General features: G+C 72.7%; 58 protein-coding genes (1 of these 58 cut by a window edge). 20 read left to right on the forward strand and 38 right to left on the reverse strand.

The features are described from left to right. Positions 1–266: 266 nt before the first annotated feature. Positions 267–1,628, reverse strand: a complete 1,362-nt coding sequence (locus AC3ANM_RS13720) for an MFS transporter (RefSeq protein WP_488284971.1) — start codon at positions 1,626–1,628, stop codon at positions 267–269. Between the two features lie 82 nt (positions 1,629–1,710). Then, positions 1,711–2,604 (reverse strand): DUF3761 domain-containing protein, encoded by an 894-nt coding sequence (locus AC3ANM_RS13725; protein ID WP_488284972.1) that lies wholly within the window; start codon positions 2,602–2,604, stop codon positions 1,711–1,713. Between the two features lie 308 nt (positions 2,605–2,912). Here AC3ANM_RS13725 and AC3ANM_RS13730 point away from each other — a divergent pair, with 308 nt between their 5' ends. After that, positions 2,913–3,287, forward strand: coding sequence for an ankyrin repeat domain-containing protein (locus AC3ANM_RS13730; RefSeq protein ID WP_488284973.1), 375 nt, complete (start codon positions 2,913–2,915; stop codon positions 3,285–3,287). A 57-nt stretch (positions 3,288–3,344) separates the two neighbouring features. On the opposite strand, the gene AC3ANM_RS13735 is transcribed toward AC3ANM_RS13730, so the two are convergent. Both AC3ANM_RS13735 and pip read right to left on the reverse strand, forming a co-directional pair. Then, positions 3,345–3,833 carry a GNAT family N-acetyltransferase gene (locus AC3ANM_RS13735; RefSeq protein WP_488284974.1) on the reverse strand — a complete coding sequence of 163 codons (489 nt, stop codon included), beginning with the start codon at positions 3,831–3,833 and terminating at the stop codon, positions 3,345–3,347. A gap of 41 nt (positions 3,834–3,874) precedes the next feature. Then, positions 3,875–4,843: a prolyl aminopeptidase gene (gene pip / locus AC3ANM_RS13740; protein WP_488284975.1), complete on the reverse strand. Its 969-nt coding sequence runs from the start codon at positions 4,841–4,843 to the stop codon at positions 3,875–3,877. Between the two features lie 144 nt (positions 4,844–4,987). Between pip and AC3ANM_RS13745 the strand changes: the two genes are divergently transcribed. Further along, complete coding sequence (locus AC3ANM_RS13745; protein ID WP_488284976.1) at positions 4,988–6,091, forward strand: DNA glycosylase AlkZ-like family protein; 1,104 nt, start codon at positions 4,988–4,990, stop codon at positions 6,089–6,091. Between the two features lie 41 nt (positions 6,092–6,132). Here AC3ANM_RS13745 and AC3ANM_RS13750 read toward each other — a convergent pair whose 3' ends face one another. The 4 genes from AC3ANM_RS13750 to AC3ANM_RS13765 form a co-directional block, all read right to left on the reverse strand. Further along, positions 6,133–6,294, reverse strand: a complete 162-nt coding sequence (locus AC3ANM_RS13750) for a hypothetical protein (protein WP_488284977.1) — start codon at positions 6,292–6,294, stop codon at positions 6,133–6,135. A gap of 94 nt (positions 6,295–6,388) precedes the next feature. Then, positions 6,389–6,706, reverse strand: a complete 318-nt coding sequence (locus AC3ANM_RS13755; RefSeq protein ID WP_488284978.1) for a hypothetical protein — start codon at positions 6,704–6,706, stop codon at positions 6,389–6,391. Between the two features lie 135 nt (positions 6,707–6,841). Then, the gene (locus tag AC3ANM_RS13760) at positions 6,842–7,066 is read right to left on the reverse strand and encodes a hypothetical protein (protein ID WP_488284979.1); all 225 of its coding nucleotides are present in this window, start codon (positions 7,064–7,066) and stop codon (positions 6,842–6,844) included. A 71-nt stretch (positions 7,067–7,137) separates the two neighbouring features. Continuing rightward, entirely contained in the window at positions 7,138–8,286 is a 1,149-nt protein-coding gene (locus AC3ANM_RS13765) for an ROK family protein (protein WP_488284980.1), read from the reverse strand. Positions 8,287–8,443: 157 nt separating this feature from the next. Between AC3ANM_RS13765 and AC3ANM_RS13770 the strand changes: the two genes are divergently transcribed. Genes AC3ANM_RS13770 through AC3ANM_RS13790 form a run of 5 tightly spaced genes read left to right on the forward strand, consistent with a single transcriptional unit; the run spans position 8,444 to position 14,277 of the window. After that, entirely contained in the window at positions 8,444–9,706 is a 1,263-nt protein-coding gene (locus tag AC3ANM_RS13770; protein ID WP_488284981.1) for an extracellular solute-binding protein, read from the forward strand. Beyond that, the gene (locus AC3ANM_RS13775) at positions 9,706–10,668 is read left to right on the forward strand and encodes a carbohydrate ABC transporter permease (protein WP_488284982.1); all 963 of its coding nucleotides are present in this window, start codon (positions 9,706–9,708) and stop codon (positions 10,666–10,668) included. Before AC3ANM_RS13770 ends, AC3ANM_RS13775 begins: the two co-directional genes overlap by 1 nt. A gap of 5 nt (positions 10,669–10,673) precedes the next feature. After that, a complete protein-coding gene (locus AC3ANM_RS13780; protein WP_488284983.1) occupies positions 10,674–11,525 on the forward strand; it encodes a carbohydrate ABC transporter permease in 852 nt (283 codons plus the stop codon). Beyond that, a complete protein-coding gene (locus AC3ANM_RS13785) occupies positions 11,522–12,661 on the forward strand; it encodes a glycoside hydrolase family 15 protein (protein ID WP_488284984.1) in 1,140 nt (379 codons plus the stop codon). The genes AC3ANM_RS13780 and AC3ANM_RS13785 overlap by 4 nt, the downstream gene beginning before the upstream one ends. Further along, a complete protein-coding gene (locus tag AC3ANM_RS13790; RefSeq protein ID WP_488284985.1) occupies positions 12,658–14,277 on the forward strand; it encodes a glycoside hydrolase family 66 protein in 1,620 nt (539 codons plus the stop codon). The genes AC3ANM_RS13785 and AC3ANM_RS13790 overlap by 4 nt, the downstream gene beginning before the upstream one ends. Before the next feature lie 71 nt (positions 14,278–14,348). Here AC3ANM_RS13790 and AC3ANM_RS13795 read toward each other — a convergent pair whose 3' ends face one another. The 4 genes from AC3ANM_RS13795 to AC3ANM_RS13810 form a co-directional block, all read right to left on the reverse strand. After that, positions 14,349–14,816: a GNAT family N-acetyltransferase gene (locus AC3ANM_RS13795; RefSeq protein WP_488284986.1), complete on the reverse strand. Its 468-nt coding sequence runs from the start codon at positions 14,814–14,816 to the stop codon at positions 14,349–14,351. A 79-nt stretch (positions 14,817–14,895) separates the two neighbouring features. Next, positions 14,896–15,750 (reverse strand): class I SAM-dependent methyltransferase, encoded by an 855-nt coding sequence (locus AC3ANM_RS13800; protein WP_488284987.1) that lies wholly within the window; start codon positions 15,748–15,750, stop codon positions 14,896–14,898. 133 nt (positions 15,751–15,883) lie between these two features. Further along, the gene (locus tag AC3ANM_RS13805; protein WP_488284988.1) at positions 15,884–16,261 is read right to left on the reverse strand and encodes a hypothetical protein; all 378 of its coding nucleotides are present in this window, start codon (positions 16,259–16,261) and stop codon (positions 15,884–15,886) included. A gap of 120 nt (positions 16,262–16,381) precedes the next feature. After that, positions 16,382–16,882 carry a GNAT family N-acetyltransferase gene (locus AC3ANM_RS13810; RefSeq protein ID WP_488284989.1) on the reverse strand — a complete coding sequence of 167 codons (501 nt, stop codon included), beginning with the start codon at positions 16,880–16,882 and terminating at the stop codon, positions 16,382–16,384. 84 nt (positions 16,883–16,966) lie between these two features. Between AC3ANM_RS13810 and AC3ANM_RS13815 the strand changes: the two genes are divergently transcribed. Continuing rightward, positions 16,967–17,455, forward strand: a complete 489-nt coding sequence (locus AC3ANM_RS13815; protein WP_488284990.1) for an FBP domain-containing protein — start codon at positions 16,967–16,969, stop codon at positions 17,453–17,455. On the opposite strand, the gene AC3ANM_RS13820 is transcribed toward AC3ANM_RS13815, so the two are convergent. The 9 genes from AC3ANM_RS13820 to AC3ANM_RS13860 all read right to left on the reverse strand — a co-directional run bounded on the left by AC3ANM_RS13820 (position 17,452) and on the right by AC3ANM_RS13860 (position 24,418). Next, positions 17,452–17,628: a hypothetical protein gene (locus tag AC3ANM_RS13820; RefSeq protein WP_488284991.1), complete on the reverse strand. Its 177-nt coding sequence runs from the start codon at positions 17,626–17,628 to the stop codon at positions 17,452–17,454. The genes AC3ANM_RS13815 and AC3ANM_RS13820 overlap by 4 nt on opposite strands. A gap of 250 nt (positions 17,629–17,878) precedes the next feature. Continuing rightward, positions 17,879–18,520 carry a class I SAM-dependent methyltransferase gene (locus AC3ANM_RS13825; RefSeq protein WP_488284992.1) on the reverse strand — a complete coding sequence of 214 codons (642 nt, stop codon included), beginning with the start codon at positions 18,518–18,520 and terminating at the stop codon, positions 17,879–17,881. Next, a complete protein-coding gene (locus AC3ANM_RS13830) occupies positions 18,517–18,987 on the reverse strand; it encodes a GNAT family N-acetyltransferase (RefSeq protein WP_488284993.1) in 471 nt (156 codons plus the stop codon). The genes AC3ANM_RS13825 and AC3ANM_RS13830 overlap by 4 nt, the downstream gene beginning before the upstream one ends. A gap of 113 nt (positions 18,988–19,100) precedes the next feature. Further along, positions 19,101–19,868: a DUF5995 family protein gene (locus AC3ANM_RS13835; protein WP_488284994.1), complete on the reverse strand. Its 768-nt coding sequence runs from the start codon at positions 19,866–19,868 to the stop codon at positions 19,101–19,103. A 5-nt stretch (positions 19,869–19,873) separates the two neighbouring features. Continuing rightward, the gene (locus tag AC3ANM_RS13840; protein WP_488284995.1) at positions 19,874–20,176 is read right to left on the reverse strand and encodes a hypothetical protein; all 303 of its coding nucleotides are present in this window, start codon (positions 20,174–20,176) and stop codon (positions 19,874–19,876) included. Positions 20,177–20,255: 79 nt separating this feature from the next. Then, positions 20,256–23,042: a penicillin acylase family protein gene (locus AC3ANM_RS13845; RefSeq protein ID WP_488284996.1), complete on the reverse strand. Its 2,787-nt coding sequence runs from the start codon at positions 23,040–23,042 to the stop codon at positions 20,256–20,258. Between the two features lie 51 nt (positions 23,043–23,093). Further along, a complete protein-coding gene (locus tag AC3ANM_RS13850) occupies positions 23,094–23,567 on the reverse strand; it encodes an NUDIX hydrolase (RefSeq protein WP_488284997.1) in 474 nt (157 codons plus the stop codon). A gap of 27 nt (positions 23,568–23,594) precedes the next feature. Then, positions 23,595–24,026 (reverse strand): VOC family protein, encoded by a 432-nt coding sequence (locus tag AC3ANM_RS13855; protein WP_488284998.1) that lies wholly within the window; start codon positions 24,024–24,026, stop codon positions 23,595–23,597. After that, positions 24,023–24,418, reverse strand: coding sequence for a VOC family protein (locus tag AC3ANM_RS13860; protein WP_488287956.1), 396 nt, complete (start codon positions 24,416–24,418; stop codon positions 24,023–24,025). Before AC3ANM_RS13860 ends, AC3ANM_RS13855 begins: the two co-directional genes overlap by 4 nt. 132 nt (positions 24,419–24,550) lie before the next feature. On the opposite strand from AC3ANM_RS13860, the gene AC3ANM_RS13865 reads away from it, so the two are divergent. Next, positions 24,551–25,801: a sensor histidine kinase gene (locus AC3ANM_RS13865; protein WP_488284999.1), complete on the forward strand. Its 1,251-nt coding sequence runs from the start codon at positions 24,551–24,553 to the stop codon at positions 25,799–25,801. A 303-nt stretch (positions 25,802–26,104) separates the two neighbouring features. Here the strand turns inward: AC3ANM_RS13865 and AC3ANM_RS13870 are convergent, their stop codons facing one another. Together AC3ANM_RS13870 and AC3ANM_RS13875 are read right to left on the reverse strand one after the other, a co-directional pair. Further along, complete coding sequence (locus AC3ANM_RS13870; RefSeq protein WP_488285000.1) at positions 26,105–26,869, reverse strand: 3-hydroxyacyl-CoA dehydrogenase; 765 nt, start codon at positions 26,867–26,869, stop codon at positions 26,105–26,107. A 35-nt stretch (positions 26,870–26,904) separates the two neighbouring features. Further along, entirely contained in the window at positions 26,905–28,056 is a 1,152-nt protein-coding gene (locus AC3ANM_RS13875; RefSeq protein ID WP_488285001.1) for an acyl-CoA dehydrogenase family protein, read from the reverse strand. Between the two features lie 56 nt (positions 28,057–28,112). On the opposite strand from AC3ANM_RS13875, the gene AC3ANM_RS13880 reads away from it, so the two are divergent. Beyond that, positions 28,113–28,688 (forward strand): TetR/AcrR family transcriptional regulator, encoded by a 576-nt coding sequence (locus AC3ANM_RS13880; RefSeq protein WP_488285002.1) that lies wholly within the window; start codon positions 28,113–28,115, stop codon positions 28,686–28,688. Positions 28,689–28,728: 40 nt separating this feature from the next. Here AC3ANM_RS13880 and AC3ANM_RS13885 read toward each other — a convergent pair whose 3' ends face one another. Beyond that, positions 28,729–29,973 carry an MFS transporter gene (locus AC3ANM_RS13885; RefSeq protein WP_488285003.1) on the reverse strand — a complete coding sequence of 415 codons (1,245 nt, stop codon included), beginning with the start codon at positions 29,971–29,973 and terminating at the stop codon, positions 28,729–28,731. An 82-nt stretch (positions 29,974–30,055) separates the two neighbouring features. On the opposite strand from AC3ANM_RS13885, the gene AC3ANM_RS13890 reads away from it, so the two are divergent. Together AC3ANM_RS13890 and AC3ANM_RS13895 are read left to right on the forward strand one after the other, a co-directional pair. Next, on the forward strand, positions 30,056–30,568 hold the full coding sequence (locus tag AC3ANM_RS13890) for a MarR family winged helix-turn-helix transcriptional regulator (protein WP_488285004.1): 513 nt from the start codon (positions 30,056–30,058) through the stop codon (positions 30,566–30,568). A 65-nt stretch (positions 30,569–30,633) separates the two neighbouring features. After that, positions 30,634–31,290 (forward strand): DUF421 domain-containing protein, encoded by a 657-nt coding sequence (locus AC3ANM_RS13895; RefSeq protein WP_488285005.1) that lies wholly within the window; start codon positions 30,634–30,636, stop codon positions 31,288–31,290. Here AC3ANM_RS13895 and AC3ANM_RS13900 read toward each other — a convergent pair. The 3 genes from AC3ANM_RS13900 to AC3ANM_RS13910 all read right to left on the reverse strand — a co-directional run bounded on the left by AC3ANM_RS13900 (position 31,237) and on the right by AC3ANM_RS13910 (position 33,594). Then, positions 31,237–32,019: an SGNH/GDSL hydrolase family protein gene (locus tag AC3ANM_RS13900; protein WP_488285006.1), complete on the reverse strand. Its 783-nt coding sequence runs from the start codon at positions 32,017–32,019 to the stop codon at positions 31,237–31,239. The genes AC3ANM_RS13895 and AC3ANM_RS13900 overlap by 54 nt on opposite strands. Beyond that, a complete protein-coding gene (locus AC3ANM_RS13905) occupies positions 32,016–32,696 on the reverse strand; it encodes a uracil-DNA glycosylase (RefSeq protein WP_488285007.1) in 681 nt (226 codons plus the stop codon). The genes AC3ANM_RS13900 and AC3ANM_RS13905 overlap by 4 nt, the downstream gene beginning before the upstream one ends. 82 nt (positions 32,697–32,778) lie before the next feature. Next, positions 32,779–33,594 carry an MBL fold metallo-hydrolase gene (locus tag AC3ANM_RS13910; RefSeq protein ID WP_488285008.1) on the reverse strand — a complete coding sequence of 272 codons (816 nt, stop codon included), beginning with the start codon at positions 33,592–33,594 and terminating at the stop codon, positions 32,779–32,781. 128 nt (positions 33,595–33,722) lie between these two features. Here AC3ANM_RS13910 and AC3ANM_RS13915 point away from each other — a divergent pair, with 128 nt between their 5' ends. The 4 genes from AC3ANM_RS13915 (at position 33,723) to groL (ending at position 37,835) form a co-directional block, all read left to right on the forward strand. Beyond that, the gene (locus AC3ANM_RS13915) at positions 33,723–35,108 is read left to right on the forward strand and encodes a pyridoxal phosphate-dependent decarboxylase family protein (protein WP_488285009.1); all 1,386 of its coding nucleotides are present in this window, start codon (positions 33,723–33,725) and stop codon (positions 35,106–35,108) included. Between the two features lie 28 nt (positions 35,109–35,136). Further along, positions 35,137–35,457: a nucleoid-associated protein NapA gene (gene napA / locus AC3ANM_RS13920; protein ID WP_488285010.1), complete on the forward strand. Its 321-nt coding sequence runs from the start codon at positions 35,137–35,139 to the stop codon at positions 35,455–35,457. Positions 35,458–35,548: 91 nt separating this feature from the next. Further along, entirely contained in the window at positions 35,549–36,013 is a 465-nt protein-coding gene (locus tag AC3ANM_RS13925) for a hypothetical protein (RefSeq protein ID WP_488285011.1), read from the forward strand. Between the two features lie 196 nt (positions 36,014–36,209). Then, on the forward strand, positions 36,210–37,835 hold the full coding sequence (gene groL, locus AC3ANM_RS13930) for a chaperonin GroEL (protein ID WP_488285012.1): 1,626 nt from the start codon (positions 36,210–36,212) through the stop codon (positions 37,833–37,835). Between the two features lie 94 nt (positions 37,836–37,929). On the opposite strand, the gene AC3ANM_RS13935 is transcribed toward groL, so the two are convergent. Then, positions 37,930–38,661, reverse strand: a complete 732-nt coding sequence (locus AC3ANM_RS13935) for a hypothetical protein (protein WP_488285013.1) — start codon at positions 38,659–38,661, stop codon at positions 37,930–37,932. A 173-nt stretch (positions 38,662–38,834) separates the two neighbouring features. Beyond that, entirely contained in the window at positions 38,835–39,128 is a 294-nt protein-coding gene (locus AC3ANM_RS13940; protein ID WP_488285014.1) for a WXG100 family type VII secretion target, read from the reverse strand. A gap of 123 nt (positions 39,129–39,251) precedes the next feature. On the opposite strand from AC3ANM_RS13940, the gene AC3ANM_RS13945 reads away from it, so the two are divergent. After that, complete coding sequence (locus tag AC3ANM_RS13945) at positions 39,252–40,028, forward strand: DUF4031 domain-containing protein (protein ID WP_488285015.1); 777 nt, start codon at positions 39,252–39,254, stop codon at positions 40,026–40,028. A gap of 6 nt (positions 40,029–40,034) precedes the next feature. Here the strand turns inward: AC3ANM_RS13945 and AC3ANM_RS13950 are convergent, their stop codons facing one another. The 8 genes from AC3ANM_RS13950 to AC3ANM_RS13985 form a co-directional block, all read right to left on the reverse strand. Next, positions 40,035–40,685: an HD domain-containing protein gene (locus AC3ANM_RS13950; RefSeq protein ID WP_488285016.1), complete on the reverse strand. Its 651-nt coding sequence runs from the start codon at positions 40,683–40,685 to the stop codon at positions 40,035–40,037. Positions 40,686–40,698: 13 nt separating this feature from the next. Continuing rightward, the gene (locus tag AC3ANM_RS13955) at positions 40,699–42,738 is read right to left on the reverse strand and encodes a HelD family protein (RefSeq protein ID WP_488285017.1); all 2,040 of its coding nucleotides are present in this window, start codon (positions 42,736–42,738) and stop codon (positions 40,699–40,701) included. Between the two features lie 141 nt (positions 42,739–42,879). Further along, a complete protein-coding gene (locus tag AC3ANM_RS13960) occupies positions 42,880–44,202 on the reverse strand; it encodes a S1C family serine protease (protein ID WP_488285018.1) in 1,323 nt (440 codons plus the stop codon). Positions 44,203–44,254: 52 nt separating this feature from the next. Beyond that, complete coding sequence (locus AC3ANM_RS13965; RefSeq protein ID WP_488285019.1) at positions 44,255–45,805, reverse strand: sensor histidine kinase; 1,551 nt, start codon at positions 45,803–45,805, stop codon at positions 44,255–44,257. After that, positions 45,802–46,512: a response regulator transcription factor gene (locus AC3ANM_RS13970; RefSeq protein WP_488285020.1), complete on the reverse strand. Its 711-nt coding sequence runs from the start codon at positions 46,510–46,512 to the stop codon at positions 45,802–45,804. Before AC3ANM_RS13970 ends, AC3ANM_RS13965 begins: the two co-directional genes overlap by 4 nt. Positions 46,513–46,574: 62 nt before the next feature. After that, the gene (locus AC3ANM_RS13975) at positions 46,575–48,218 is read right to left on the reverse strand and encodes a DNA repair helicase XPB (RefSeq protein WP_488285021.1); all 1,644 of its coding nucleotides are present in this window, start codon (positions 48,216–48,218) and stop codon (positions 46,575–46,577) included. Positions 48,219–48,351: 133 nt separating this feature from the next. Next, complete coding sequence (locus AC3ANM_RS13980) at positions 48,352–49,383, reverse strand: tetratricopeptide repeat protein (protein ID WP_488285022.1); 1,032 nt, start codon at positions 49,381–49,383, stop codon at positions 48,352–48,354. An 8-nt stretch (positions 49,384–49,391) separates the two neighbouring features. Then, on the reverse strand, positions 49,392–50,099 hold the full coding sequence (locus AC3ANM_RS13985) for a hypothetical protein (protein WP_488285023.1): 708 nt from the start codon (positions 50,097–50,099) through the stop codon (positions 49,392–49,394). A gap of 85 nt (positions 50,100–50,184) precedes the next feature. Between AC3ANM_RS13985 and AC3ANM_RS13990 the strand changes: the two genes are divergently transcribed. Then, the gene (locus AC3ANM_RS13990; RefSeq protein ID WP_488285024.1) at positions 50,185–51,120 is read left to right on the forward strand and encodes a hydroxymethylglutaryl-CoA lyase; all 936 of its coding nucleotides are present in this window, start codon (positions 50,185–50,187) and stop codon (positions 51,118–51,120) included. A gap of 117 nt (positions 51,121–51,237) precedes the next feature. Here the strand turns inward: AC3ANM_RS13990 and AC3ANM_RS13995 are convergent, their stop codons facing one another. Continuing rightward, positions 51,238–52,845 carry a hypothetical protein gene (locus tag AC3ANM_RS13995; RefSeq protein WP_488285025.1) on the reverse strand — a complete coding sequence of 536 codons (1,608 nt, stop codon included), beginning with the start codon at positions 52,843–52,845 and terminating at the stop codon, positions 51,238–51,240. Between the two features lie 227 nt (positions 52,846–53,072). Between AC3ANM_RS13995 and AC3ANM_RS14000 the strand changes: the two genes are divergently transcribed. Then, positions 53,073–53,867, forward strand: coding sequence for a TrmB family transcriptional regulator (locus AC3ANM_RS14000; protein ID WP_488285026.1), 795 nt, complete (start codon positions 53,073–53,075; stop codon positions 53,865–53,867). Next, on the forward strand, positions 53,864–54,305 hold the 5' portion of the coding sequence (locus AC3ANM_RS14005; RefSeq protein WP_488285027.1) for a ribosomal protein L7/L12. It continues 2 nt past the right edge of the window; only the first 442 of its 444 coding nucleotides appear in the window; the start codon lies at positions 53,864–53,866; only part of the stop codon is in view: it crosses the right edge, with 1 base visible at position 54,305. Before AC3ANM_RS14000 ends, AC3ANM_RS14005 begins: the two co-directional genes overlap by 4 nt.

Here is a 54,305-nt window from a genome sequence, read left to right on the forward strand (position 1 = left end):
GGCCACGCCCTCCGCGCTTCGCCGGTGGGACGCCGCGCTGCGGGCGGCGCTTCGCGCCGTCGGCGTGGGGGTAGCCAGATCGGCCAGATCGACCACAGCGCAACGCTTTTCGCCAGAGTCGCGAAGCGTCGAGAGGCGGCCCCGCCAGGCAGAGGTGGTGAGGGGTTCGAGTTCCCTCGTCGGCTCCATCTCCGCAGGTGAGTGGCTTGCACGCCAACCGCCCCGGTCCCAAAACGGGCCGGGGCGGCCACGTCGCGCCTGCTCGCTCAGCGGATCAGGTCACCGGTGGGCTCGGTCATCGGCTCTTCGGTGTCGATCAGCGAGGGCGGCCCGACCGCGAGGCCGTCCTCGGGCTCGGGGCTGGAGGCGCGGGCATCGGCCAGCACGTCGGCGGGGACGTGCTGCTCGAGGAACCGGCGGGCCATCCGGGTGGAGGGGTGGATCCCGATGGTGGCCACCACGATGATGGCGGCGATCAGCAGCCAGCCGCCGGCGCCCCAGTTCATCGCGAGGAAGGTGTAGACGGCCGGCGCCCACACCTTGCCGAGGGTGCTGCTCAGGCCGCTTGCGCCCTGGTAGGAGCCCCGCTGGCGCGGGTCCATGAGCTCGGCCTCGAACGTCCAGTTCGCGGCCGAGAGGTAGAGCTCGGCGCCGGTCACCGTGACGTGGCCGAGCCAGACGAGCGCGATCGTGACCCACCCGACGGTGTCATGGGTGGCCAGCGTGATGAGGCAGGAGACGACGAAGAAGACCGAGGACACCCGGACCGCCTTCAGCGCGGTCTTGACGTCCTTGACCCCGCGGGACGCCGCCATCGGCAGGAAGATGCACATCACCGTGTTGGTGCCGAACAGGAACGCCAGCAGCACCCGCGGGGCGTCCGTCTTCTCCACCAGCCACAGCGGGATCACGACGTTGAGCAGCACCTGGTTGGTCCAGAACACCCCGACGAAGAAGGTCGTGAGGAGCCAGCCGGGGTTGCGAAGCGGCCCCGGGCCCGGGACCTTTACCTTGCGGTCCTCCGGGGTGCGCTCGTCGTGGGCGGCCCGCGGCAGCCGGACGATGGCGGCGCCGTTGACCAGGAAGGCGCCGGCGGTGAACCACGGCAGCGCGTGCAGGACGGCGTTGGAGTGGAACGCCAGCGCGATGCCGCCGAGCATCGACCCGAGGGTGAAGCCGGCGTTGAGCGCGGAGTACATGTAGGCGCGCGACTTCACCCGCTCCTCGGGCGGCAACGCGTCGATCGTGTATGCGCCGTACGCCGCACCTCCCAGCGCGCCGATGACCTCCATCCCGACGGCCATCGCGACGTAGCCGTGGAAGCCGTTGATGAACGGCCACACCGAGAACATCGCTGCCTGCCCGACGGCGCTGACGGCCCACATCTTCTTCGGTCCGAAGCGGTCGACCAGCTTGCCCATCGGCAGTGCGGCCAGGAAGGCGGCGATGCCGGCGAACGTCAGGCCGAGGCCGACCTGGGCGGCGGACAGCCCGACGATCTGGGTGAAGAACACCGCCGAACCGGTCATGAAGGTGCCCTCACCGAGGGCGAACAGCAGTGACTGGGCGGCGAGGCGGCCGGCGAGCGGCGACGCGGGCCGTACGTGGCGGAGGATGGCGGCGAACATCACGGGGGAGTCTTCTGGGTCGGCGCGGGGGTTGTCGCGCGGTTTTCGGAACGCTGACGTTCCGGGACGGAAACCGTCGGGCTCAGAGCCAGACGGCGACGCCGCCGTGGTGCGAGCACGTCCCCTGCCGGTGCTGCGAGTACGAGTACGAGCCGTCGTTGCAGATCGCGGTCGCCCCCGCGGGCGCCGGAGCCGGTGCGGGAGCGGGTGCGGGAGCTGGCGCAGGCTTGGGCGTGGAGGGGGCGCTGACGTACTTCTGGTAGGCCGCCCACCAGTTCGTCGCGATGGCCCGCTGGGCCGTCTTCAGGGGGAGTGCCCCCGAGCACACCAGGGCGTGGAGCTTGTTCTCGATCACGTCCTTCTTGCGCGCCCCCAGGGCCGGGCTGTACGGCTCGGGCCACAGGTTCGTGACCGCTGTGGGGGAGCCGCCCAGCTCGAGGGAGATCAGGTGGTCCTCCTCGTAGTGGCTCGTGGCCCGGTCGTCGCGATAGGCGTAGCCCGAGGCGAGCTGGCCCTTCTTCACGCCGGTGGTGTACGACGACGGGGGCCGGATCGTGGCGGTCCAGCCGGAGACGCAGATGGTGCGGCGGATCGTGGCCTGGGTGACCGTCGGGTTCGTCGCGCCGGGCGTGCGAACGGCGTTCGGCAGGACCGCCCCGGCCTTGGTGACCACCACGCCCCCGCTGGCCTGCTTCACCGGGACCGCAGCAACCGCCTTGACGGGCGCCTGCGCCACGGCGTGACCCGTCGTCGTCGTCGACGACGACGGGGACGACACCGCCAGGGCAAGGGCCTGCGCGGCAGCGGGTGCCTTCATGCCCTGGCTCAGGGCCGGCCCGCAGCCCGTGAGCGCGACAGCCGTCACCAGCAGGCCGGTCGTCAGCCGGGTGGTCGCCCGCGCGCCCGCAAGACGCTTCACACGCGCCGCGATCCCGGCCGTCGTCTCGCGCGGCGCGGTGGAAGGACGCTGGCTCATCGGACCCCCAGGATGGAATGGCGGACAGCCCCCCGGCCTCCGCGCGATGAGCGTGGCAGCGCCAGGGGCGCGCCTCCGGTGAATGGCCGAAGATGACCCCCAAGTGGCCCGAATGGGCTACGTGTCCCTCACCCGGACGGTGCCGCCATCGCCGGGATCGGCTGCGGGACCGGTTCTTTGGGGTATGCCGTGCAGGGACGTAGGGGAGGAGGGGCAACTTCCAAGAACGGGTCAAGACGCACGTCGGCGACGATGCGCGGGAGCATGCTGGCCGTATGCCGGGGACAGGCCATCGGAGTGTCGGCGATTTGTTTCACGCCGCGCTGACCTGTGACGCGTCCGAGGTCCGGCGACTGATCGACCAGGGCGTCAACCCCAACGCGTCCAACAGCCAAGGGTTCACGGCACTCCACTTCGCAGCCGAGGTGCAGTGTGCCTCGGTCATCTCCCTGCTCGTCCACGGGGGAGCCGTCATCGACCCCCGGGACAACTGGGGGAACACCCCGTTGTGGAGGGCCGTCTTCCGCTCTCGCGGGGAGGGAGCGGCAGTGGCCGTTCTCCTGGCCCTCGGTGCCGACCCCGACGCTCCCAACAACGAGGGGGTGACCCCGCGGGGCCTGGCGCAGAGCCTCGCTGCTTCGTGCCTGGCCCCCTTCTTCCCCGAGGCGCACGCCCAGGGCTGAAACCACCCGTCGGCCCCACTGCGCAACGGTGTCGTGCGGCTGGGTAGCCGCTCCTGGTCAGCCCAGGTCCCGGACGAACCGTCGCTCGAGCCGACCCGAGTTCGGATCGCGCTGCACGTCCTGCGTGCCCGTCCACCCGGACCGCTCGTACACCGCGATGGCCCGGTCGTTGTCGTGGATGACCCACAGCTCGAGCGTCGCGCGGCCGAGCGCTCGCGCGTGGTCCTCCGCGCTGACGAGGAGCTGGCTCCCGACGCCGCGGCCCCAGGCGCCGGGGTCCACGGCGAGGTAGAAGACCTCCAGGGTCCGCGGCCGGGGCGCGAACAGGGTGAAGCCCACGGGCTGACCGTCGCGGCGCGCCAGGAGCAGCGTCGCCCCCTCGATGCCGAGGCGCCGCCGGACGCCCGGAAGGGCCTCCTCTGGTACTGCCGGCTCCGGGGCCTGGTCGCGCCGAGCCTTCGCCCGGGCCCAGATCGCAGCAGCCTCCGTCACGTCGTCCGCTTCGTGAGCCGCACCCACCTCCACCTCGCCCCATGAACCGTTCACGGCGTCATCCTCTCCTGGGGCAGGCCGAGGCGGAGGTGGCGTCAGGGCGCGTCGGCGAACCGGTCGGTAGCCATGACCAGGCGGTGCACCATGCCCGGCTCGTCCAGGGAGTGGCCGGCGTCGTTGACCAGCTGCATCTCGGCCTCGGGCCAGGCGACGTGCAGGTCCCAGGCCGTCGCCGGCGGGGTGCACAGGTCGTAACGGCCCTGCAGCAGGACTGCCGGGATGTGCCGGATCGCGTCGACGTCGCGGATCAGCTGTCCCTCCTCGAGGAAGCCACCGTGCTCGAGGTAGTGGATCTCGATGCGGGCGAACGCCACGGCAAACCGGGGCTCGGCGAACATCGCCTCCACCGCCGGGTTCGGGTGGAGCAGCATGCCGGCGGTCTCCCAGCGCGTCCAGGACCGGGCGGCACTGACACGCGTGTCGAGGTCGGCGGACTCCAGCCGCCGCCGGTAGGCGGCGGCAAGGTCGTGCCGCTCGTCCTCCGGGATCGGCGCGAGGAACTCCTGCCACCGCTCGGGGAGCAGCCGTGAGGCGCCGTCGCGGTAGACCCAGTCCATCTCGCGCTGCCGGAGGGTGAAGAGGCTGCGCAGCACCATGGCCCGGACCCGGTCGGGATGGGCCTGCGCGTAGGCCATCGCCAACGCCGTGCCCCAGGAGCTGCCGGCCAGCACCCATCGGTCCACCCCCAGCTCGACCCGCAGCCGCTCGATGTCCGCCACCAGGTGCCAGGTCGTGTTCGTGTCCAGCGACACGGCCGGGTCACTGGCGTGCGGCAGGCTGCGTCCGCAGCCGCGCTGGTCGAAGAGGACGACCCGGTATGCCGTGGGGTCGAACGGGCGACGGTGCTCCGGCACGCACCCACCGCCCGGTCCTCCGTGGAGCACCAGCACCGGCGTCCCGTCAGGGTTTCCGCACTCCTCCCAGAACACCTGCTGACCGTCCCCGACGTCCAGCAGCCCGGACCGATACGGCTCGATCGGTGGGTAGAGGTCTCGACGCTCCATCCGGTGCAGCCTCCCGGGCTCGGCAGGTGGGTGAGGAGCTCCATCATCTGCCGTCCTGCGGTGGATGCGGCGCGGAAACACGATGACGCGGCACGTGGCGCGATCCACCCCGGCCGGTCGGTGCGCTCCTCTACGGTCGGAGGCATGGTGCACCAGCTGACCCGCCAGGAGGCGCGCCGCATCGCGGTCCGGGCGCAGCTCCTCGACGCGTCACGACCGACCGACCTGCGGGAGCTGGTGGCTCACCTCGGCCTGGTGCAGATCGACCTCACCGCGGCGGTGGCGCCCAGCGCCGACCTGGTGTGCTGGAGCCGCCTCGGCTCCTCCTACGCACCCGCCGAGCTCGACACCCTGCTCGACGAGCAGGCGCTCGTGGAGTTCCGCGGCGTGCTGCGTCCTGCCGAGGACATCGCCCTCTTCCGGGCCGAGATGCAGCAGTGGCGTCGTCGGGGGTCGGAGGAGGACTGGCGCGGCGAGGTGCGCGGCTGGGTCGAGGCCAACGACGCCTGCCGGCAGGACATCCTCCAGCTGCTGCGGTCCGAGGGTCCCCTCCCGGCCCGCGAGCTCCCGGACACCTGTGTGGTGCCGTGGCGCTCGAGCGGGTGGAGCAACGACCGCAACGTGCTCAAGCTGCTCGACATCATGGAGCGGCGTGGGGAGGTCGCCGTGTCCTCGCGCGAGGGCCGGGGGCGCCTGTGGGACCTGGCCGAGCGGGTCTACCCCCACGAGGAGGCGGTCCCCGCGGAGGAGGCGCGCCTCCAGCGGGACCAACGCCGGCTGGCCTCGCTCGGGATCGCGCGCAGCAAGGGCCCCGAGTGTCCCGTCGAGCCCCTCGACGTCGGCGACGCGGGGGAGCCGGCGGTGATCGAAGGCGTGCGTGGCACCTGGCGGGTCGACCCGGAGCAGCTCGGGCAGCCGTTCCACGGCAGGGCGGCACTGCTGTCGCCGCTGGACCGGCTTGTCGTCGACCGCAAGCGGATCGCGGAGATCTTCGAGTTCGACTACCAGCTGGAGATGTACAAGCCGGCGGCCAAGCGCCGATGGGGCTACTGGGCGTTGCCGATCCTCTACGCCGACCGACTCGTCGGCAAGCTCGACGCTGCGGCCGACCAGCGGGCCGGGGTACTGCACGTCAACGCGGTCCACGAGGACGTGCCGCTGACCAAGGCCGCGCGGGCGGCGGTCGACCGGGAGGTGGCCGACCTGGCGCAGTGGCTGGGACTGGAGCTCGACGGCCCGCACCGCTGACCCGGAGCACTCCGGATCCACCCCAACCCCTCGAGCTCGGGTCAGCCGGGGCGGGGCTCACCCGCTCCCTCGAGGCCGTCGAGCGGCGGGCTCTCGGCCTCCCGACCGCGCCCCAACACGCGGGAGAGCAGCCCGAGCAGGGCGCTCGTCAGGACGAACAGCACCAGGGCGCACACCGCGGCCCACCCGACCTCCTGCCACATGCGGCGATCTTGGCACGAGCGGATCGCGCCGGCGCGTCAAAGAGCGTCGGCCAGGGGGTCCTGCGCCGTGAGGTGCCGACGAGCGGCCGTCTGGTCAGTCCCGGTCGTGGGTGGCCCGCGCGTGGGCGGCCGCCAGCCCGGCATGGTCGGACATGGCCGTCGCGACCTCGGCCAGTGAGGAGAGCCTGCGGATCAGCCACCTGCCTGGTCCCGCCGGTGAGGAGCTTGCCTCGACGAACGCCCAACGCCCCGGGCCCAGGGCCAGGACCACGTCATCACAGTGCGAGCACGTGGCGACGACGAGGGGGGAGGCCGCCAGCTCGTGGGGTGAGAGGCCGGCAGCCCACGTCTGCAGGACGTGTGCCGAGCCTTCGGTCGGGGCCTGCCACGGGCCTGGGAAGTGGATTCCCATGCCTCGACCGTGGCACGGCCGGGTCGGCCCGCCGGGGGCACAACGTCACCCGCCCGGGCGGGGATGGCGTCGGGCGCGGAAGGGAGTCAGGCGTGGGGAGGATGCCCGGCGTGGGATGCCAGGCGTGGGGATGGGTCAGACCCGATGCAGCTTCGTGGTCGAGGTGCTCACGCGATAGGTCACGCCACCGAAGTTGATGTGCAGCCCGGTGTCGCCGTCGAACCCGGTCACACGACCCAGTCCGAGGCGGTCGTGGGTGACCCGGTCGCCGATCTCGAAAGTCTCCTGCCGGGGACGTGCGGCCTCGCGGGCGGCGTTGAACGGGCTGTTGGGCAGGTGACGCGGTGCAGGGGGTGCCATGGGTCCAGCATCCCCTGTCCGTGATGCGGACCACACCCCACCCCCGCCCGGCCGGGTCCGGCGGCCCGACCTCAGGCCGGCGCGCCGTCGAGGATGAACTGCTGGATCGCGACGGAGGCGGCGCCGCGGGCCCACAGATCCGAGTCGTGCGGCTGGATCACCAGGCCCACCGGCGAGGCGGCCGGGTCCCGGTCGCGCTGGATGCCCTCGAGCACGGCGTCGCGGGCGATCTCCGCCAGGCGCACCCCCTCGCCGGAGACCACGATCCGCTGGGCCATCGTCAGGTTGGCCACCGCGGCGACCAGGCGGCCGAGGGCCAGGCCGCTCTGCCGGACGATGGCGGCGGCCGCGAGGTCGCCGGCCTCCGCCAGCAGCATCACCTCGTCGTAGGCCACCGGCCGGCGGTAGGCGACCGCGGCCTGGGCACGCACCCCGCTGATGCTCAGCATCGTGTCGGCACAGCCCCGGTGCCCCTCGGCGCACCACGGACCCTCCGGGTCGACGGGGTAGTGCCCGACCAGGCCGATGCCGACGTCGGGGCTCGTGACCAGCCGGCGGTGGATCACCAGCCCGTAGCCGACTCCGGCCCCCATGGTCAGCACGGCGAAGTTGTCCAGGTCGCGGCCGTCGCCGAACCACTGCTCGGCCACGGTGAGGGCCACCAGGTCGTTCTCGATCACCGTGGGGTGGCCGGTGCGTGCGGCGACGAGCGAGGCGAGCGGGACGTCGGCCCACCGCAGGAACGGCGCCCGGCTGACGACGGTGTGGTCCGGGGTGTTGCCGCCCAGGCTCACCCCGACGCCGGTGATCTCGTCGTCGTCGGCGAGGTCGCGCACGAGGGCGTCGATCTGCTCCACCACCTTCACCGGGTCCTGTGACGTGAGCTCGGCGCTGCGCGACGCGAGGATCTCCGCGCGGAGGTTGGTCTTCACGGCATACAGGGCATCGGCGGCGAGCTTGACCCCGATGAAGGTGTGCGCTGCCGGGACGATGTCGAGGGGGCGGGCCGGCCGCCCGAGGCGGCCCCCGACCGGCTCTTCCGCCGCGGTCACCAGACCGCGTGCGACGAGCGGTGCGCTGATCCGGGTCAGGGTGGCGGGGGAGACCCCGAGCCGCTCGGCGAGCTCGCGCCGGGACAGCGGGCCGTGGATCAGCACGCTGAGGGCGAGCTCGCGGGCCAGGCCCTCGAGTCGTTGCGCCTCGCGGCTGGTGTCCGTCACGTGCCCTCCCCGGCTCGACTTCATTTCGTTATGGCGCTAATAAGACCCGATCGAGCTCTCCAAAAGCAACCATTGACCTGAGTATGTTCCATGGTGAAAATAACTCCTCAGCCAGCCGATCCCCATCCGCGGGGCTGGATGACGCAATGGAGGAGTCATGCGCAGGACAACGTGGTCGGTCGCAGTGCTCGCAGCCCTGGGGCTCTCGGCGTGCTCGACGGGAGCCGGGAGCGCGGGGGGAGGTGGCTCGGACGGCACGGTCACGGTCACCTACTGGCACGCCTACAGTGCGGACAGCCCCGAGGCCACGACCCTGAACAACGTCGTGATCCCGGCCTTCGAGAAGACCCACCCCAAGATCAAGGTCAAGGCCGTGGCCTTCCCCTACGACCAGCTGCACCAGAAGCTGCTCACCTCCACCGCCGGCGGCACCCTGCCGTGCCTGGTCCGCAGCGACATCATCTGGGTGCCCGAGCTCGCCCAGCTCGGCGCGATCACCGCCCTCGACGACGTCATGAAGGACTACAGCACCATCGCGGCCAAGACGTATGACGGTGCGCTCGCCACGAACGTGTGGAAGGGCAAGCACTACGGCCTGCCGCTCGACACCAACACGCGCGTCCTGATGTACAACGCCAAGACCCTCGCCAAGGTCGGGATCAAGAACCCGCCGAAGACGTTCGACGACGTGCGCGCGGACGCCGCCAAGCTCAAGGGCACGGGGGACTTCGTCTTCGCGGACAACGGCACCAGCGGCTGGAACCTCTTCCCGTGGATCTGGTCGGCCGGCGGCGACGTCACCGACGCCAAGATGACCAAGGCCACCGGCTACCTCAACTCCGCCAAGTCGGTCGCGGCCGTGCAGCTGCTCGTGGACCTGAAGAAGGAGGGACAGCTGCCCGACATCATCATGGGCAGCAAGGGCGGGGTCGAGACGGCGGTGGGCCTGCCGCAGGGCAAGTACGCCAGCATCCTCGACGGCCCCTGGATGTTCCCGATCTTCCAGAAGCAGAACCCCACCTTCGACCTCAAGACCGCGCCGATGCCCGACGGCGGTGGCGGCTCGGTCTCGGTGGTCGGCGGCGAGGACCTGGTCATGACCTCCAGCTGCGAGAACAAGGACCAGGCGGCCGAGTTCTCCCGCTTCATGCTCAGCGACGAGGCGCAGACCGACATGGCCAAGGTCGGCCAGATGCCGGTGCTGAAGGACCTCGGCAGCAAGCTCACCGACATCCAGCCCTACTACGGGGTGTTCGCGCAGCAGCTGCAGACCGCTCGCCCGCGCCTGCCGCACCCGAAGTACCCCAAGATCGAGGAGATCATCTCCACCGAGGTGCAGAAGGCCTTCAAGGGTGACGAGACGGTCCAGCAGGCGCTCGACGCCGCGGCCCGCCAGATCGACCCGCTCCTCGCGAGCTGATGGCCGTCTCGACCACCAGCTCGACGTCGACGTCGACGTCCGCCCCGCGTCCGCTCCGCCGCCGTGACGCGGCGCGGAGCGGGCGCGGCTGGGGCACGGCATACCTGTTCCTGGCTCCCGGGCTGCTGTTGTTCCTCACCCTGATCGTCTACCCGGTGGTGCTGGCCTTCCGGATGAGCTTCTACGACTGGAAGGTCATCAAGGGGGCGGTCAGCCCGTTCGTCGGGCTCGACCAGTACACCCGGGCCGTCGCCGACCCGGTGCTGCGCAAGGCGGTCGTCAACACCGTCTTCTACCTCGTGGCGACGGTCCCGCCACAGCTGGTCCTGGGCATGCTGCTGGCGGTCCTGCTGAACAAGGCGATCCGTGGTCGCGTGGTGTTCCGGGCGCTGTACTACCTGCCGGTCATCACCAGCTGGGTCGTCGTCTCGCTGGTCTTCGAGTACCTGTTCAACTCCCAGGCGGGGCTGGTCAACCACGTGCTCGTCGACTGGCTGCACGTCATCGGCACCCCCGTGGACTGGCTCGGCTCCCGCTGGCCGGCGATGGTGACGCTGAGCCTGCTCGGCATCTGGAAGGGCGTCGGCTGGTCGATGCTGATCTTCCTCGCCGCGCTGCAGGCGGTCCCGACCGAGCTGCTCGACTCGGCCGCCGTCGACGGCGCCGGACCCGTCCGGCAGTTCTTCCAGGTCACCCTGCCGCTGCTGCGCCCGGTGATCGCGTTCGTCACGGTGATGCTCGTCATCGGCGGGTTCAACGTGTTCATCTCGGTCTTCGTCATGACCAACGGCGGGCCGGCCAACGACACCGAGGTCGTCCTGACCTACATGTACAAGCAGGCCTTCAGCTTCCTCGACTTCGGCTACGGCTCGGCGATCGCCTACCTGCTCGCGCTGGTGATCTTTGCGCTGAGCCTCGCCCAGATGCGCCTGTTCCGATACGACCGGGAGGTCGGAGAGTGACCGCCGTGACCACCTCGCGCCGCCCCTGGGGGCGGCCCTCGCTGGTGATGACAGGCCGGTATGCCGCGCTGGTCGCCGGGGCGCTGCTGACGACGGTGCCGTTCTTCATGATGCTGTCGACCTCGTTCAAGCCGCAGACGTTCGTGCTCCAGGTCCCGCCACAGCTGCTGCCGTCGCACCCGACGACGGCGAACTACGGGCAGGCTTGGGCCTCAACGGGATTCGCGCAGTACTTCCTCAACAGCGTCGTGGTGTCGATCTGCACCGTGGCCGGGGTGCTGCTGCTCGGGTCGATGATGGCCTACGCGTTCGCGCGCTTCGAGTTCCCCGGCAAGAAGCCGATCTTCCTCGCGCTGATCGCGACGCTGATGATCCCGGGGATGATGCTGATCATCCCGCAGTACCTCGTGGCCAAGGACCTGCACGTCCTCGACTCCCGGGTCGGCCTCGTGCTGTTCTACGTCGCGGGCCAACTGGCGTTCACCACGTTCCTGGTCCGCGGCTTCATCGTCACGATCCCACGTGAGCTCGACGAGGCCATGCTCATCGACGGGGCCGGCCCGTTCCGGGTCTTCTGGAGCCTGATCCTGCCGCTGTGCCGCCCGGCCCTCGCCACCGCGGGCATCTTCTCCTTCCTCGGCGCGTGGGACGAGTTCGTCTGGGCGGTCACGATCATCGACTCCCCGGAGAAGCGGACGTTGCCGATCGCCATCGCCCTGTTCCAGGGGCAGCACGCGACCTCGTGGGGCATGGTCTTCGCGGCCTCGGTCATCGCCGTCCTGCCCGTGTTCGTCGTCTTCGTCGTCTTCCAGCGGCAGTTCGTCGCCGGTGTCCAGGCAGGAGCCCTCAAGGGATGACCCACACCACCGCCGGGCCCTCGGCCGGCCCGTCCGACGACGCGCGCGCCGGGCTCCCGGAGGAGGCGCGCCGGGGCCGGATGGTCCGGCACTCCATCGCCGTGATCGCGCGCGGGCAGGCGCCTTCGGGCGCCTACGTGGCTAGCCCGGCATACCCCACGTACCGCTTCGCGTGGCTGCGCGACGGCAGCTTCTGCGCCGACGCGATGGACCGCCACGGCGAGCACGACAGCGCCGCCCGGTTCCACGCGTGGGTCTGCCGGACGGTCACCGCCCTGGCAGCCACGTTCGAGGCGGCCATCGCGGCGCTGCCCGGCGACGTGGCCGTCCTGCCGCCCACCCGGTTCGAGCTCGACGGCACGCTGGAGTCCGGCGAGGAGGACTGGCCCAACTTCCAGCTCGACGGCTACGGCACGTGGCTGTGGGCGTTCGCCTCCCACGTACGCGGGCGCGGCACCGACCTGACGACACCCGAGCGGGACGCCGTCCGGCTGGTCGCCCGCTACCTCGACGCCGCCGGTGACGCGCCCTGCTACGACTGCTGGGAGGAGTCGGTCGAGCGCCGCCACGCCGCGACCCTGGCCGCCACCGTCGCGGGGCTGCGGTGTGCGGCAGACCTGTTGGGGAACAACGCGTTTGCGACCCGGGCCGAGGACCTTGCGGCCGTGCTGGCGGACGAGTTCGTCGTGGACGGGTCGTTCGTCAAGCACGACGCGACGACCGGCGTCGACGCCTCGCTGTTGTGGCTGGCGCTGCCCTTCGGCGTGGTCGACGTCGACGACCCGCGCTTCGTGGAGACCGCCCGCCGGGTCGACGCCGAGCTGCTGGGCCCCGGCGGCGGGATCCGGCGCTACCGAGGTGACACGTTCTACGGCGGCGGCGACTGGATCCTGCTCGCCGCGTGGAGCGGGTGGTCCCACGCCGCGGCCGGCCGGCGCCACGAGGCGCTGGAGCGCCTGGCGTGGGTGGAGTCCCGGGCGACCGACGCCCTCGACCTGCCCGAGCAGGTCCACGACCACCCGCAGAGCCCCGATCACGTGGCGGAGTGGGTCGACCGGTGGGGTGGCGTCGCGACGCCGCTGCTGTGGTCCCACGCCATGTACCTCGTCCTCGTCGACCAGCTGGAGACCGCATGAGCACCCCCGCCCCGCGCCTCGACGTCCGCCCCGCCCGCGCGGGGCTCACCCCCGGCGACCGCGTCGACCTGCTGGTCGACGCTCCCGCGTCGGGGGAGGGCCGGCTCGTGCTCGAGCGCCTGGGCGAGCGGGTGGTCGAGCAGGAGGTCAGCCTCGTGCCCGGTCGCCAGCGCGTCACCGTGGACGCCCCGGACGGCCTGGCCGAGGGCGGGTATGCCGTGCGGCTGCGCGCCGCCGGCCAGGTCGCCACGACCGCGTTCGACGTCCTGGCCGACCCCGGCGCCCGGCCCCGCTACGGCTTCCTGGCCGACTTCCGGGCCGGCCGCGCCGACGTCGCGGAGGTCGCGGACTCGCTGCGCGCCTTCCACATCAGCCACGTCCAGTTCTACGACTGGATGTACCGGCACGCCGAGCTGCTCCCGCCGCAGGACGACTTCGTCGACGCGCTGGGCCGGCCGCTGTCGCTGACCACGGTGCGCGCGTTCGTCGAGGCGGTCCGCGAGGCCGGGGCGCAGGCCCTGGCCTACGCCGCGGTCTACGGCGCCGGCCGGGACTACGCCGAGGCCCACCCCGAGCAGGTCCTGACCCACCGCGGCGGGGAGCCGTGGATGCTGGGGGACTTCCTGTGGATCGCCGACATCTCGCAGGGCTCGCCCTGGGCCAAGCACATCGTCAACCAGATGGCCGGGGCCGTGGCCGGCGTCGGCTTCGACGGGCTGCACCTGGACCAGTACGGCGACCCGAAGGTGGCCCTGTCCGCCTCCGGGGCCACGGTCGACCTCGCCGCGGAGTTCCCCCCGCTCATCGACGCCGTCCGTGAGGCGCTGCCCGAGGCGACGCTGATCTTCAACAACGTCAACGACTTCCCGACCCGCGCCACGGCCCGGGCCCGGCAGGACGCGACCTACATCGAGGTCTGGTCCCCGCACGACACCCACGCCGACCTCGTGGACCTGGTCCGGACCGCCCGCGACGTGGCGCCGGACCGCCCTGCCATCCTCGCGGCATACCTCGAGCCGTTCGCGCAGGGGAGCGGCGAGGCCGAGGTGGCGGCGGCCAAGCTGGCCCTGTCGACGGTCTGGGCCGCTGGCGGGCAGTACCTCCTCTTCGGGGAGCGGCACGGCGCCCTGGTGCACCCCTACTACCCGAACTTCGCCACGCTGGAGGGCGAGGCGGTCGACGTCCTGCGGGCGTTCGCCGACTTCTCCGTGGCCAACGGCGACCTGCTCTTCGACCCCGCGGCCCAGGACGCCACGGGCAGCCTGGCGCTCGGCATCAACGAGGACGTCGTCGTCGAGGGGTGCCCGGCGTCGGGGCGCCCCGAGGCCGGGGCGGTGTGGGTGCGCACGAGCACGGTGGGGGACCGGCTGGTGATCCAGCTCGTCGACTACCGGGCCCAGGCCGACGGCCGGTGGAACGTGCCGCGCACGCCGACCGGAGTGGCCGGCGGCCTCTCGCTGCGGGTGCGCGTGGCCTCCGCGTCGGTGAAGGCGTGGTTCGGGCACCCGCTCGGTGGTCCCGGTGTGGCGCCGGTGGCCGTCCGCGACGAGGGCGAGCACGTCGTCATCGACGTCCCGGACTTCGACACGTGGGCGGTGCTCGTCCTCACGCGCTGACCCGCGATCAGTCCCGACGCGGTGGTCGCCAGTCCGGTGCCCTCGTGCGCGCCGGAGTCACGGCCCCGGGGTCAGTGGCTGCCCAGCCGTCGCTCGAAGCACAGCGACTGCGCCGACCCGACGTAGTGCCCGAACAGCGGGATCGGCGCGTAGCCGGCGCTCGTGTAGAGCCCGATGGCCTCACGCTGCAGCGGCCCGGTCTCGAGCCGGAGCACGACCCAGCCGCGTGCCAGCGCCTGCTCCTCGAGGAACGCCAGGACGGCCCGCGCGACGCCGCGCCCGCGCTGGCCGGCGGCGACGAACATCCGCTTCACCTCGGCCACGTCACCGCCGAGGTGGCGCAGGGCACCGCACCCGACCGCCCGCCCGTCCTCGTCGCGGGCGAGGACGAAGAGGCTGACGTCGGCGGCGCTCGGCTTCGGCCCCGGCTCGGTGTCGGCGCCGTAGCGCCCGTCGATCTCCACCCGCTGCGCCGCGCGTAGCGCCTCACCCTCCGGGCTGTCCCAGTCGGCGACCTCCACCACCACACCTGTGGTCACGGCGCGTCCGCTCTTTCGTCTGCCGGTGTGGCGCCCGTCTGCACGAGCCCAATATGCCGTGTGGTGGCCTCGCCCGCCGTCACCGGTGGCGTTCCTCACGGCCGGTGGCGGAGAAGCGCACCCGCAGGATCGGCAGCCCGGTCAGGCCCAGCGCGCGCACCCGGGCGGACAGGTTGACGACGGGGAACAGCGCTCCGTGCAGCGGCCCGCGCCCGCGCGGCGGCACCAGGTCGCGCACCTCGTCCACGCCGGGCAGCTCGAGCAGCCTCCGGCGCTCGGCGGCGTCGAGCGCCCACGGCATGGGCGGGGTGACGTAGCCCTGCCTGGTGCGCATCTGCCCGGCGAGGGTGCGCCGGCTGAACCACGGCGGCACGCCGTCCAGGACCAGGCACGCGCCGGGGAAGCGGGCGGCCACGGTGCGGACCAGCTCGTGGACCTCGGCGGGCTGGAAGTACATGAGCAGCCCCTGCGCGGTGACCAGCACGCCCCGGGAGGCGTCGACCTCCTCCATCCAGGCGGGGTCGAGCGCCGACCCGGCGAACACGGCACGTCGCCCGCCCGCCGGGCCGAGGAGGCGCTCGCGCAGCGCCACGGTCTCGGGCAGGTCGACGGTGAGCCAGCGGACCGAGCCGTTGTCGACCCGCCAGAACTGCGTCTCCAGCCCCTCGCCGAGGGCGACGACCGTGCCGTCCGGGTGTTGCGCCATGAAGCGGCGGACCTCGCGGTCGAAGGTCGCGGCCCGCAGCGCCTGCCACTGGCCGAGCTCCCCGGTGCCGAAGCGCTCGGCGAACGGGTAGTCGATCGCCGCCACCAGCTCGACGGCCCGCGGGTCGTGCAGGACCGGGTGCTCGCGCCCGGCCTCCATCGCCCGCTGGTAGAGGTTCCACAGCAACGTCTCGGGCACGCCCTCGAGGTCGACCCGCACCGACGCCATCGCTCCCGCCCTCCCCGACCGGACCCGACCGGACTCGACCGGACTGCCCGACCGGCTCGGCCCCAGCCTTCTTCGCGAGCCTAGACCGCCATCGCGGCCGGAGGGGCCGAGCGGAACGGGTGCGGCTGTGCGCTCAGCCCTCCGTCAGGCCGTGCTGGCGTGGCCGGCCAAGCGCCGTGCGGGACCGTGATGCCCGCAGCGCCGCCCGGGTCCCCGGCGCCGGAGGAAGGGTGTGCCGTGTCGTCGCCGCCTGCGGACCGGCCATCAGCCAGGCGAGGACCATGCTGACGAGCAGGCCGAGCAGGAAGATCGCGACGAGGCCGACGACGAGCTCGCCGCGGGAGAGAGCCACTTCCGCCTGCGGCCGGCCACCGCCCACGAGGAGCACCAGCCCGCCGACCACCAGGGCGATCGCGCCGACCACCAGCCCCAGCCGCCGGCGGAAGCCGAGCCCCCGCGACAGCCGCCCCCGCGCTGCCGTCATCGTGGCCGTCGTCGACCGGTGTCCCATCGCTGTCCCCTCTGCTCCGTGCGCTCGTGCATCGACAGGGATACCCGAACGGAGGGTCGCGCGAAGGGCGTTCCGGACAAGATCACACGCGAGCGCCGCTGCGCCCGGGACCGGTCCGGGTCAGAGCTCCTTGACCAGGTAGTGGCAGGGCGTCCGGTGCTCGGCCACCACCGAGCCGTGCTCGTCGCGCTCGGTCCACTCGTCGACCACGTCCCCGTGCCCCCAGTCCCGGTAACCCAGCCGCGCATACAGCCGCAGGGCTGCCACGTTGTCCGGCGCCACCGCCAGACCCATCCAGCGGGCGTCGCCGTCGAGCGCGCTCGCCTCCGCTGCCCGGACGACAGCGGTGCCGATGCCCTGGCCCTGCGGCGCGGCCTCCAGCGCGTTCATCTCCACCAGGTCCTCGAACCGTGCCCGCACCGGCTGGTACTTCGACTCCCTGAGCACGCTCACCCGCCCCACGGGCTCGCCACCCCGCCACGCCAGCAGGTATCGCGCCTCGCCCCGCTGCTGCATGGCCCACCTCTCGTCGTGGTGGGCCATGACCTTCGCCGGCAGCCCGCAGGCGGCCAGCCGGCCCATGTCCTCGGGCGAGCAGGGTTGCACGTCAACGGAATCCATTGGGGCAGCCTCCCGCAACGAGACCCGCGAGCGCCCGCGGTTATTGGTTCGACCCGCGCCGAGAGGCATGGCACCGTGGCGCCCATGAAGCCGCTGACCCCCGCCGAGATCCGGACCAGCTTCGTCAACCTCTCCAAGAGCCAGGCCAAGGCGATGAACCTGCCGGCCGGCCTCGACGCGACCGACTGGGACGTCCTGGACTACCTGGGGTGGCGTGACCCGAAGGCGCCGGCCCGCGCATACCTGGTGCTGTGGCGCGGCGAGCGCCCGCTGGGGCTGGCGCTGCGGGCCCCGTCCACCACCGGCGGCCGTGGCTCGGCGCTGTGCAACGTGTGCTTCGCGGCGCACAAGCCCTCGGACGTCGTGCTGTTCGTCGCGCCCAAGGCCGGCTCGGCCGGCCGCGAGGGCAACACGGTCGGCACCTACATCTGTGCCGACCTGGCCTGCTCGCTCTACGCCCGCGGCCTGCGCAAGCTGGAGCTGCCCCAGGGGGAGCACCTCGAGCCCGAGGAGCGGGCTCGCCGCCTGGCGGACCGGCTGGATGCCTTCGTCGACCGGGTGCTGGCCGCCTAGGCGGGCATCGCGCGGCGGGTGGCCACGGTCAGCAGGGCCTCCTCGTCGCTCAACGCGTCGAGCTCGGCAAGGCTGATGGTGCCGTCGAGCAGGCTCTGCGCGACGAGCTCGACGGCGAACGTCGGGAAGGCGCTGGGCCCGCTACCGCGGAGCCGGGATCGCAAGGGGGTCACGAGGTCGTGCACCGCCGCCTCCAGGGGGTGAGGGGGGATCTGACGCTGTCAGCGTGGCAGCCCGGTCGTGCGCGGAAGCGAGGCTTTACCAAGTCCTGACCGGAGTTGGCTCCCGATGCGGCCGTTTGCACCGGGAGGTCATGGCCAGCCGCCGGGCAGCGCGCGACGCATGGCATGGTCTGCGCCCGCTGCGGTCATGGGCCGGGTGCGGCTCGTGGCACCCGGAGCCGGACGCCCGCGACGGCTTGGCTCAGCGCACGAAGGTGAAGAGGGTGCGTCCCCGCGGCAGGTCCCGCGGCTCGCCGGTGAACCGGTGCACGCCCACGGAGAAGAGGACGTCCGCCGGGGCGTGGAAGGCCACCTCGGCGAAGCCGGCGTCGGCGAGCCAGCGCCGGATCACCGGGGTCAGGTCCGGCTCGCGGCGCGAGCGCGTCCAGACGACCGTGGCCCCGTCCGTGCAGAAGCCCGGCAGCGCCGCGATGGTCGCGTGGACGTCCTCGTCGCCGATGTTGCCGAGGACCCCGCACAGGAGCACGAGGTCGGCCGGGACGGCGTCGACGTAGTGGTCGCTCCGGCCGGCGTCGCCCTCGACCACCTGCACCCGCAGGCCGTCGGGCAACCCGCCCGCGTGCCGGCGCGCGTCGGCCACCAGGCCGGGGTGCAGCTCGACGAGGGTGGCCTCGACCCGGTCGCGTCCGACGCGGCGGGTGAGCACCTCGAGCAGGTCACGCCCGTCGCCGGCGCAGAGGCTCACGACCCGGGACAGCGCGCCGGAGCGCTCCTCGAGCCAGTCCTCGACGTGGCCCTGCACCAGGCGAAGGCGCCGTGACAGCGGCGAACCGGGGTCGGCGTAGGGCGCGTGCCACGCCTGCCAGTCGGTTGCTGCGGTCACCAGGCGAGCTCCATCCAGACGGTGTCGGGTCCACCCTCGGCGTCGGTCTCGCGGGTCACCTCGACGAACCCCTTGCGACGGTAGAACCGCCGGGCCTCCATGTTGCCGTCGACGTAGGACAGCCGCAGCCGCTGGGAACCGGCCGGCAGGGACTGCACCACCGCGCTCAGCAGGGCCGAGCCGATCCCGCAGCCGTGCAGCTCGGGCAGCACGTAGAGCTTCCACAGCACGGGGAACCCGTCCAGCTCGCCGACGGTGGCGGTGCCCACGACGTCGTCGCCGGTCACCGCGACGAAGGTGCCCTTCCGCTCGATCCCGCGGCGCACCGCCTCCGGGGACCACCAGCGGGCCAGGCCGTGCGCGACGAACGCCGGCCCCGCGATGGGTTCGTAGGTCACCGGCCACGTGCGCAACCCGACGCTGCGCACGGCATACGCGTCCTTGGTGTCCGCGAGCCTGATGTCCACGTCCGACCCCCCGCGCGAGAGCGATCCCCCTCCGCGGAGGGTAGGCCGAGCCGGGGCGACGCGCGACCGGATCATCCTGGGCGGCCGGCCGCCGGCCGGCCGGCCGTCACCGGTCAGGGCCAGCGCTGGTCGCCGGGGCCGAGCTGCACGCCGAACCCGCGCACCGCCAGGCGCAGGATCACCGGCCCGGGGGCGGTCAGCTGGGCGACCCGCGCCGCGCTGGCCTCCTCCAGATCGGCCAGGGCGCCGGCGAGGGCGAACGTGCTGCGGCGCCGGGCCCGGTCGAGCAGGACCGCGTTGGCCCACACCTTGCCCCGCGACTCCTTCAGGAAGCGGCGGGTCCCCAGCCGGTTGAGCGGGCGCAGCAGCCGGTCGGTCAGGGTCGACCCGCCGAGCCGGGCCAGCTCGTCGTCCTCGGCGCCGACCCGCTGGGCCAGCACCTCGTCGATCTGCTCGTGGTCCAGGTGGCGCCAGCGCATCAGCACGGGGTCGTCGAAGTCGGCGCTGGAGATGACGGCGAGCAGCGACTGGGGCAGGTCGAAGTTGATGTGGGCGTTGATGTCCAACAGCATGTGCCGCAGTGGCGGCAGGCCCCGGGCCCGGAACGCCACCGCCCACGGCCGGGGCACCGGAGCGCCATGGCCGTACGCCTCGAGGGCGTCGAGGTAGAGGTCGGCGAAGGCGATGTCCCACCGCTCGACCCACTCGCCGTCCTGGAACCCGCCGACGGCCAGCTCCTCGCGGACCGCCTGGGTGGTCCGCAGGTAGGCGGCGAGGAAGTAGCGGCGCGGGTCGCCGGCCGCCTCGAGCGGGGCGAGCAGCCGGTGCATGCGTGCGAGCAGGGCCTCGATGCCCACGACACCGCCGACCGGCTGCTCCACGACGGTCAGCGCGTCCAGACCTCGCGCATGTCGAGGTTGGTGAAGCTGGGTGGGGCGTCGCACAGGGCGGCGAGCTGCTCGGCGAACGCCGTGGTGTCCGCGCGCTCGGAGTTGGCCATCGCCTCCTCGTAGGAGGGGAACTCGATGATGTTCAGGTAGTGCCCCGGGCGGTCCCGGTCGGCGGTGAACATGCCGCGCGACGGGCCGCCCTCGCCGCCCTCGCGCATGTCGCGCCAGTCGTCGGCGAGCTTCTGGATCTCGTCGATACGCGACGTCGTGATGTCGATGATCTGCACGAAACCGGCCATGGTTCCTCCTTGCGCCGCAGGTGGCTCCACGGTCCCTCCGCCGGAGGCGCGGGGCCTCCGGCGAAGGGCGTAGCGGCCGCTAACGCGCCGTGGTGAAGTGCACGACCTGCTGGAACGTCGGCCGGTTCTGCCAGTCGATCGGCCGCACCCCGACCAGTCCGGCGGTGGTGTGCCGGATGTCGTCCAGGTGCTTGTCGTAGGTCAGCGCGCCCACGTCCGTGACCTGCTGCGCGGCCAGGGCCCGCTGCACGGCCGCGGTCAGCGACTGCCGCACCGTGTCGGTGCACGCGCTCCGGGTGCCGCACAGCGAGGCCGTGCGGGTCCCCGCCGGCCCGGTGCCCAGCACCCGCCGCAGCTCGGCGTCGACGTAGCCGTACCAGGCGATCTCGTTCCACGAGGAGCCCTTGCCCTCCCGCGGGTGGTCGTCCAGCGCCTTGGGCAGCTGGTCGACCAGGGACCCGAGCACGGGGCGCAGCACGTCCTTGGGCAGGGCGCCGGGGGAGGAGTCCGGCACGGCCTCGTGCTGCGGCTGCCACCACTCGTCGAACAGCGCGATGGCCGCCTGGTCGGCGTAGTGACCGGTCCGGGCCCGGTCGACCCGGTGCGCCCCGTCGGCCAGCCAGCCGCGCAGCAGGCCCACGGCCTTGCGGGTCTGCGGGTCGGAGCCGCCGTCGCCGAGGACCGCCAGCAGGGCCGGCAGCGTGTATCGCGCGCGGCTGTCGACCGTCGCCGCGTCGGCCACCGCGCCCACCAGCTGCGGGACGGTCGCGCCGCCGGCGCGGGCCAGCGCGCCCACGCGGTCCGAGAGCGCCCGCGAGCGGTAGATCGAGTTGTAGCCCCAGACGTTGTCGGCGGCGGAGAAGCCCGGCGCCTGCTTGTTGTTCCACGAGACGAAGTAGCCCGACGGCGGGTTCGCCTGCTGCACATGGCCGCTCAGCGGCACCCACCCGGTCCAGTCGTAGCTCCCCTCACCCCAGCGCGGGAAGTCCAGGTCGGTCCCCGCGGCCCGCTGCGGCAGCCGGCCGGAGCCGAAGTAGGCGATGTCCTTGTCGTTGGCGAAGAACCAGTTGAACGTGTAGTCGATCCCGCTCATGGCCCGGTCGAACGAGGCCGGGTCGTGCACCTGCGCCGGGTCGTTGACCCGGGCGAACCCGATGACCGAGTCCACCTCGTGACCGTAGGTCGACCGTTGCAGGACCAGCGCGACCGGTATGCCGTGCACCGTCACCCGGGACTGCACGATGCCGTGCCCGGTGCGCAGGACCTGCATCCGCAGCTGCTCCGGCGGGTTGGTGGCCCCGGCGTTGGGCACCGCGGTCTCCTTGTGGACCCACGAGTCCATCGCCACGCACCGGCCGTCGGCGAGGTAGTGCGTGCTGTGCACGGTCGGGGTGGAGCCGTCGGGCTCGCACAAGCGCTCGGCCACGGTGTCGACGATGTCGCTGCTGGCGCTGGTCGCGCTCCAGGCGTAGTCCAGGCCGCGGCCCAGCTCGACGACCAGCGACGTGCCGGCGAAGGAGACCCCGCGGGCGTGGATGCCGGGGCCGTTGAGGACCTCCTCGCTGAGCAGCTGCGGGGCGTAGTAACCGGTCTGCGGCCCGAACACCACGGTCGGGTGCCCATCGGCCGAGCGCGAACCCGCAATGAGCGCAGCGTTGCTCGCGCCCCGCGTGGTCAACGGCAGGAAGGAGCCGTGCGGCATGTCCAGCCCGAGGGACGGCGGTGTCGTGGGCAACGGGAGGCCGCCACCACCGGCGTCCGAACCGGTCCCGTCCGCGATGGGCCCGTTCAGGTCGGGCAGGGCCACGCCGGCCTGCGCCGGGTCGGGGTCGCCGCCGCCGTAGGGCGTGCGGACGGTGGCCGTCGTCGGCGCCTCGGGGTGGTTCTTGGCGCGCAGGTCGCGGTAGTACGCCAGGCCCTTCGTGGCGCCGAAACGGGCCTGGAGCTGCTGCAGCCAGCGCGCGTTGTCTGCCTCACCGCCCCCGCCCTTGCCGAAGATGCCGCCGACGAGGGAGGCGACGTAGACGAGGTCGGCGCGGGTCCAGTCCCGGGGAACCTTCTGCAGCGCGGCGTACTCGACCGGGCAGTGCGGCCCGGCCGGCAGGTTGGCCGGGCACAGCGCGTGCTGGGCCGCGTTGATCCCGGCCAGGTAGGCGTCGGCCCGGGCGAGCAGTGCCCGGCCCTCCTCCCCGTAGCGCTGCACCACGCCCTCGATCTGGGCCTGCGCCTCGGCCGGCGTGTAGGCCGCGATCTGCAGCTGGTGCCGGTCCATCGCGACGTTGCCCTCGGTCGGCCCGAGGAACTCCGCGGCGCGGGCGGCGCCGGCGTGCCGCAGGACGTCCTGGAGGAACATCCGGTCCATCGTCCCGGCGTAGCCGGCGCCGAACGCGACGTCCTCGGCGCTCTTCCCGTCGACGTAGGGCACCCCGTAGGCGTCCCAGCGGATGCTCACCCCGGGCCGGGGCGTCGCGCTGCGGACGACGGAGTCGGGGGTGAACCCGGCGCGCTTGTAGAGGCGCCCGACGTCCCCGGCGCTGACGGAGGCCGGGTCGAGGCGGTTCAGCCCGTCATACATCTCGAGCTGGTCGGCGAAGTTGGCCGGGGCGTTCCGGCCCTCGATGGCGACCCGGCCCTGGGGGTCCCCGGAGACCACCGTCGCGAGGCGCGCGGCGTCGATGCTGCCGGACTGGCCCGGCGGGAGGACGTTGCGGACGGCGGTCTCCAGCGGGTCTGGCGCCCCCGCCGCCGAAGCGCCCGGCGCGGCCGCGACGGCGACGACGGTCCCCGCGACGGCGGCCACGACGGCGATGAGCGGACCGGGGCGGTGGGTGGAGCGGTCACGGTCACGGCGCAGCACGGGCGACATCGGTCCTCCTCGGCGGGTGTGACCGGGGTAACGAGGAGTCCGGCGCGCAGGTTACTGATCGGTAGCCGAGAGGTGGGACGCCAGCCGGTCGAGGAACACGCGCTGGCCCGCGACCAGCTTGACGCGGGCGGTGTCGAGGTCCAGCCAGGCGACCCGGTCCAGCTCGGGGAAGGACTGCGTGCGGCCGCTGCGTGGCGGCCACTCCAGCTCGAAGGTCCCGAACACCGCGGCCGCCGGGTCGAGGTCGGCGGCCACGGCGAACACGCGCACGACCTTGCCGCTGCGCTGGCGCTCCTCGCCGAGGTCGGTCCACGCCCCGTCGGGCACGGGCAGCCCGAGCTCCTCGGTGAACTCCCGGCGGGCGGCGTCCTCGGGCTCCTCGGCGTCGTCGTGCTCACCCTTGGGGACGGACCACCCCCCGTCGTCCTTGCGGGCCCAGAACGGCCCGCCCATGTGGCCGAGGAGGACCTCCGGGGCGCCGCCGCTGAGCCGGTGGAGCAGGATGCCGGCGCTGCGTCGTGTCATGACGGCAGTCTGGCGGGCCGGGGCGGGTCAGGCCTGGCTGATCTCGACGAGGTGGCCGTCGGGGTCCCGGAAGAAGGCGCGGGTCTCCCACTCCCACTCGTGCGGCGCGGTGAGGAAGTCGGCCCCGCGGGCCAGCAGCACGGCATACGCATGCCGGCAGTCGGGCACCCGGATCGTCATCGCGTGGCTGACCCGTGCGGGGTCCGCCGGCGCCGCGAAGGTGACGTCCGGCTTGTCCGGGGTCGGGCCACCACCGGTGACCAGGAGCAGCCAGGCCCCCTGGAACCGGAACACGGCCGAGGTGCCGCCGTACTCGCGGACCAGCTCGGCGCCGAGCACGTCGCGGTACCAGTCGCGGGAGCGAGCGAGGTCGGCGACGACGAGGATCTGCGTCAGCTCCATCCCCTCGGCGGGAAACGCCTGATCGCCCCCGGGAGGGAAGGAAGCGTCGTCGGTCACGAAGCCTGTCCGCTGTCGGGAAGCTGGACCAGGCCGAGCATGTTGCCCTCGCTGTCGCGGAACCACGCGGCCTTGGCCGAGCCGATGGTGGCGATCCCGGTCGCGGTGTCGAAGCCCGGCATGTCGGGATAGCTCTCGACCTCCACCCCGCGAGCCCTGAGGTCGGCCACCTCCGCCACGATGTCGCTCACCTGCCACCCCATCTGGGTGTGCCGGCCGCTGCCGGCGTTGGCGCCGGGGTAGATCACGAACTGCGAGTCCTTGCAGCGATACGTCAGGCCGCTGGCCTGTTTCTCGTCGGGGTCCAGCCCGAGCTTCTCGCTGTACCAGGTCTGGGCCCGGGCCAGGTCGGTCGCAGGAAGCGTCGTGTGCACGTGCAGGTCCTTGAGCATCTCTCTCACTCCTCCTTCGGCCCCCGTCTTCGCCACCCTGCGCCCGGGGCCTCGTCCGCGGATCCCCCAAGCGGGTGAGCTGTGGCGATCAACGGACGCAAACAGCACCAATCGGGCAGGATGGTCGCCGCCATGGACACCTCCCAGGTCACCCTCGCCGAGCCCCCGGCCACCACCGCCGCACGGGTCGCCGAGCTCGCCGCCTATGACGTCATCGGCCACGCGGTGGAGCCCGAGCTGGCGGCGCTCGCCGAGCTCGCGGCGCTCGTGTGCGGGGCCCGCACCGCGGCGATCAACCTCATCGACGCGACGCACCAGCACCAGGTCGCGACCTACGGCGTCGGCCCCTCGATCTGCACCCGCGAGGAGTCCATGTGCGAGGTGACGATCCACCAGCAGGCCCCGATCCTCCTGGCGGATGCGCGGACCGACCCGCGCTTCCGGCAGAACCCGTTCGTCACCGGCGTGATCGCCAACGTGCGGTTCTACGTCTCCAGCCAGCTGCGCACTCCGGCCGGGGTCACCATCGGCACGTTGTGCGTCTTCGACGAGGAACCCCGCGCGATGACCCCGTCCCAGACCGGTGCGGTGGACGCCCTGGCGAAGCAGGTCGTCGACATCCTCGAGCTGCGCCGACGCACCGCCCAGCTGCAGGACTCCCTGGACGAGCTGACCCGGGCCCGGGAGGAGCTGCGGCGCTCCAACGAGCAGCTGGGGGCGTTCGCCGACCAGGTCAGCCATGACCTGCGCAACCCCCTCACCGCGGTGATGGGCTACGTCGACGAGCTCGCCGGGCTGCCCTCGGTGGCCGGGGACGCCGAGGCGGCGTGGCTGGCCGGCCGGGCGGGGCAGGCCGCTGCCCGGATGCTGTCGCAGATGTCGGAGCTGCTCGACTACGGCCACATCGGCGGCCGCCTCGCCTCGACGAAGGTCGACCTGGCCCGGCTGGCCTACCTGGTGCGCGACGACGTCAGCGAGCTCGTCCGCTCCAGCGGGGGCAACCTCGCGATCAACACCCTCCCGGTCGTCAGTGGCGACGAGCACCAGCTCCGCTCGGTGCTGCAGAACCTCGTCACCAACGCCCTCAAGTTCGTCCCCGCCGGCGTTGCTCCCGACGTGTCGATCTCGGCCCGGCGGGTCGCGGGCGGCTGGCGGGTCGAGGTGGCCGACCGTGGGGTCGGGGTCCCCGCCGACCGGGCCGAGGACGTGTTCGCCATGTTCAGCCGGACCGGTCAGGTCGACGCCGACGGCCACGGCATCGGACTGGCCACGAGCCGCCGGGTCGTCGAGGCGCACGGGGGCGAGATCGGCCTGGAGCCGCGCGCCGGCGGGGGCACGACCGCGTGGTTCGAGCTCCCGGACCCGGGGTCGGTCCCCGCCTGAGCTTTTGGCCGGCGCCCCGACCTGCCGGTATCCTCCGAGGCGCAAAGTGAGACCCCGCCAAGTATGAGTTGGCGGGGCCTCCTTTTTTGTCCCGGCGTGACGCTCCCGGACTTCGGTCAGTGCGCCATGTCCCCCCGTCCGTCACGGCGGGTCCGCGAGTCACCTCGCGGTCTGGACCTCGTTTGCTGACCGATCCGCCTTCCGTTCCCGGAGGGCGTGCATCCTTTGTATGCCGCCGGGTCGCCGCCCGACAGGGACCTAGGTCACCTGCTGCCTTCCCCCGGCTGACCGGACGCCCGCGCGTCAGCGCGGGGGCATCCGCAGCGCGCCGTCGAGGCGGATGACCTCGCCGTTGAGCATCGGGTTGTCGACGATGTGGGCGACCAGGGAGGCGTACTCGCCCGGCTTGCCCAGCCGCGAGGGGTGCGGCACCTGCGCCTCGAGGACGGCCTTCACGTCACCGGGCAGGCCGGAGAGCATCGGCGTCTCGAAGGTGCCCGGGGCGACGGTGACGACGCGGATGTCCTTGTCCGCCAGGTCGCGGGCCGCCGAAAGGGTGAGGCCGACGACGCCACCCTTGGACGCGGCATACGCGGCCTGTCCGATCTGGCCGTCGTAGGCGGCGATCGAGGCGGTCATCACGATGACGCCGCGGTCGCCGTCGATCGGCTCGTTGTCGAGCATCGCGGCGGCGGCCAGGCGCAGGACGTTGAAGGTGCCGACGAGGTTGATGTCGATGACGTTGCGGAAGGACTCCAGGTCCAGCGGGCCCTTCTTGCCGACGACCCGGCCGGGGGTGCCGACGCCGGCGCAGTTGACGACGACGCGCAGGTCGCCGAGCTCCTTGGCGACCTCGATCGCCGCCTGCACCTGGTCCTCGTCGCGCACGTCGGCGGGGGAGAAGCGGACGTGGTCGCCGAGCTCCTCGGCCAGGGCCTTGCCGGGGGAGGAGGGCAGGTCGACGATGACGACCGAGGCGCCGCCGTCGTGCAGGCGGCGGACGGTGGCCTCACCGAGGCCGGAGGCGCCACCGGTGACGAGCGCGACGGTGGAGTCGTTGATGTTCAAGGAGATTCCTCGCTGTGGTGTCGGGGACGGGGTGGTCAGCCGCGCAACAGCTGACGGGCGATGACCAGGCGCTGGATCTGGTTGGTGCCCTCGAAGATCTGGGTCACCTTGGCCTCGCGCATGTAGCGCTCGACCGGGAAGTCCTGCGTGTAACCGTAGCCACCGAGGACCTGCACCGCATCGGTGGTGACCTTCATCGCGGCGTCGGTGCAGACCAGCTTGGCGATGGCCGCCTGCTTGCTGAACGGCCGGCCGGCGTCGCGCAGCCGGGCCGCGTGCAGGTAGGTCGCACGCGCCGAGGTGACCGCGGCCTCCATGTCGGCGAGCAGGAACGACAGGCCCTGGAACTCGCTGATCGCCCGGCCGAACTGGTGCCGCTCGGTGGCGTATCCGGCGGCCACGTCGAGGGCAGCCTGAGCCAGGCCGGTCGCGGCGGCGGCGATGCCGAGCCGGCCGGAGTCCAGGGCGGACAGGGCGATCGACATGCCCATGCCCGGCTCGCCGACCAGGCGGCCGGCGTCGACGACGGCGTCCTCGAAGTAGACCTGGCGCACCGTGTCGCAGGCCAGGCCCATCTTGCGCTCGGGCTCGCCGAAGCGCAGTCCCTCGGTGTCGGCCGGCACGATGAAGCAGGACAGCCCGCGGCTGGGGTGGTCGCCGGTGCGGGCGAAGGTCGTGTAGAAGTCGGCGTGCCCGGCGTGGGAGATCCAGGCCTTGGTCCCCTTGAGGGCGTATGACGCGCCGTCACCGACCGGGGTGGCTCGCGTGGAGATCGCGGAGACGTCGGAGCCGGCCTGGGGCTCGGAGAGGCAGTAGGCCCCGAGGGTCGCGCCGCCGAGCATAGCCGGCAGGAGCTCGGCCTTCTGGGCGTCGGTGCCGAACTGCGCCACTGGGTAGCAGGTCAGGGAGTGGACGCTGACGCCGACGGCGACGCTCATCCACGCGGAGGCGATCTCCTCCACGACCTGCAGGTAGACCTCGTAGGGCTGGCCGCCGCCGCCGAGCTCCTCGGGGTAGGCCAGGGAGAGCAGCCCGGCGTCGCCGAGCAGGCGGAAGGTGTCGCGCGGGAGCTCGGCGGCCGCCTCGGCGGCCGAGGCCTTCGGGGCGAGCTGCTCGGCGCAGATCTCGCGCGTGAGCTCGATGAGGTCCTGGGCTTCCTCGGTGGGCATGAGGCGGTCTGCGGGCATGACGCGAACGATACTCCACTGGATACGGCAGTATCGATATCCGTATGATGACGATCATGCCGAGCACCCTCACCGCGCGCCAGGTCGACCTGCTCGACCGGTTGACCGACCTCGTCGTGGCCGAGGGCTTCGCGCACCTGACCCTGGATGACCTCGCGGCGCGGCTGCGCTGCTCCAAGACGACCCTCTACGCGCTCGCGTCCAGCAAGGACCAGCTCGCCGTGCGGGTGGTCAACAACTTCTTCCGCCGGGCTACGGCCCTGGTCGAGTCGAGGGTCGAGGCGCGCCGGGCGCCGCTGCGCCGGATCGAGGCCTACCTCGAGGCCATCGCGGAGGCGCTCCGGCCGGCGTCGCGGCAGTTCATCGACGACGTCGCCGGCTTCGAGCTGACCCGGGCGAGCTACCGCGACAACGCCGTGGCGGCCGGCCGTCGCGTGCGCGAGCTCGTCGACGACGCGTCCGAGGACAAGGCGGTCGCCCCGGTCGACGGTGCGTTCGTGGCGACGTGGATCGGCATCACCATCGAGGCGATCCAGCGCGGCGACTTCGCCGAGCGGGCCGGGCTCGGCGACGCCGCGGCCTTCGAGGAGCTCGGCCGCCTGGTCAGCCGGGCGCTGACCCGCCCCGTCTGACCTGCCCCGCCTGACCCGCCTCACCACCCCACTGCCGCGGTCAGGCGGCCGGCTCGAGCTCGACCATCCCGTTGCGGGCGTGGGACGAGTCCAACCGGCGCACGCCGCGCGACAGCAGGGGGGCGAAGCTCGCGACGACGAACACCGCCGCCGTTCCGGCCAGGGTGTGCTCGATACCGAAGACGGCCGCGAGGGGGCCGGCCAGGGCGTTGCCGACCGGCATGCCGACGAACGAGGTGAGTCCGTCCCAGGAGGAGACCCGCGCCAGGACGCCGTGGGGGAACTGGTCCTGGAGGATCGTCTCCCAGCAGGCGTTGAGGAACGCCAGGCCGAGCATCGACAGCACGGCGCACACGACGACGACCCACAGGTGGGCCGGCCACACGTAGGACGCGGCGAGAAGTCCGGTGAGGGCCAGGCCGCTGTTGGCTGCGAGCAGGGGGCGTCGCGGTCGGACCGTCATGGCCGCGAACCCGCCGATCACCCCACCGACGCCGATGGCGCTGCCGATGATGCCTACTGCGGCGGCCCCGCCGAGCCGGTGGATGGCGACGACCGGGGCGAGCACGGCCAGGACGCCCGACGCCGTGTTCCACACGCCGTGCCCGATCAGGTTGCGCCAGTACCAACCGCGGGAGCGGACCTCCGACCAGCCGGCCCCGAGCTCCTTCCACAGTGGCTGTCGTGGCATCCGGACTGCGTGCACCCGGACCTGGGAGAGGGTCACGGCCGAGACGACGTAGGTGCCCGCGTTCGCGACGAAGGCCGCGGACGGGCTGGTCGTGGCGACCAGGAGGCCGGCGAGGGCGGGGCCGGCGATGTTGGCGCCGCTCTGCAGCAGGCCCATGAAGGCGTTGGCTGCGTGCCGCTGCTCGATCGGCACCACCAGCGGTTGCAGCGAGGCCAGGGCGGGACGGAAGAAGGCGGCGGCGGCGCCGGAGACCACGTAGAGACCACACAGCGCGCCGACGGAAGGGTGGGAGTGCGTGAACTCCAGGGCAAGCAGCACCTGGGCGACGGCGCGGACCAGGTCGCACAGGATCATCAGCGGCTGAGGGCGGAGCCGGTCGGCCCAGACCCCGCCCAGGAGCATGAACGCCAGGCGTGAGGCCATGCCGGTGCCGATGACGACGCCGAGGTCGCCGGCGGTGCCGCCTCGCTGGATGATCGCCACGGCCAGGGCCACGGTGACGAGCGCATCGCCGAGCCAGGAAAGGCCCTGTCCGGCTGCGAGGAGGCGGAACGGTGTGGAGCGCAGGGCCTGCAGGGAGTCGCGGAGTGCCATGACACAGGATGGTAGTTAGCCATCTAACTGTTAGCAAGTGAATTATCAGTCTCTTGACAGTCAGGTCTGACAGACTCGGGCCATGGCTCGCACCATCACGGACTCGGTCGACGCACACGTCGAGCGCTGGCTCCCGGCGCTCCCACAGCTCGACCCCGAGGTCGAGGGCGTCATCACCCGGATGCAGCGCCTGCTCTGGCTGCTCAAGCAGAGCAAGGTGCGGGCCTGGGCCGAGCAGGGCGTGACCGAGGCCGACGTCTACACCGTGCACATGGTCATCTCCCTCGAGCTGTCGTCGAAGGAGGCCACTCCGGCCCAGCTGGCGCAGGAGTGCCGCGTGACCCGCGCCGGCATGACCGGCCGGCTCGACCGGCTCGAGGCGGCCGGCCACATCACCCGCGAGGCGGACCCGCAGGACCGGCGCCGTGTCATCGTCCGGGTCACCCCGGCCGGACGGGCGATGTGGGAGACCGCCAGCGAGGTCGGCATCCGCCTGGAGACCGAGTTCCTCGCCACCGTGAGCCCCCACCAGCGCGGCCAGCTCAACCAGCTGCTGCGGACGCTGCTCTCCGGCGTGGAGGCGCGACCGGACTGAGCCACACGGCATACCGTGTCCGCGGAGCGTCGCGGTCGGCGACGGCCGACAGGGAGGCGAGCAGCGTGGCGGGCAGTGCACTCATCGGTGGGTTCGTCCTGGCGTCGGGCCAGAGCTCCATGTGGCAGGACATGTTCACGTTCGAGATCCCGCCGGTGGAGAAGATCATCCGCACCGTCGTGGTCTACCTGTTCATCGGCGTGCTGATCCGGGTCGCGGGCAAGCGGATGATGGCCCAGCTCAACTCCTTCGACCTGGTGGTCGTGCTGCTGCTGAGCAACGTGGTGCAGAACGCCATCATCGGTCCGGACAACTCGCTGGTCGGCGGCCTGCTCGGCGCCGCGGTGCTGGTGCTCTTCAACGCCCTGATGGACCGCGTCGCCCTGATGGGGCCGCGGACGACCTGGCTGTTCCAGGGCTCGCCGACGGTGCTGGTCACCCATGGCAAGGTGGACGAGAAGGCCGTGCACCGGGTGGGGCTGCGCGATCACGAGATCATGAGCGCGCTGCACCACCAGGGTGCCGACGGGCCCAACGAGGTGCGCAAGGCATCGCTGGAGCCGGGCGGCACGTGGAACATCGAGCTGATGCGCGACGAGCAGGCGGCCAGCTTCGGCGACCTGCGGCAGGCGGTGCTGGACCTCCAGCGCCACCTCGACGCCAGGCTGTCAGCCCTCGAAGGGCGTGACGGACGGCCGCTTGGCGGTAATGGCGTCTCCTGAGGACTGACCCTTCAGCCGGCGCTGCACCCAGGGGGCGAAGTACTCCCGGGCCCACCGGGCGTTCTCCCGCAGGCTCTGCGACCGCGGGATCGGCGGCGCCGGGGGCAGCGGGGTGGCCCACTCGGCGTCGGTGGTCTCGAAGCCCAGGGTGGTGAACGCGGCCAGGGCCACGCGGCGGTGCCCGTCGGTGGTCAGGTGGATCCGGTCGCTCGCCCAGAGCCGCCAGTCGCGCAGGGCGTGCATGCCCCACAGGTCGACGACCTGCGCGTCGTGCCGGCGCGCGATCGACCAGATGTGAGCGGCGTAGGTCGCGGCCCGGCCGCGGGTCGCCTTGACCACCGGGGCGTCCCGCGGGTCGACCGGGGTGAACAGCAGCACGTCGGCGCCGCCGGCCCGCAGCCGCGCGAGGGCGTCCTCCAGCTGGGCGGCCAGGGCGTCGACGTCGGCGCGAGGGCGCAGGATGTCGTTGCCGCCGCCGACGATGCTGACCAGGTCCGGCTCCAGGGCCAGGGCCTGCTCCACCTGCGGCCCGGCGATGTCGTCCAGCAGCCGGCCGCGGACGGCGAGGTTGGCGTAGCCGAAGTCCTGCCCCGCGGCCCTGGCCTCCTGGGCGAGGTGCGCCGCGAGGCGGTCGGCCCACCCGACGTAGGCGTTGTCCCGCCCGGGGTCGGGGTCGCTCATGCCCTCGGTGAACGAGTCGCCGATGGCGACGAAACGGGACCACTTCATGACAGCCTCCAGTCGACGGGGTCGGCGCCCTGGGCGCCCAGCAGCTCGTTGGCCCGGCTGAACGGCCGGGACCCGAAGAACCCGCCGCGCGCAGACAGCGGCGAGGGGTGGGCGCTCTCGATGCGCGGCACCTGCCCCAGGGACGGCCCCAGGCCCTGCGCGTCGCGGCCCCAGAGGATCGCCACGAGCGGTCCGCCGCGCTCGACGAGCGCCTGGATCGCGCGGGCGGTCACGGCCTCCCAGCCCTTGCCGCGGTGGCTGCCCGCGGCGCCCGGGCGGACGGTCAGCACGCGGTTGAGCAGCAGCACGCCCTGGTCCGCCCACGGGGACAGGTCGCCGTTGGCCGGTGTCGGCAGCCCGAGGTCGGTGCCCATCTCGGCGTAGATGTTCTGCAGGCTGCGCGGCACCGGCCGCACGTCCGGGGCGACCGAGAAGGACAGGCCGACCGCGTGCCCGGGGGTGGGGTAGGGGTCCTGGCCCACGATGAGCACCCTGACGTCCTCGAGCGGGCGGCTGAACGCCCGCAGCACGTGCTCACCCGCAGGCAGGTATCCGCGGCCGGAGGCCAGCTCCGCCCGCAGGAACTCACCCAGCCGGGTCACGTCCTCCGCCACGGGCTCCAGCGCGACGGCCCAGCTCGGGTGGACGAGGTCGGTCAACGGCTTCGCGGCAGGCACGGCGCCAATGTAGGCGACGGCCCGGCGGGTGTCGGCGACGGCTCAGTGGTGGGGACGGCAGCCCCGCAGGTGGGGCGACGGCTCAGTGGTGGTGCGGGCGGGCCAGGTGGCGGTAGCCCCGGTGCACCGCGTGGCCGAGCCCCTCCCGGGGGTAGGGCCACGGACCGCGGGCCAGTGCCTGCGGCTCGGGGACGTGCGCCGCGACCAGCAGCCGCAGGTGGTCGGCCACCTCGGTGACCTCGCGCGCCTGCTGCCGCACGAACTCGACGTCGACGGCGGCCCCGTGGCCCGGCACGACGGTGGTGACCGGGTCGAGCAGGGCGGCCAGCCGCTCCAGGGTCGGGCCCCAGTCCAGCGGCCAGCAGTCCGGGCCGAAGGCCGGCGGCCCGGACTCCTCGACCAGGTCGCCGGCGTAGAGCACGTCGGCGTCGGGCACGAGCAGGACGGCGTCGCCGTCGGTGTGCCCGCAGCCGAGGTGCCGCGCCTCGACGACGCGCCCGCCGAGGTCGAGCCGCCAGCGGTGGGCGAACACCGTGGCGGGCAGCACGCGCTCACCCTCGGCCGGCGGCCCCGGGGCCTCGTCCTCCAGGCGGTCCTCCTCCGACCGGTCCGCCTCCAGCGTGGCCAGGGTCGCGGCGTGGGCGACCACCGTCGCGCCGGGGAAGGCGCCGTTGCCGCGGACGTGGTCGAAGTGGGCGTGGGTGTTGAGCACGGCCCGCACCGGCAGGTCCGAGAGCTCACGGATGTGGTCGGCCAGCTCGCGGCCCTGGCTGAGGGCGGCCCGGGTGTCGACCACGAGCAGGCCCTCAGCACCGGCCACCACCCCGCAGGAGACGTCCCAGGGTGCGTACCGCCGCACCCAGCAGCGCTCCCCGACCTCGACCCACTCGGTGGCCATGGCGTCACTGTGACAGGCGCCGCGGCCGGCTCCAACCGACGATCGTCACCCCGCCGTCACCCCTTCGCCCAGCCCTTCGGCGGAGGCGGCACGCGGGGGCTGACGCCGGTGGCACCTAGACTCACGCCGTGCATGGCTTCGATGACAACACCGAGGAGCTCGGTGCGGCGATCCTGAAGTACGCCGAGGAACGGCTCAAGCTCGACCCGGTGCCGCTGGACGGTCCCCGGACCAAGGAGCAGCTCGACGCCGTGGCCGGCGAGACGATCACCCCCGAGGGCATGGGCGGCCTGGCGGCGCTGAAGCTGTTCGAGGACGACCTCGCCCCGGCGTGCATCTCCACCGACCACCCGCGCTACCTGTCCTTCATCCCCTGCGCGCCGACCGAGGCCGCGACGCTGTTCGACCTCGTCGTCGGCGCCTCCTCGATCTACGGCGGCTCATGGCTGGAGGGCGCCGGCGCCGTCCACGCCGAGAACCAGGCGCTGCGCTGGATCGCCGACCTCGCCGGGCTGCCGCCCCAGGCCGGCGGGGTGTTCGTGCCCGGCGGCACGGTCGGCAACCTGTCCGCCCTGGTGGCGGCCCGGCATACCGCCCGGATGAACCACACCGGCGACGGCCCGCGGCCCAACAAGGTCGCCGGTACCGTCGGGGCGCACTCCTCGATCAAGTCCGCCTGCGACGTCATGGACGCCGAGCTCGTCGGCGTCCAGGTGGACCACCGGCAGCGCCTCACCGGCGACAACCTGCGCCGGGTGCTCGAGGCCGAGGGCCCCGACCAGTTCTTCGCCGTCGTGGCGACGAGCGGCACGACCAACTTCGGCATCGTCGACGACCTGGCCTCGGTGGCCGAGGTGTGCCGCGAGTTCGGCATCTGGTTCCACGTCGACGGGGCCTACGGCGGCGCCGGCCTGGCCGCGCCGAGCGTGCGCCACCTCTACGCCGGCATCGAGCACGCCGACTCCTTCATCGTCGACCCGCACAAGTGGCTGTTCGCGCCGTTCGACTGCTGCGCGCTGCTCTACCGCGAGCCCGGCCTGGCCCGGGCCGCGCACACGCAGAAGGCGTCCTACCTCGACGTGCTCACCGAGGCCCCGGAGTGGAACCCCACCGACTACGCCGTCGGCCTGACCCGCCGGGCGCGCGGCCTGCCGTTCTGGTTCTCGCTGGCCGCCCACGGCACCCGCGCCTACACCGCCGCGATCGAGCGGACCCTCGAGGTCACCCGCTTCGCCGAGGCCGAGATCGCCCGGCGTGACTACACCGAGGCGCTGCGCGAGCCGGATCTGTCGGTCATCGTGTTCCGCCGGCTCGGCTGGGAGCCGGCCGACTACCACGCGTGGAGCGACAAGGTCCTCGCCGAGGAGTTCGCGTTCGTGGTGCCGACCTCGCACGACGGGGAGACCGTGGCCCGTTTCGCCATCGTCAACCCCAACACCACCGAGGCCGACATCACCGCGATCCTGGACTCCATGGCGGACCCGGCGCGACCCGCCACGGCCTTGGGCGAGTGAATGACATGGCTGTGATTCGGTCGCTACGATGAACCCGCACGACGAACCCCGGGAGGACCGCATGAGCGCTGCCGCAGAGGTCACGCAGACGTCCGCCGAGGAGCTGAGCGAGCGCGACCGCGAGATCATCGCCTTCGAGCGCCAGTGGTGGAAGTACGCCGGCGCCAAGGAGCAGGCGATCCGCGAGCTGTTCGACATGAGCGCCACCCGCTACTACCAGGTGCTCAACACCCTCATCGACAGCCCGGCGGCCCTGGAGGCCGACCCGATGCTGATCAAGCGCCTGCGCCGCCTGCGCGCGAGCCGCCAGCGCGCCCGCTCGGCCCGCCGCCTGGGGGTCCAGCTCTGAGGTGAGCCACCCGCTCACCGGGCCCGCGCGACATACCGGTCGTGCGGGCCTTGCCATGCCCGGGCCACGTTGTCGTGCGAGGGTGGGCGTCATGACTGCCGTCGTCGACTGGAGCACCCCCGAAGGCCTGCGATCGGCGCGGGAGTCGCTCGCCGCGACCATCCCCGGCTGGAGCGACCCGGCCCTGTATGCCGTGGGGATCGGTCCGGGGGCCGGCTCGCGTGAGGTGGGCTTCCCCCATGTCAACGCCGACGGCTCGCACCTGCTGCCCGCGGTGGTGCTGGCCAAGGTCCTCGGGCACCCGGGTGGGACCGCCACCTACGACCTGGGGGTGGACCAGCTCGCTGCCGCGGTGGAGCAGCTCGCGCCGGCCGAGGCGTGCACGGCCCACGAGCACCCCAACCTCTGGGCGTGGCGGGACCTGCTGGCCCAGGCCGCCGAGGTGCCGGCGCTGACCCTGACGGCGGTCTTCGTCGGGGACCTCGAGGACCCGCCGGCGTCCGAGGCCGACGCCGAGCTGCGCGCTCTCGTCGAGGCCGGTGGCGTGGCGCGCTGAGGAGCCGCCCGCAGACATTTGCACTCGGTGGGGTCGAGTGCTAATCATTGGGTTAGCACTCTCATCCTGAGAGTGACAATCTCGACCGTCTGTCGAGGGCCGGCGAAGGCAGCGACGTGAGCTGCGGGACCCGGTCCGTCCGTCGCGGGCGTCCGGCGGTCACCCGAAGAGTTTTCGCGTGGGAGGAACCACCCGAATGGCCAAGATCATCGCTTTCGATGAGGAGGCTCGCCGCGGTCTCGAGCGGGGTATGAACACCCTCGCCGACGCCGTCAAGGTGACCCTCGGTCCCAAGGGCCGCAACGTCGTGCTGGAGAAGAAGTGGGGCGCCCCCACGATCACCAACGACGGTGTGAGCATCGCCAAGGAGATCGAGCTCGAGGAGCCGTACGAGAAGATCGGCGCCGAGCTCGTCAAGGAAGTTGCCAAGAAGACCGACGACGTGGCCGGTGACGGCACCACGACCGCCACGGTCCTGGCCCAGGCGCTGGTGCGCGAGGGTCTGCGCAACGTCGCCGCGGGTGCCAACCCGATGGCCCTCAAGCGCGGCATCGAGAAGGCCGTCGAGGCCGTCTCCGCCCAGCTGCTGACGATGGCCAAGGACGTCGAGACCAAGGAGCAGATCGCCTCCACCGCCTCGATCTCCGCTGCTGACCCCCAGATCGGCGAGATGATCGCCGAGGCCATGGACAAGGTCGGCAAGGAAGGCGTCATCACCGTCGAGGAGAGCAACACCTTCGGCCTCGAGCTCGAGCTCACCGAGGGCATGCGCTTCGACAAGGGCTACATCAGCCCCTACTTCGTCACCGACACCGAGCGCATGGAGACCGTGCTCGAGGACCCCTACGTCCTCGTGCTCAACTCCAAGATCAGCAACGTCAAGGACCTGCTGCCGCTGCTCGAGAAGGTCATGCAGTCCGGCAAGCCGCTGGCGATCATCGCCGAGGACGTCGAGGGCGAGGCCCTGGCCACGCTGATCGTCAACAAGATCCGCGGCACCTTCAAGTCCGTCGCCGTCAAGGCCCCGGGCTTCGGCGACCGCCGCAAGGCCATGCTGCAGGACATCGCGATCCTGACCGGTGGCCAGGTCATCTCCGAGGAGGTCGGCCTCAAGCTCGAGAGCGCCGGTCTGGACCTGCTGGGCACCGCCCGCAAGGTCGTCGTCACCAAGGACGAGACCACCATCGTCGAGGGCTCCGGCGACACCGACCAGATCCAGGGCCGGGTCAACCAGATCCGCGCCGAAATCGAGAAGTCGGACTCCGACTACGACCGCGAGAAGCTCCAGGAACGCCTCGCCAAGCTCGCCGGCGGCGTCGCCGTCATCAAGGCGGGCGCGGCCACCGAGGTCGAGCTCAAGGAGCGCAAGCACCGCATCGAGGACGCCGTCCGCAACGCGAAGGCTGCCGTCGAGGAGGGCATCGTCGCCGGTGGTGGCGTGGCCCTGCTGCAGGCCACCGACGCCGCGTTCGAGAAGCTCGAGCTCGAGGGTGACGAGGCCACCGGCGCCAACATCGTGCGCGTCGCGGCCGAGGCCCCCCTCAAGCAGATCGCGATCAACGCCGGCCTCGAGGGTGGCGTCGTGGCGGAGAAGGTGCGCAACCTGCCCTCCGGCCACGGCCTCAACGCGGCCAACGGCGAGTACGTCGACCTGATCGCCGAGGGCATCATCGACCCGGCCAAGGTCACGCGTTCCGCCCTGCAGAACGCCGCCTCCATCGCGGCGCTGTTCCTCACCACCGAGGCCGTCATCGCCGACAAGCCCGAGAAGTCGGCCCCGGCCGCTCCGGGTGGCGGCGACATGGGTGGCATGGACTTCTGATCCTGACGGGTCAGCAGGTCTGAGCAACGCAGCAAGGGCGGTTCCCCCTCCGGGGGGAGCCGCCCTTCGCGCATGCCGTGTCCGTGCGCGTGCCTCACCGGCCGCCGGAGACGAGGTCGCGCAGCCGCTCCTGCCGGGCCTGGTTGCGGGCGGACCGCGCCCGGGCCCGGGCCGCCTTGGGCTCGGCGTAGAAGCGTCGGGCCCAGAACGAGGACGGTGTGGCGAGCCGGATCGCGCCGACCAAGGCGACCAGGGGGATGGGCAGGCCGATGAGCCCGGTGGCGAGCTTGCCCTTGAGCAGGCAGATGATGGTGTAGCCGAAGTGGATCAGCACGCCAACCGCGGTGACGACCGCGCCGGAGGTGGACAGCTCCTGGCGGGTGACGCCGAGCGGCGAGGAGCCGACCAGCACGGCCAGCCCGATGACGGCGGCCACCATCACGGCGTCGATGGACTTGCGCCCCTCGGCCGACCAGTAGACGTCCTCGAGGTGCAGCCACAGCGCGAACTCGTCGAGCGCCAGCGCCGCGCCGACGCCGAACAGCGCGCCCAGGACCTCCTGCCACGGCGAGACGGGGTCGAACCGGATCTCCAGCAGCCCCACGACGAGCACGAGGAGGATGCCCCACACCTGGTGGTGGACGTGGATCCCGCCGATGTGGACGTCCTTGACCGCTGACCCGCCGGCCGGGGCGCCTGCCGCGCGCCGATGGCGGATCCGCAAGGTGATGCGCCGGGTGAGCACGTAGGTGACCACGAACCCGATCACCGCCCACAGGGTCGCAACCCGTCCCGTGTCGACGAGGTAGTGGTACCAGGCGACCATCGCGTGACCTCCGGCTCCGAGCCCACCGAACGTACAACGGGGGCACAGCCCTGTCATCGCCCCGAGGGGGCACCCGCAGTGGGTCACCGGGCCGGTCGAGCAGACCCCGGCGAGCCGCGACACGCAGCGGAGGGCGCCCCGCAACGGGACGCCCTCCGTGCCTGGGACCGGGGTCAGCCGCTGAACATCGCGGTGTTCTGCTGCTCGGCCTGCGCGTACTGCGTGCCGGCCTGCTGCAGCGCCCGGCTGATGTGGTCGAGGGACTCGCGCACCCGGGTCTGGGTGGCCCGCCACTCCGCGACGACGCCCTGGAACCGCTGCGACGCCGAGCCCTGCCACGCGTCCTGCAGCGCCGTGAGTCGGCTCATCATCGCCGCCACCTGGGCGTCGACCTCGCCGGAGATCCGCTGGATGTCGCCCGACGCGGCCTCGATGCGCGCGGTGTCGACCGTGAACTGACTGCTCATGGTGTGCCATCCCCCTGTCCGGCCGGGGCCCCGCTGGCCCGCGGCGACCCTGCGAACCTAACCTGAGCGGCGGGACGCCCCGGGGTTATCCACATCCGGTCCGGGGACGACGGGAGGAGCGCCGTGGCGATCTTGATCGACCCGCCCCGCTGGCCCGCGCACGGGCGTCTGTGGAGCCACCTCATCAGCGACACCTCCTACGGCGAGCTGCACGAGTTCGCCGCGGCCAACGGCATACCCCGGCGGGGCTTCGAGGGCGACCACTACGACGTGCCGGAGGAGCGGTATGCCGCGCTGGTCGCCGCCGGGGCCCGGCCGGTGGCCGGGACCGAGCTGGCGCGCCGGCTGCGCGACAGCGGGCTGCGCTTCCCCAAGCGCAAGGGGGAGTGGCCGCTGGCCCGCCACCACGACGTGCTGGTCAACCTCGACCTGCCGCACCGCCTCGACGTGGTCGCCTCGCCGCTGCCGCCCCCGGAGCCGCAGACCGCCGCCGCGGCCGTCTTCGTCACCGACGTCGTGGGCGACTTCCTGCTGGTGCACTCGGTGGTCCGGGACGCGTGGGGCGCCCCCGCCGGAGGCCGCGAGCCCGGGGAGGGGGTCCGGGCCGGCGCCGTGCGGGAGGTCCGCGAGGAGAGCGGGCTGGTCATCGACGAGGACGGCCTGCGCCACTGCGGCTACGAGCGGATCACCATCGAGGGCGATGCCAGCGCCCATCGCTGGCCTCACCGGCGCAACTACGTCGCGGTCTTCACCTACCGCCTCGGGCACGCCCGGCCGCCGGTGTCCCCGCAGCTGGAGGACGTCGACCTGGCCGAGTGGGTGGACCTGGCCGAGATGGAGCGCCGCTGCGCGCGCGAGTTCTGGTGGCCGCTGGTCGAGCGCCGCGACCTGTGGCCGTGAGCCGGCTCAGCGCAGCCGGGCCAGCTCCCGCCCGAGGTTGACCCGGGCGGGCGCCTCCCACTCCCGCAGCGCCGGAAGGGTGCGGTAGATCCGGTCGCGGTGCACCAGCGGCTCCAGCACGGCCGTGCGCCCGGCGCGGTAGGCGTCGTCGTCGACGTGGGCGTACTCCTCGCGCACCTGCGCGCAGTACTCGTCGAAGCGCTGCTCCGGCGCGGAGAGCACCCACAGGTCGGCGTCGTGGAACGCGGCCGCCACCGGGTCGTCGGCGTCGTGGTCGTGGGCGGCGGTGAGCTCGACGAGCCGGGCGACGGTGTGCTGGTCGTGCTCGCCGAAACCGAGTGAGCGCAACGACTCCCGGGCCAGGTCGGCGCTGGCCGACTCGTTCGCGCCGGGCACGGCGCGGGGGTCGTAGACGGCGTCGTGGAACCAGGCGGCGACCCGGCCGAGGGTGCAGCCGCGGTCGTCCACGGCGCCCGCGATCTCCAGGTCCTCCAGCGCCCAGAACATCTCCACCAGGTGCGTGGTGGTGTGGTAGCGCCGTGCCGGGTCGGTCCAGCGCCTGAGCAGCCCCGAGCCGACCGCGGTCAGCGCGTCGTTGTGGACACCGGGGGACAGGCTGCGGACGTCGAGCGTCCACCACGTGATGAGGGCAGGCACGGCCGTCAGTGTGTCAGGCGGCGAGCTCGTCGGGCAGGTCCTGCGTGTGCAGGACCGTCAGCGCCGAGACCGCACGGGTGAGGATGACGTAGAGGCGGCGCAACCCGGTCCGCTCGTCCGGCTCGGCCGCGGCGATCGCGGCGGGCTCGAGGACGATGACGCGGTCGAACTCCAGGCCCTTGGCCACGGTGGCCGGGACGAGGTCGACCTGGTGCTCCACGTCGCCGTGGTCGAGGCCGAGGACGCCGTGCTCGATCGCCTTGGCGGAGAGGGCCTCCGAGGCGCGGAGCAGGTCGGCGTCGGGGACGATCACCCCGACCGAGCCCGGCACCGCACAGGTCTGCACGACGTGGTCGGTCAGCTGCTCGAGGAGTTCCCCGGCCTCCACGCGGACGATGTCCAGCCGGCCCGGGTTCTCACGCACCGACACCGGCGCGCCCAGCCCGGGCGCCATCGACGGCAGCAGCCGGGCGGCGAAGTCGATGACGCTGGCCGGCACGCGGAAGCCGCGGTCGAGCACCTCGACGTGGCCTCCCGGCTTGCCCAGGTGCGACAGTGAGGACTCCCAGGAGTCGGTCGCCCACGGTGTCGTGCCCTGCGCGATGTCGCCCAGGACGGTGGCCGACCCGGTGGAGCAGCGGCGCCCGACGGCCCGCAGCTGCATCGGGGACAGGTCCTGGGCCTCGTCGAGGACGACGTGACCCAGGCTGGTGGTGCGTTGCAGGTGGTCGCCGAGCTCGTCGAGCAGCACGCAGTCGTGCACCGACCAGCGGGCAGCACCCTTGGTGCGCGGCGGTTTCGGCCACACCAGCAGCTCCTGCTCCGCGGCGTCGAGCAGGTCGGTGGTGTGACCGGCCAGCGCCTCGGCGTCGGAGAGCAGGGAGAACAGCACGGCGCGGGGGTCGAGGGCGGGCCAGAGCGTCGCGGCATACCGCTTGACGGCGCTGCTGCGGGCGACCGCGTCCTGGACGCGGTCGTCGGGGGAGTCGCCGGCGGCCTCCATCCGCAGGAGGACCGCGTGGGCGAGGCGCTGCGGCAGCATCTGCCGGGCCGCCTCGTAGCGGACGCCGCGGCCGCGCAGCTCCGCGACGATCTCCTCCACCTCGTATGCCGGCACGCGCCACTTGCGCGCGCCGCGCGGCACGACCAGCGGCTCCCGCGGGGTGGCGACGTGGGCCCAGACCGCCCGGCGCAGGAGCTCGGCCATCCGGGGGTCGCCCTTGAGCACGGCGGTGTCGACCTCGTCGGCGCCGCGCACGGGCACGGAGGCGACCAGCTCCTCGATGGTGGCGTGCTTGACCTCGACCTCGCCGAGGGCGGGCAGCACCGCTCCGATGTGGTCGAGGAAGGCGCGGTTGGGGCCGATGACGAGGACGCCGGCCCGGGCCAGCTTGTCCCGGAAGGCGTAGAGCAGCCAGGCCGCGCGGTGCAGGCCCACGGCGGTCTTGCCGGTGCCGGGCGCCCCCTGGACGCAGACCGTCGTCGCGACGTCGGAGCGGACGATCTCGTCCTGCTCGGGCTGGATCGTGGCCACGATGTCGCGCATCGGCCCCTCGCGGGGCCGCTCGATCTCGGTCGCGAGGATCGTGCTGCGCGTGTCGTGCTCGGCGCGGTCGGTGAGGTGCTCGTCCTCATAGGCGGTCAGCTGGCCCCGGTCGACGCCGAAGCGCCGGCGCAGCGTGACGCCCATCGGCTCGGTGCGGGAGGCGCGGTAGAAGGCGGTGGAGACGTCGGCGCGCCAGTCGATGACGACGGGGTCACCCTGCTCGTCGGCGACGTGCCGGCGCCCGATGTACCAGCGCTCCATCCCCTCGCCGTCGGTGCTCGGGTCCCAGGCGGCATCGCGGTCGATCCGGCCGAAGAACAGCGTCGAGCGGGGGTCGTCGACCAGCGAGGCGGCCCGGCGGTACAGCGTCGCGGCGAGGAACTCGCTGGAGACCCGGTCGCCGCCGTGCGCCTCCAGGGCGAGGGTCTGCTCGCGCATCCGGGCCAGCTCGGCGCGGGCCCGGGCAAGGTAGTCGCGTTCGCGTTGCAGCTCGGGGGCCACCGACATGACGACAGACGCCTTCCTCGGGCAGGTGCAGGGGGAGCCGTGCAGCCTAACCCGAGGAAGGCGTCCGCCGGTAGCGGTTCTGCCGGTCGTGACCGGCGACCCGGCGCCGACGCCCCGGACGGCGTCGGCGCCGGACGAGGGCTACTGGTTGGTGTCCGGTCGCACCGCGAGGGTGACCGGGATCTGCAGCTGCTTGCCGCCGCGGACGACCGTGAGCGTGACCTTCTCGCCGACGGTGCGCTCGCGGATCTGGGCCACGAGGGACTCGGCGCTGGAGACCGGGGTGCCGTTGACCGCGATGATCGCGTCACCGGTCTTGAGGCCGGCGTCGGCGGCCGGGGTGCCCGAGACGACCTGGCCGATCTGGGCGGCCGAGCGCCTGGCCGACCCGTCGGAGACGGTCGCGTCGCGCGAGCTGACCCCCAGGTAGGCGTGCTGGGCCTTGCCGCTGGAGATGAGCTGGTTGGCGATCGCCTTGACCTCGTTGACCGGGATCGCGAAGCCGATGCCGATGTTGCCGCTCTGGCTGCCGGAGGAGGACCCGGAGACCTGGGCGATCGAGGAGTTGATCCCGACGAGCTGGCCGCTGGCGTTGACCAGCGCGCCGCCGCTGTTGCCGGGGTTGATGGCGGCGCTGGTCTGGATCGCGTTGGTGACGACCGGCTCACCGGTGGACTGGTTGAACGGGTCGCTGCCCGAGCTGTCCTGCGTCGTGACCGGCCGGTTGAGCGCGCTGACGATGCCCGTCGTGACGGTGCCGGCCAGGCCCAGCGGGTTGCCGACGGCCATGACCGGCTCACCGACGGTGAGCTTGGTGGCGTCGCCCAGCGAGATCGGGACGAGGTCGCCGGGGGCGTTCTGCAGCTTGATGACGGCCAGGTCGGTCGCCGGGTCGGTGCCCACGACGGTGGCGGTGTAGCTGCGCTCGTCGGACAGGGTCACGGTGATCTGCGCACCGTTGCCCAGGCCGGCCACGACGTGGTTGTTGGTCACCACGTGGCCCGCCTTGTCGATGATGACGCCGGAGCCCTTCGCGGTGCCGGCCTGGCTCTCGATCGAGATCGCGACGACGCTGGGGACGACGGCCTTGGACGTGGCGGCCCAGTTGGGGGCCGAGGGGTTGGCCTGGACCACCGGGGCCGAGGGGCCGGAGCCGCCGATGGTGCTCGAGGAGCCGACCGTCGAGCCCGTCCCACCCCCGTCGGTGTGGGTCACGGCATACGTCGTGCCGCTGGCGAGGAGGGCGGCGAGCACGGCCACGGAGGCGAGCTCGACGAACCGGCGCGGCCGGGCCGGCCGCTCGGCGGCGGCCCCGGCCTGGGTCCACACCGGCGGGGGCGGGGGCTCGGTCGGGTGCTGGGGGGCGGCCGGGCCGGGCACCGGCCGCGTGGGGTGCTCGCCGTACCAGAGCGGCTGCGTCTGCTGCTGCGACTCGGGGGCGGGCGGGACCGGTCCGTGGGTCATCGTGGGTCACTCCTTAGCGGGCTGTGGTAGGTCCTACCCAACCCCGGCGAGGTCAAGCCCGGCTGGGCGAAGGCTGGGAGTTTGCTGTGGGCAGGTCCACGACGAAGGTGGCACCGCCGCCGGGGGTCTCGGCGACCCCGACCTTGCCCCGGTGGGAGCTCACGATGGCGGCGACGATCGCCAGCCCCAGGCCGTTGCCGCCGCCGTGGCCCCGCATGCGGGAGGGGTCGGCGCGGTAGAACCGCTCGAACACGCGGCGCGCCTTGGCCGGGTCGACGCCGGGGCCGTGGTCGCGCACCTCGAGCTGGGCGCGCCCCGGGGTGCGCGACCCGACGGCGATCTCCAGCGGCGTGCCGGCCGGGGTGTGGTTGATCGCGTTGCCGACGAGGTTGGTGAGCACCTGGCGCAGCCGCGCCTCGTCGCCCTCGACCGTGGTCGGCTGCAGGTGGCCACCGAGGCCCTGGACGCGCACCTCCCGGGTCGGGTCGAGCGCACGGGCGTCCTGCGCCGCGTCGGCCGCCAGCACCGTCAGGTCCACCGGGCTGAACGTCATCGGCCGCTCGCCGTCGAGGCGGGCGAGCAGGAGCAGGTCCTCGACGAGGACGCCCATGCGCTGGGCCTCGTCCTCGATCCGGCGCATCGCCGAGGCGACGTCCTCGGGCTTGGTGACCGCCCCCTGGCGGAACAGCTCGGCGTAGCCGCGGACGGCGGCGAGCGGGGTCCTCAGCTCGTGCGAGGCGTCGGCGACGAACTGGCGCATCCGCTCCTCGGAGGCCTCCCGCACGGCGAAGCTCTGCTCGATCTGGGCGAGCATCACGTTGAGCGACCGGGACAGGCTGGTCACCTCGTCGTTGGCGGTGCGCTCGGGGATGCGCCGGGTCAGGTCGCCCCCGGCGATCGCGGCGGCGGTGTCCTCGATCTCGGTCAGCGGGCGGAAGGCCCGGCGGACGGCGAACCAGCCCATGAGCGCCGACGCGAGCATGACGGCCAGGCCGATGCCGAGCAGCGACTCCTTCATGTCCTGCACGGAGGCGTCGACGTCGAACAGCGGCACGGCGATCGCGTAGATCACCGGCTCGCCCTCCTGGGTGATGCCGGCGCCGGCGACCATCCGCCAGCGGCCGTCACCGTCGGTGGAGGGGACGGTGAACGGGGCGTGGGTGCGCACCCGGTTGTCGGTCAGCTTCAGCGCCGGGACCTTGGGGTGCTCCTTGGCCTCGGCGGTGGACGGCGGCCCGGCGACCACCGTGCCGTCGCTGGGGACGATGAAGCGGGTGGCGTAGTTGGTCGGCAGCCCGCGCCGGCTGTCGAGCGACCGTGAGGCCTGGACGATCGTGGGACCGGCGGCGGTGCGCAGGTCGGCGTCGACGGCCGTCATCAGCGAGCGGCGCATGAGGAACAGCGCGGTCGTGCCGGTGAGGGTGAGCGCGACGAAGAGCAGGATGAGGACCACGGCCACGAGGCGGACGCGCAGGGGCAGGGCCTCCAGCGGCTGGCGCAGCCGCGCACCTCGGCCGTGCAACCACCGCTCGCGCCCGGACGCCGTGGTGCCGGCGCCGTCGGTCGCGGGGGCCGACGTGGACGCGGAGGCGGGAGCGGTCATGAGGTCTCGGGGGGCAGCCGCAGCACGTAGCCCACACCGCGCTTGGTGTGGATGAGCGCCGGCTCCTCGAGGTCGACCTTGCGCCGCAGGTAGGAGATGTAGGACTCGACGATGCCGGACTCGCCACGGAAGTCGTAGTCCCAGACGTGGTCGAGGATCTGCGCCTTGGACAGCACCCGGTTGGGGTTGAGCATGAGGTAGCGCAGCAGCTTGAACTCGGTGGGGGACACGTCGATGATCCGCGAGCCGCGACGCACCTCGTGGGAGTCCTCGTCGAGCTCGAGGTCGTGGAAGCGCAGCGCGCCGTCGCCGTCGGCCTCCCCACCGCGGGTGCGACGCAGCACCGCCCGGATCCGGGCGACGACCTCCTCCAGGCTGAACGGCTTGGTGACGTAGTCGTCGCCGCCGACGGTCAGCCCCTTGACCTTGTCGTCGAGGGAGTCGCGGGCGGTGACGAACACGATGGGCAGCATCCGCCCGGAGTCGCGCAGCTTGCGGGTGACGGTGAAGCCGTCCATGTCGGGCAGCATCACGTCGAGCACGACGAGGTCGGGTGCGTGCTCGCCGGCCTGCTTGATCGCGCTGGCGCCGTCGGCGGCCACGTGCACCTCGAAGCCGGCGAAGCGCAGCGAGGTCGCCAGCAGCTCGCGGATGTTGGGCTCGTCCTCGACGACGAGCAGGCGTGCCTCAGGAGTCGTGGTCGTCACGAACCTCAGTGTGTATGCCGTGCCTGTGAGTTCGCTGGGAAAACCCTGCGTCTGTCGCGGTGTCAGTCCCCGGCGACGACGTCGTCGGCGTCGACGATGCGGTAGGCGTAGCCCTGCTCGGCGAGGAAGCGTTGCCGGTGGGCGGCGAAGTCGGCGTCGACGGTGTCCCGCGCGACCACCGTGTAGAAGTGCGCGGTGCGGCCGTCACCCTTGGGGCGCAGCACCCGGCCGAGGCGCTGGGCCTCCTCCTGGCGGGAGCCGAAGGTGCCCGACACCTGCACGGCGATGCTCGCCTCGGGCAGGTCGATCGAGAAGTTGGCGACCTTGGACACCACGAGCAGGTCGATCTCGCCGGTGCGGAACTGCTGGAACAGCTTCTGCCGCACGGTCACCGACGTCTCGCCGGTGATGACCGGGGCGTCCAGCCGGTCGGCCAGGGAGTCGAGCTGGTCGAGGTACTGCCCGATGACCAGGGTCGGCTCGCCCCGGTGCTTGGCGACGATCGACTCGACGACGCGGTCCTTGCTCGTGGAGCAGGACGCCAGCCGGTAGCGGTCCTCGGCCTCGGCCATCGCGTAGGTCATCCGCTCGGCGTCGGGCAGGGTCACCCGGACCTCGACGCAGTCGGCGGGCGCGATGTAGCCCTGCGCCTCGATGTCCTTCCACGGGGCGTCGAAGCGCTTGGGCCCGATCAGGCTGAACACGTCGGCCTCGCGGCCGTCCTCGCGCACGAGCGTGGCGGTCAGCCCCAGCCGCCGGCGGGCCTGCAGGTCGGCGGTCATCCGGAAGATCGGGGCGGGCAGCAGGTGCACCTCGTCGTAGACGATCAGCCCCCAGTCGCGGGCGTCGAGCAGGTCGAGGTGGGGGTAGACGCCCTTCCGCTTCAGGGTGAGCACCTGGTAGGTCGCGATGGTGACCGGGCGGATCTCCTTGCGGGCGCCGGAGTACTCCCCGATCTCGTCCTCGGTCAGGGAGGTGCGCCGGACCAGCTCGTCGCGCCACTGCCGCGCCGAGACGGTGTTGGTCACGAGGATGAGGGTCGTGGCCTTGGCCTCGGCCATGGCGCCGGCACCGACGAGGGTCTTGCCCGCACCGCACGGCAGCACCACGACGCCCGAGCCGCCGTGCCAGAAGCCGTTGACCGCCTGCTGCTGGTAGGGCCGCAGCGACCAGCCCTCCTCGGCGAGGTGGATCGGGTGGGCCTCGCCGTCGACGTAGCCGGCCATGTCCTCCGCCGGCCAGCCGACCTTGAGCAGCTGCTGCTTGAGGTGGCCCCGCTCGGAGGGGTGCACGAGCACGGTGGAGTCGTCGAGCCGCTCCCCGAGCAGGGGCTGGATCTTCCTGTGGCGCAGGACCTCCTCGAGGACCGGGCGGTCGGTGCTGTGCAGCACCAGCCGGTCACCGTCCTTCTCCAGGCGCAGGCGACCGTAGCGGTCCATCGTGTCGGCGACGTCCACGAGCAGGGCGTGCGGCACGGCATACCGGCTGTGCGTGATGAGCGCGTTGACGACCTGCTCGGCGTCGTGACCGGCGGCCCGCGCGTTCCACAGGCCGAGCGGCGTCAGCCGGTAGGTGTGGACGTGCTCGGGGGCCCGCTCGAGCTCGGCGAAGGGTGCAATCGCCCGCCGGGCCTCCTCGGCGCCGGGGTGGTCGACCTCGAGCAGGAGGGTCTTGTCGCTCTGGACGATCAGGGGGCCGTCGGGCACGCGTTCGTCTCCTCGCTCGCGGTGGGGTGGGGCCGGGGGGCCCGGCGCCGTGGAGGGCCGGACACGGGGTCAACGTCGACGCCGGTCCCATCCTTCCCGGTCGGGGCGGCGGGGCACACGCGCGCGGTCGGGGTCACTCCAGCGCGAGGGCCAGGTCGCGGAATGCGCGACCCGGGCCCTCGGCCGCCCAGCGGCGCAGCAGCGGCTCCGCCCCGCCCGGTGCGGCGGCGATGCCGAGCGAGCGGCTGGGAGCCCACTCGTGCGTCGGCGCGGTGTGGTCGTGATGCCCTGCGTCCGGCGACCCCTCGCTGCAGGCCTGGCACAGGAGGTGCAGGCTGGCCGTCCAGTCCTCCGCGCTGCCACCCGTGGCCCCCAGCAGCTCGGTCAGGGCGTCCACCGCGGCCTCGTCCGGCGCCTCGACCGTCACCGTCCACGTGGACCGGGTCGACCGTCGCCAGAGGGCGATCTCGTTGAAGACGCCGAGCTCGTGCTCGCCGAGGCGCCGCGAGCCCACCGTGTCGCCGTCGTGCAGGACGACGTCGCCGAACCGGTGGCCCGACTCGGGGCTGGGGACGTTGAGGACCTCGATCCGGCTGGGGCACAGCCGCCGGCCCCACACCACCTCGGTCTGCCACTCCTGCCCGTCCACCTCCAGCGGGACCTCTCCGACGAACCGGGCAGCGGCGTTGAGGCGCACCGGTGCCGGGCCGAAGTCGGCCTCCACCGGAGCGTCGTCGGGGGCGTCCGGGGCGGCGGAGCGGTCCGGCAGGGTGATGCCGAACGCGGCCCAGGCACGGCGGGCGGTCGCCCAGTCGTGCAGCGCGGTCGCGGCGATGCCCAGGTTCCAGGCCGCCGGCTCACCGGCACGGCGGTGAGCCGGCATGAGGTCGAGCGCCGTGGCGTTGAAGTCGCGCGAGGCGGTCCAGTCGCGGCGCCACTTGGCGAGCATGCCGCGGTCGTACCAGAACTCCGTGGACCCGGGTCGGCGCCGCAGGACCTCGGCGGCCAGGGCGTCGACCAGCGCGGCCCGTGCTGAGGTGTCCGCGTCGTCCTCACCCTGCTCGATCGACAGGCTCAGCTCGCGGTAGCGCCGCAGCAGCTCCTCGTCGGTGAGTCCGCCGACGTCGTTCCCGGGGTCGGGCCGGGACCCGCGCAGGAAGGGCACCCTGGCCGTCAGTAGGTGCCGTCGAACTGGTTGCTGCTGTTGTTGCCCGAGACGATCGCGAGCGTGATGAGGGCGGCGGCGAGCAGGATGACGACGCCGGCGTTGACGCCGAACACGATCCAGCCGGTGCGCGCCTTCCTGCGCGAGCCCGCCGGGTCGGTGGAGTTCGAGGTGAGGGCCATGATGCCGATGATCAGGCTGGGGATGCCGATGACGCAGGTGCTCAGCGTCGCGATGGCGGAGACGATCGTGAGGACGATCGCCGAGGTGTTGGTCGGGGCGACGCCGGCAGGGTTCTGGTAGTAGGCCGGGGTGCCCGGCTGGGCGCCGTGCTGGGCCCAGTACTGCTGCTGGCCGTAGCCCTGCTGGGGGTAGCCACCCTGCTGCGGCGGGTAGGGCGGCTGCTGCGGGTAGCCACCCTGCTGGGGCGGGTAGGGGCTGGGCTGCCCGGGGGTCTGCGGCGAGGCGTAGGGGGAGGCCGGCTGGGCGGGCTGCTGGCCGCCGTAGGGGTAGGCCGGGCTGGAGCCCGGGGCCGGGGGCGCGACGGGAGGCGGCGTCGGGCCGGTCGGGGCCGGGGGCGTGGACGGCAGCGGGGGCGGCTCCGGCGTGCTCCCGCCGGCGGGCTCCTGCGACATCGGCGCGGTCGGGTCCGACCACAGCGGGGCCGTGGGATCCGAGGTGTTCTCGTCGTCGCGTGGCGTCGTGGAGTCGCTCATCAGTGTCCGTGCCTTTCAGCGTGGCCCCCTGCTCGGGCCTAGGCTTCTCAACCTATCAATCCTGCGAGGGCGACCGGAGGTGCTCGTGCGACGACCGCAGCGTGAGGTGGTGGGTGGTCTGCCCGACCGCGTCACGATCTACGAGGTGGGCCCGCGCGACGGGCTGCAGAACGAGAAGGCCGTGGTGCCGGTGCAGGTCAAGGCCGAGTTCGTCCGGCGGCTCGTCGCCGCCGGCCTGGACACGGTCGAGACGACCTCGTTCGTCCCGGCGAAGTGGGTGCCGCAGCTGGCCGACGCCGAGGAGCTGCTCGGCCTGCTCGGGGACGCGGGGCGTGGTCGGAAGCGACCCGTCCTGGTGCCGAACGAGCGTGGCCTCGAGCGGGCGCTGTCCCTCGGGGTGGAGGCGGTGGCCATCTTCGGCAGCGCCACGGAGACCTTCGCCCGCAAGAACCTCAACCGCTCGGTGGAGGAGTCGGTCGCCATGTTCGCGCCCGTCGTCGAGCAGGCCCGCTCGGCCGGGCTGTGGGTGCGGGCCTACGTCTCCATGTGCTTCGGCGACCCGTGGGAGGGTGACGTCCCGATCGCACAGGTCGTCGACGTCGCGCAGCGCCTGATGGACCTCGGGTGCGACCAGCTCAGCCTCGGCGACACGATCGGGGTCGGCACCACCGGACACGTGCAGCGGCTCCTGGATGCCTTGGAGGCCAAGGGGATCGGCGCGGACCGCATCGGCGTGCACTTCCACGACACCTACGGCCAGGCCCTGGTCAACACGGTCGCGGCCCTGAGGCACGGGGTCACCGTGGTTGACGCCTCGAGCGGCGGGCTGGGCGGCTGTCCCTACGCGAAGAGCGCCACCGGCAACCTCGCCACCGAGGACCTCGTCTGGGCGCTGGACGGCCTCGGCATCGAGACCGGCGTCGACCTCGAGGCCCTCGTCGGGACCAGCACGTGGATGGCCGCGCAGCTCGGCCGGCCCTCGCCGTCGCGCGTGGTCAAGGCCCTCGCCGGCTCCGCCTGAGCGGCGCGCGGACCAGGGCACCCTGCGCCGGCAGGAACGGGGTGCCTGAGCCGGCACGCAGGAAGGGGCGGGCACCCTCGGTGCCCGCCCCTCGGCATACCTGCCGTCGTCCTGGTGTCAGGACAGGTTGACCGCCGTGTCGTCGAGGACGAAGGAGGTCTGCAGTGAGGAGTCCTCGGTGCCGGTGAAGGTCACCGTCACGGTCTGGCCGGCGTAGGCCGACAGGTCGTAGGACTTCAGCGCGTAGCCGGTGTTCTTGTTGAGGTTGGACAGCGAGCCCAGCGTGGTCGAGCCGGCCTTGACCGTCATGGTGTCGTACGCCGACGTCGTGGTCGTCTCAGCAGTGTCGATGTGGTAGTAGAAGCTGAGCGTGGCCTTGCACCCGGCCGGGATCGTCACCGACTGCGAGACGGTGTCGGTGTGGGCGCTGCCGTAGCCATCCATCCACGCGTTCCACGTGCCGGTGCGGGCGGGCTCGGAGGTGCCGTTCTGGGCGATGACGCCGCTGGACGCGGACCACGAGACGTTGCCGGACTCGAAGCCGGGGTTGGCGAAGAGCTGGCCGGTGCAGCCACCGCCACCGCCGCCGCCACCGGTGACCGTGGTGTGCGTGATGTCGCAGCGGTTGGTGTCGTTGGACCAGGTGCTCTGCATCGCGTAGCTGCCGTTGCCCATGGTCACGTTGGCCGAGGCGCCCTGGCCGCTGGAGATCCAGGCGCACTCGTCAGCGTTCTCCTGGCCGTTGTAGCTGCTGCCGGTGACCTGGTTGGTCCAGCCGCCGGCCGGGTTCTGGTCGGAGATCGTCTCGGCGTACTCGTGGCCCTCGACCATCGTGTAGCCGTCGAGCGTGCCCGAGGTGTTGACGAAGTTCTGGCCGCAGCTGGTGCCCTGGTCCATGACGTAGGGCATGTTGGTGAACGCGATGTCGCCGTAGGAGGAGGAGACGCCCACGTCGCCGTTCCAGTCGTGCCAGGCGCAGAAGCCACCGGTCTTGTAGTTGTCCGGGTTCAGGCCCTTGGCCGAGAGGATCACGTACTGCGCGTAGCGGTTGGACGCCGCGGAGGTGTTGCCGAAGTGCCCGGCGGCCTTGACCGCCTCGGTGCCCAGCTGGGCGCCGGTCGCGGCGGTCGGCTCGGCGGCGCTGTTGTCGTACCAGACCCCGGCGAGGTTGCCGCCGGTCGGGTAGCCGACGTGCGGGGCGCCGGCCGGGCAGGTGGTCGCGCCGGTCGTGACGAGCGGCCCGTCGCAGTACTGCGTCATGACGCCGGACCAGCCCTCGCCGCCGGTGCCCAGGCCCTTGAACATCTTCTGCAGCTTGGGCGCACCGCCAGCGGTGTCGCTGGAGAAGGTCAGGTTGCCGCTGCCGTCCGTGCCCTGCGTGCCCCACTGGGTACCCCAGAAGACCAGGTAGACCTTGGGGGTGCCGCTGGTGACGCCGATGCCGTCGACGCCGCCGCCGTAGGCGAGGGTCTGCGGTCCGGTGGCCGTCGTGGCCTGGCCCGAGGCGTGCTGCTTGGCCCAGTCGTTCATCTTCTGCTGCTGCTCACGGGTGGGCGTGACGCCGTGGCGGTAGGTGTGGCCGTAGGCCGGGGAGTAGGGGTTGGCCGGCCCCCCGGTGGGCGCGGCGACGGCCGGGGAGGCCGCCAGGCCCGCGGCGACCGTGAGGGCCAGGCCGGTCAGGCCGGCCAGCGCGCTGGCGCGTCCTGATCGAAGTGACAACGACATCGACGTTTCCTCTCGCGAAGTGGTGCAAGGGATTCCTGCGCCACCACCGATCAGTGGTGGCAGCGAGCGGAAACGTATTGACGGCTGTGCATGGCCGACTCCCGGCGAAGGTTCCGGATCGGTATGCCGTCTCCCCGGATTTGGCAGGCAAGGCTGACCTTCCCCGGGTGGTCGCCGCCCGGCGCGGGCGCCGTCGGGGAGCGTCCCGGCGCCACTACGGTGGGCCCATGCCCGACCCGTCCGTGCACCTGCACCTGCACCGGATGCTCGCCCTCGGCCTGAACACCTACGAGGCCAAGGCCTACCTCGCCATGGTCCTGCGCCAGAGCTGGGTCGCGGGCGAGCTGGCCACCCAGGCCGGCATCCCGCGCCAGCGCATCTACGACGTGCTCGCGCGGCTCGTGGAGCGCGGGTTGGCCCTCGACCGCCCCGGCCGGGTGACCCGGTTCAGTGCCGTCGACCCCGACACCGCGATCCAGCGGCTCATCGCGGTGCAGCGTCAGGAGCTCGACGAGCTGAGCACCCGGTCACAGGACCTCGCGCTGACCCTGCGCCGCACCTGGGAGCGCGGTCAGGACGTGCCCGCTGCCGAGGTCCGGGTCGAGGTGCTGCGGGAGCAAGCCCTCGCGACCGTCCGCGCACGGGAGGTCGTGGAGTCGGCCACCGCGGAGCTCTGCGTGCTCGCGCCCGCGAGCGGGCCCTTGAGGCTGCCCGACGCCTCCTCGGTTGCCAGGGTGCTCGACGCGGGCGGGACGGTGCGGCTCCTGCTGCAGTCCGGCCCAGCCGGCGACCTCACCGGCGACCTCACCGACGACCTCGCAGCGGTGCGCGAAGCGGGGGCCGACGTCCGGGTGGTCGACCACGCCCCCCTCGGGCTGGTCCTGGCCGACCGGCGAACCGTCGTCATCTGCCTCGACTCCGCCGACGACGCCACCGACCTCGTCGTGGAGCACGAGGCCCTGGCCGCGAGCCTGCAGCTGACGTTCGACCACTCCTGGGAGCAGGCGAAGGAGGTGCCATGACCCGCCCCCGTCGCCTGGCCCTGCCGGAGTGGCTGCACCTGGCCATGGCATGGGCCCTCGCGATCTTCCTCGTGGCCATGCTGACCCGGCTGTCGGGCCTCTGGTTCTGGCTGGTCCTGGTCTGCTTCCTGCTCACCCTCGGCGAGGTGCTCCCGCGGCGCTGGAGTCGGGCGCTCACCGCTCGCCGCGCCGCCGACGAGGGTCCGGTGCGCTACCCCTCGGGCACCGCGTCGGTGGTTCTGGACGCCGTCGGGGACCGGCCCATCCAGGTGATCAAGCAGGTGCGCGAGGCGACCGGCCTCGGTCTCGCGGCCGCACGAGCGGTCCTCGACTCGCCGTCCGGGGTCGTGCTCGAGGGGGTCGACGTCGACTCGGCCGAGCGGGTGGCCACGGCGCTCTCGGCTGCCGGCGCCTCGGCCCGCGTCGAGCTTCTCCCCT

The organism is Oryzihumus sp. JJN4-3R (assembly GCF_057747915.1).

Excerpts from the sequence above, each read along its gene's own strand:
- AC3ANM_RS13720 (WP_488284971.1), bottom strand. The coding sequence starts at position 1,628 with ATGTTCGCCGCCATCCTCCGCCACGTACGGCCCGCGTCGCCGCTCGCC.
- AC3ANM_RS13725 (WP_488284972.1), bottom strand. The coding sequence starts at position 2,604 with ATGAGCCAGCGTCCTTCCACCGCGCCGCGCGAGACGACGGCCGGGATC.
- pip (WP_488284975.1), bottom strand. The coding sequence starts at position 4,843 with ATGGAGCGTCGAGACCTCTACCCACCGATCGAGCCGTATCGGTCCGGG.
- AC3ANM_RS13745 (WP_488284976.1), top strand. The coding sequence starts at position 4,988 with ATGGTGCACCAGCTGACCCGCCAGGAGGCGCGCCGCATCGCGGTCCGG.
- AC3ANM_RS13750 (WP_488284977.1), bottom strand. The coding sequence starts at position 6,294 with ATGTGGCAGGAGGTCGGGTGGGCCGCGGTGTGCGCCCTGGTGCTGTTC.
- AC3ANM_RS13755 (WP_488284978.1), bottom strand. The coding sequence starts at position 6,706 with ATGGGAATCCACTTCCCAGGCCCGTGGCAGGCCCCGACCGAAGGCTCG.
- AC3ANM_RS13760 (WP_488284979.1), bottom strand. The coding sequence starts at position 7,066 with ATGGCACCCCCTGCACCGCGTCACCTGCCCAACAGCCCGTTCAACGCC.
- AC3ANM_RS13770 (WP_488284981.1), top strand. The coding sequence starts at position 8,444 with ATGCGCAGGACAACGTGGTCGGTCGCAGTGCTCGCAGCCCTGGGGCTC.
- AC3ANM_RS13775 (WP_488284982.1), top strand. The coding sequence starts at position 9,706 with ATGGCCGTCTCGACCACCAGCTCGACGTCGACGTCGACGTCCGCCCCG.
- AC3ANM_RS13785 (WP_488284984.1), top strand. The coding sequence starts at position 11,522 with ATGACCCACACCACCGCCGGGCCCTCGGCCGGCCCGTCCGACGACGCG.
- AC3ANM_RS13790 (WP_488284985.1), top strand. The coding sequence starts at position 12,658 with ATGAGCACCCCCGCCCCGCGCCTCGACGTCCGCCCCGCCCGCGCGGGG.
- AC3ANM_RS13800 (WP_488284987.1), bottom strand. The coding sequence starts at position 15,750 with ATGGCGTCGGTGCGGGTCGACCTCGAGGGCGTGCCCGAGACGTTGCTG.
- AC3ANM_RS13805 (WP_488284988.1), bottom strand. The coding sequence starts at position 16,261 with ATGGGACACCGGTCGACGACGGCCACGATGACGGCAGCGCGGGGGCGG.
- AC3ANM_RS13810 (WP_488284989.1), bottom strand. The coding sequence starts at position 16,882 with ATGGATTCCGTTGACGTGCAACCCTGCTCGCCCGAGGACATGGGCCGG.
- AC3ANM_RS13815 (WP_488284990.1), top strand. The coding sequence starts at position 16,967 with ATGAAGCCGCTGACCCCCGCCGAGATCCGGACCAGCTTCGTCAACCTC.
- AC3ANM_RS13840 (WP_488284995.1), bottom strand. The coding sequence starts at position 20,176 with ATGGCCGGTTTCGTGCAGATCATCGACATCACGACGTCGCGTATCGAC.
- AC3ANM_RS13845 (WP_488284996.1), bottom strand. The coding sequence starts at position 23,042 with ATGTCGCCCGTGCTGCGCCGTGACCGTGACCGCTCCACCCACCGCCCC.
- AC3ANM_RS13850 (WP_488284997.1), bottom strand. The coding sequence starts at position 23,567 with ATGACACGACGCAGCGCCGGCATCCTGCTCCACCGGCTCAGCGGCGGC.
- AC3ANM_RS13860 (WP_488287956.1), bottom strand. The coding sequence starts at position 24,418 with ATGCTCAAGGACCTGCACGTGCACACGACGCTTCCTGCGACCGACCTG.
- AC3ANM_RS13865 (WP_488284999.1), top strand. The coding sequence starts at position 24,551 with ATGGACACCTCCCAGGTCACCCTCGCCGAGCCCCCGGCCACCACCGCC.
- AC3ANM_RS13875 (WP_488285001.1), bottom strand. The coding sequence starts at position 28,056 with ATGCCCGCAGACCGCCTCATGCCCACCGAGGAAGCCCAGGACCTCATC.
- AC3ANM_RS13880 (WP_488285002.1), top strand. The coding sequence starts at position 28,113 with ATGCCGAGCACCCTCACCGCGCGCCAGGTCGACCTGCTCGACCGGTTG.
- AC3ANM_RS13885 (WP_488285003.1), bottom strand. The coding sequence starts at position 29,973 with ATGGCACTCCGCGACTCCCTGCAGGCCCTGCGCTCCACACCGTTCCGC.
- AC3ANM_RS13890 (WP_488285004.1), top strand. The coding sequence starts at position 30,056 with ATGGCTCGCACCATCACGGACTCGGTCGACGCACACGTCGAGCGCTGG.
- AC3ANM_RS13900 (WP_488285006.1), bottom strand. The coding sequence starts at position 32,019 with ATGAAGTGGTCCCGTTTCGTCGCCATCGGCGACTCGTTCACCGAGGGC.
- AC3ANM_RS13910 (WP_488285008.1), bottom strand. The coding sequence starts at position 33,594 with ATGGCCACCGAGTGGGTCGAGGTCGGGGAGCGCTGCTGGGTGCGGCGG.
- napA (WP_488285010.1), top strand. The coding sequence starts at position 35,137 with ATGAACCCGCACGACGAACCCCGGGAGGACCGCATGAGCGCTGCCGCA.
- AC3ANM_RS13925 (WP_488285011.1), top strand. The coding sequence starts at position 35,549 with ATGACTGCCGTCGTCGACTGGAGCACCCCCGAAGGCCTGCGATCGGCG.
- groL (WP_488285012.1), top strand. The coding sequence starts at position 36,210 with ATGGCCAAGATCATCGCTTTCGATGAGGAGGCTCGCCGCGGTCTCGAG.
- AC3ANM_RS13935 (WP_488285013.1), bottom strand. The coding sequence starts at position 38,661 with ATGGTCGCCTGGTACCACTACCTCGTCGACACGGGACGGGTTGCGACC.
- AC3ANM_RS13940 (WP_488285014.1), bottom strand. The coding sequence starts at position 39,128 with ATGAGCAGTCAGTTCACGGTCGACACCGCGCGCATCGAGGCCGCGTCG.
- AC3ANM_RS13955 (WP_488285017.1), bottom strand. The coding sequence starts at position 42,738 with ATGTCGGTGGCCCCCGAGCTGCAACGCGAACGCGACTACCTTGCCCGG.
- AC3ANM_RS13960 (WP_488285018.1), bottom strand. The coding sequence starts at position 44,202 with ATGACCCACGGACCGGTCCCGCCCGCCCCCGAGTCGCAGCAGCAGACG.
- AC3ANM_RS13965 (WP_488285019.1), bottom strand. The coding sequence starts at position 45,805 with ATGACCGCTCCCGCCTCCGCGTCCACGTCGGCCCCCGCGACCGACGGC.
- AC3ANM_RS13985 (WP_488285023.1), bottom strand. The coding sequence starts at position 50,099 with ATGAGCGACTCCACGACGCCACGCGACGACGAGAACACCTCGGATCCC.
- AC3ANM_RS13995 (WP_488285025.1), bottom strand. The coding sequence starts at position 52,845 with ATGTCGTTGTCACTTCGATCAGGACGCGCCAGCGCGCTGGCCGGCCTG.
- AC3ANM_RS14000 (WP_488285026.1), top strand. The coding sequence starts at position 53,073 with ATGCCCGACCCGTCCGTGCACCTGCACCTGCACCGGATGCTCGCCCTC.